Annotated in this window: 52 protein-coding genes and 7 pseudogenes (2 of these 59 only partly in view); 39 read left to right on the top strand and 20 right to left on the bottom strand. The window is 54.3% G+C overall.

Annotation, left to right across the window (positions count from 1 at the left end; genetic code table 11):
* The 11 genes and pseudogenes from BFV63_RS11820 to BFV63_RS23625 form a co-directional block, all read left to right on the top strand.
* A protein-coding gene (locus tag BFV63_RS11820) for an antitermination protein (protein ID WP_048240707.1) crosses the window boundary here: on the top strand, positions 1–752 show its 3' portion. The gene continues 64 nt to the left of window position 1, outside the view; only the last 752 of its 816 coding nucleotides appear in the window; its start codon lies off the left edge, out of view; the stop codon is at positions 750–752.
* Between the two features lie 191 nt (positions 753–943).
* A pseudogene (locus BFV63_RS23400) lies at positions 944–1,135 on the top strand (hypothetical protein).
* Between the two features lie 789 nt (positions 1,136–1,924).
* Complete coding sequence (locus BFV63_RS11815) at positions 1,925–2,311, top strand: phage holin family protein (protein WP_023324734.1); 387 nt, start codon at positions 1,925–1,927, stop codon at positions 2,309–2,311.
* Positions 2,298–2,579: a phage holin family protein gene (locus tag BFV63_RS11810; protein ID WP_023324733.1), complete on the top strand. Its 282-nt coding sequence runs from the start codon at positions 2,298–2,300 to the stop codon at positions 2,577–2,579. The genes BFV63_RS11815 and BFV63_RS11810 overlap by 14 nt, the downstream gene beginning before the upstream one ends.
* On the top strand, positions 2,579–3,208 hold the full coding sequence (locus BFV63_RS11805) for a glycoside hydrolase family 19 protein (protein ID WP_023324732.1): 630 nt from the start codon (positions 2,579–2,581) through the stop codon (positions 3,206–3,208). Before BFV63_RS11810 ends, BFV63_RS11805 begins: the two co-directional genes overlap by 1 nt.
* A 7-nt stretch (positions 3,209–3,215) precedes the next feature.
* Positions 3,216–3,491, top strand: a complete 276-nt coding sequence (locus BFV63_RS11800; RefSeq protein WP_032682332.1) for a hypothetical protein — start codon at positions 3,216–3,218, stop codon at positions 3,489–3,491.
* Positions 3,492–5,210: 1,719 nt separating this feature from the next.
* On the top strand, positions 5,211–5,660 hold the full coding sequence (locus tag BFV63_RS11785) for a hypothetical protein (protein WP_058675011.1): 450 nt from the start codon (positions 5,211–5,213) through the stop codon (positions 5,658–5,660).
* 46 nt (positions 5,661–5,706) lie between these two features.
* Positions 5,707–6,357: pseudogene (locus BFV63_RS11780) on the top strand (terminase small subunit); the annotation flags it as partial.
* A pseudogene (locus BFV63_RS11775) lies at positions 6,351–6,791 on the top strand (C40 family peptidase); the annotation flags it as partial. The pseudogenes BFV63_RS11780 and BFV63_RS11775, both read left to right, overlap by 7 nt.
* A gap of 32 nt (positions 6,792–6,823) precedes the next feature.
* Positions 6,824–7,393: a tail assembly protein gene (locus tag BFV63_RS11770; RefSeq protein WP_069597538.1), complete on the top strand. Its 570-nt coding sequence runs from the start codon at positions 6,824–6,826 to the stop codon at positions 7,391–7,393.
* Positions 7,369–8,310 (top strand): annotated as a pseudogene (locus BFV63_RS23625) (phage tail fiber protein); the annotation flags it as partial. The gene BFV63_RS11770 and the pseudogene BFV63_RS23625, both read left to right, overlap by 25 nt.
* Here BFV63_RS23625 and BFV63_RS11760 read toward each other — a convergent pair.
* A pseudogene (locus tag BFV63_RS11760) lies at positions 8,288–8,782 on the bottom strand (phage tail fiber protein); the annotation flags it as partial. The pseudogenes BFV63_RS23625 and BFV63_RS11760 overlap by 23 nt on opposite strands.
* A gap of 340 nt (positions 8,783–9,122) precedes the next feature.
* On the opposite strand from BFV63_RS11760, the gene BFV63_RS11755 reads away from it, so the two are divergent.
* From BFV63_RS11755 to BFV63_RS11740, 4 genes are all read left to right on the top strand, one after another.
* Positions 9,123–9,680: a recombinase family protein gene (locus BFV63_RS11755; RefSeq protein ID WP_048241840.1), complete on the top strand. Its 558-nt coding sequence runs from the start codon at positions 9,123–9,125 to the stop codon at positions 9,678–9,680.
* Between the two features lie 172 nt (positions 9,681–9,852).
* Positions 9,853–10,272 (top strand): translesion error-prone DNA polymerase V autoproteolytic subunit, encoded by a 420-nt coding sequence (locus BFV63_RS11750; RefSeq protein ID WP_039270990.1) that lies wholly within the window; start codon positions 9,853–9,855, stop codon positions 10,270–10,272.
* Between the two features lies 1 nt (position 10,273).
* Complete coding sequence (locus tag BFV63_RS11745; RefSeq protein WP_048240709.1) at positions 10,274–11,542, top strand: Y-family DNA polymerase; 1,269 nt, start codon at positions 10,274–10,276, stop codon at positions 11,540–11,542.
* A 142-nt stretch (positions 11,543–11,684) separates the two neighbouring features.
* Positions 11,685–12,092, top strand: coding sequence for a cell envelope integrity TolA C-terminal domain-containing protein (locus BFV63_RS11740; RefSeq protein WP_032666022.1), 408 nt, complete (start codon positions 11,685–11,687; stop codon positions 12,090–12,092).
* A 66-nt stretch (positions 12,093–12,158) separates the two neighbouring features.
* On the opposite strand, the gene BFV63_RS11735 is transcribed toward BFV63_RS11740, so the two are convergent.
* Positions 12,159–12,830 carry an SOS response-associated peptidase gene (locus BFV63_RS11735; RefSeq protein ID WP_048240711.1) on the bottom strand — a complete coding sequence of 224 codons (672 nt, stop codon included), beginning with the start codon at positions 12,828–12,830 and terminating at the stop codon, positions 12,159–12,161.
* A gap of 324 nt (positions 12,831–13,154) precedes the next feature.
* Positions 13,155–13,352, bottom strand: a pseudogene (locus BFV63_RS22610) (tyrosine-type recombinase/integrase); the annotation flags it as partial.
* Between the two features lie 70 nt (positions 13,353–13,422).
* Between BFV63_RS22610 and BFV63_RS23480 the strand changes: the two are divergent.
* The 3 genes from BFV63_RS23480 (at position 13,423) to BFV63_RS11725 (ending at position 14,399) form a co-directional block, all read left to right on the top strand.
* Entirely contained in the window at positions 13,423–13,554 is a 132-nt protein-coding gene (locus tag BFV63_RS23480) for a hypothetical protein (RefSeq protein WP_255301129.1), read from the top strand.
* A gap of 221 nt (positions 13,555–13,775) precedes the next feature.
* Positions 13,776–13,973, top strand: a complete 198-nt coding sequence (locus BFV63_RS11730) for a hypothetical protein (protein WP_003856931.1) — start codon at positions 13,776–13,778, stop codon at positions 13,971–13,973.
* 3 nt (positions 13,974–13,976) lie between these two features.
* On the top strand, positions 13,977–14,399 hold the full coding sequence (locus BFV63_RS11725; RefSeq protein WP_022651250.1) for a GFA family protein: 423 nt from the start codon (positions 13,977–13,979) through the stop codon (positions 14,397–14,399).
* A gap of 34 nt (positions 14,400–14,433) precedes the next feature.
* On the opposite strand, the gene ompC is transcribed toward BFV63_RS11725, so the two are convergent.
* Both ompC and nifJ read right to left on the bottom strand, forming a co-directional pair.
* Complete coding sequence (ompC, locus tag BFV63_RS11720) at positions 14,434–15,561, bottom strand: porin OmpC (protein WP_017382260.1); 1,128 nt, start codon at positions 15,559–15,561, stop codon at positions 14,434–14,436.
* A gap of 387 nt (positions 15,562–15,948) precedes the next feature.
* Positions 15,949–19,473, bottom strand: coding sequence for a pyruvate:ferredoxin (flavodoxin) oxidoreductase (gene nifJ / locus BFV63_RS11715; RefSeq protein ID WP_069597537.1), 3,525 nt, complete (start codon positions 19,471–19,473; stop codon positions 15,949–15,951).
* A 270-nt stretch (positions 19,474–19,743) separates the two neighbouring features.
* On the opposite strand from nifJ, the gene BFV63_RS11710 reads away from it, so the two are divergent.
* Positions 19,744–20,010: a putative hemolysin gene (locus tag BFV63_RS11710; RefSeq protein ID WP_003856935.1), complete on the top strand. Its 267-nt coding sequence runs from the start codon at positions 19,744–19,746 to the stop codon at positions 20,008–20,010.
* A 1-nt stretch (position 20,011) separates the two neighbouring features.
* Here the strand turns inward: BFV63_RS11710 and hslJ are convergent, their stop codons facing one another.
* From hslJ to BFV63_RS11690, 4 genes are all read right to left on the bottom strand, one after another.
* A complete protein-coding gene (gene hslJ / locus BFV63_RS11705; protein WP_048240714.1) occupies positions 20,012–20,449 on the bottom strand; it encodes a heat shock protein HslJ in 438 nt (145 codons plus the stop codon).
* A gap of 123 nt (positions 20,450–20,572) precedes the next feature.
* Entirely contained in the window at positions 20,573–20,701 is a 129-nt protein-coding gene (locus tag BFV63_RS11700) for a DUF2474 domain-containing protein (protein ID WP_017693358.1), read from the bottom strand.
* Positions 20,701–21,711 carry a cytochrome d ubiquinol oxidase subunit II gene (gene cydB / locus BFV63_RS11695; protein ID WP_048240716.1) on the bottom strand — a complete coding sequence of 337 codons (1,011 nt, stop codon included), beginning with the start codon at positions 21,709–21,711 and terminating at the stop codon, positions 20,701–20,703. Before cydB ends, BFV63_RS11700 begins: the two co-directional genes overlap by 1 nt.
* A gap of 5 nt (positions 21,712–21,716) precedes the next feature.
* Entirely contained in the window at positions 21,717–23,111 is a 1,395-nt protein-coding gene (locus BFV63_RS11690; protein ID WP_003856944.1) for a cytochrome ubiquinol oxidase subunit I, read from the bottom strand.
* A gap of 393 nt (positions 23,112–23,504) precedes the next feature.
* Here BFV63_RS11690 and ymcF point away from each other — a divergent pair, with 393 nt between their 5' ends.
* The 3 genes from ymcF (at position 23,505) to patD (ending at position 26,764) form a co-directional block, all read left to right on the top strand.
* Positions 23,505–23,693, top strand: a complete 189-nt coding sequence (ymcF, locus tag BFV63_RS11685) for a cold shock small protein YmcF (protein ID WP_003856945.1) — start codon at positions 23,505–23,507, stop codon at positions 23,691–23,693.
* 82 nt (positions 23,694–23,775) lie between these two features.
* Positions 23,776–25,200 carry an aminotransferase-like domain-containing protein gene (locus tag BFV63_RS11680; RefSeq protein ID WP_003856948.1) on the top strand — a complete coding sequence of 475 codons (1,425 nt, stop codon included), beginning with the start codon at positions 23,776–23,778 and terminating at the stop codon, positions 25,198–25,200.
* Between the two features lie 139 nt (positions 25,201–25,339).
* Positions 25,340–26,764: an aminobutyraldehyde dehydrogenase gene (patD, locus tag BFV63_RS11675; RefSeq protein ID WP_045333085.1), complete on the top strand. Its 1,425-nt coding sequence runs from the start codon at positions 25,340–25,342 to the stop codon at positions 26,762–26,764.
* A gap of 35 nt (positions 26,765–26,799) precedes the next feature.
* Here the strand turns inward: patD and BFV63_RS11670 are convergent, their stop codons facing one another.
* Genes BFV63_RS11670 through BFV63_RS11660 form a run of 3 tightly spaced genes read right to left on the bottom strand, consistent with a single transcriptional unit; the run spans position 26,800 to position 27,693 of the window.
* Positions 26,800–26,982, bottom strand: coding sequence for a DUF1869 domain-containing protein (locus tag BFV63_RS11670; protein WP_003856955.1), 183 nt, complete (start codon positions 26,980–26,982; stop codon positions 26,800–26,802).
* A gap of 3 nt (positions 26,983–26,985) precedes the next feature.
* Positions 26,986–27,339, bottom strand: a complete 354-nt coding sequence (locus tag BFV63_RS11665) for a TehB family protein (RefSeq protein ID WP_003856958.1) — start codon at positions 27,337–27,339, stop codon at positions 26,986–26,988.
* 27 nt (positions 27,340–27,366) lie between these two features.
* Positions 27,367–27,693 carry a TehB family protein gene (locus BFV63_RS11660; RefSeq protein ID WP_023303799.1) on the bottom strand — a complete coding sequence of 109 codons (327 nt, stop codon included), beginning with the start codon at positions 27,691–27,693 and terminating at the stop codon, positions 27,367–27,369.
* A gap of 243 nt (positions 27,694–27,936) precedes the next feature.
* On the opposite strand from BFV63_RS11660, the gene BFV63_RS11655 reads away from it, so the two are divergent.
* Both BFV63_RS11655 and BFV63_RS11650 read left to right on the top strand, forming a co-directional pair.
* Positions 27,937–28,110 carry a GhoT/OrtT family toxin gene (locus tag BFV63_RS11655; protein WP_045350036.1) on the top strand — a complete coding sequence of 58 codons (174 nt, stop codon included), beginning with the start codon at positions 27,937–27,939 and terminating at the stop codon, positions 28,108–28,110.
* An 86-nt stretch (positions 28,111–28,196) separates the two neighbouring features.
* Complete coding sequence (locus tag BFV63_RS11650) at positions 28,197–28,955, top strand: alpha/beta fold hydrolase (RefSeq protein WP_032658563.1); 759 nt, start codon at positions 28,197–28,199, stop codon at positions 28,953–28,955.
* A gap of 33 nt (positions 28,956–28,988) precedes the next feature.
* Here BFV63_RS11650 and BFV63_RS11645 read toward each other — a convergent pair whose 3' ends face one another.
* The 3 genes from BFV63_RS11645 to BFV63_RS11635 are packed head-to-tail and all read right to left on the bottom strand — an operon-like array spanning position 28,989 to position 35,483.
* Entirely contained in the window at positions 28,989–31,163 is a 2,175-nt protein-coding gene (locus BFV63_RS11645) for a virulence factor SrfC family protein (RefSeq protein ID WP_047055470.1), read from the bottom strand.
* Entirely contained in the window at positions 31,160–34,141 is a 2,982-nt protein-coding gene (locus BFV63_RS11640; protein WP_048240719.1) for a virulence factor SrfB, read from the bottom strand. The genes BFV63_RS11645 and BFV63_RS11640 overlap by 4 nt, the downstream gene beginning before the upstream one ends.
* A 4-nt stretch (positions 34,142–34,145) precedes the next feature.
* Positions 34,146–35,483 (bottom strand): SrfA family protein, encoded by a 1,338-nt coding sequence (locus BFV63_RS11635; protein ID WP_022651246.1) that lies wholly within the window; start codon positions 35,481–35,483, stop codon positions 34,146–34,148.
* 282 nt (positions 35,484–35,765) lie between these two features.
* Between BFV63_RS11635 and BFV63_RS11630 the strand changes: the two genes are divergently transcribed.
* Together BFV63_RS11630 and BFV63_RS11625 are read left to right on the top strand one after the other, a co-directional pair.
* Entirely contained in the window at positions 35,766–37,364 is a 1,599-nt protein-coding gene (locus tag BFV63_RS11630; RefSeq protein ID WP_003856968.1) for an ABC transporter substrate-binding protein, read from the top strand.
* Positions 37,365–37,438: 74 nt separating this feature from the next.
* Positions 37,439–37,672: a YdcY family protein gene (locus BFV63_RS11625; RefSeq protein WP_003856971.1), complete on the top strand. Its 234-nt coding sequence runs from the start codon at positions 37,439–37,441 to the stop codon at positions 37,670–37,672.
* 3 nt (positions 37,673–37,675) lie between these two features.
* Here BFV63_RS11625 and BFV63_RS11620 read toward each other — a convergent pair whose 3' ends face one another.
* Together BFV63_RS11620 and BFV63_RS11615 are read right to left on the bottom strand one after the other, a co-directional pair.
* Complete coding sequence (locus tag BFV63_RS11620; protein ID WP_003856973.1) at positions 37,676–38,125, bottom strand: DMT family transporter; 450 nt, start codon at positions 38,123–38,125, stop codon at positions 37,676–37,678.
* A complete protein-coding gene (locus BFV63_RS11615; RefSeq protein WP_003856975.1) occupies positions 38,122–38,640 on the bottom strand; it encodes a GNAT family N-acetyltransferase in 519 nt (172 codons plus the stop codon). Before BFV63_RS11615 ends, BFV63_RS11620 begins: the two co-directional genes overlap by 4 nt.
* Before the next feature lie 148 nt (positions 38,641–38,788).
* Here BFV63_RS11615 and BFV63_RS11610 point away from each other — a divergent pair, with 148 nt between their 5' ends.
* The 3 genes from BFV63_RS11610 to BFV63_RS11600 all read left to right on the top strand — a co-directional run bounded on the left by BFV63_RS11610 (position 38,789) and on the right by BFV63_RS11600 (position 41,393).
* Positions 38,789–39,364 carry a helix-turn-helix domain-containing protein gene (locus tag BFV63_RS11610; protein ID WP_003856978.1) on the top strand — a complete coding sequence of 192 codons (576 nt, stop codon included), beginning with the start codon at positions 38,789–38,791 and terminating at the stop codon, positions 39,362–39,364.
* A 66-nt stretch (positions 39,365–39,430) separates the two neighbouring features.
* Positions 39,431–40,465 (top strand): NADPH-dependent curcumin/dihydrocurcumin reductase, encoded by a 1,035-nt coding sequence (locus BFV63_RS11605; RefSeq protein ID WP_048240721.1) that lies wholly within the window; start codon positions 39,431–39,433, stop codon positions 40,463–40,465.
* Positions 40,466–40,724: 259 nt separating this feature from the next.
* A complete protein-coding gene (locus BFV63_RS11600; RefSeq protein ID WP_003856981.1) occupies positions 40,725–41,393 on the top strand; it encodes a GntR family transcriptional regulator in 669 nt (222 codons plus the stop codon).
* A 123-nt stretch (positions 41,394–41,516) separates the two neighbouring features.
* Here BFV63_RS11600 and pqqU read toward each other — a convergent pair whose 3' ends face one another.
* Positions 41,517–43,634 (bottom strand): TonB-dependent receptor PqqU, encoded by a 2,118-nt coding sequence (gene pqqU, locus BFV63_RS11595; RefSeq protein ID WP_023314203.1) that lies wholly within the window; start codon positions 43,632–43,634, stop codon positions 41,517–41,519.
* A gap of 246 nt (positions 43,635–43,880) precedes the next feature.
* On the opposite strand from pqqU, the gene yncE reads away from it, so the two are divergent.
* On the top strand, positions 43,881–44,942 hold the full coding sequence (yncE, locus tag BFV63_RS11590; protein ID WP_069597536.1) for a 7-bladed beta-propeller protein YncE: 1,062 nt from the start codon (positions 43,881–43,883) through the stop codon (positions 44,940–44,942).
* Positions 44,943–45,035: 93 nt separating this feature from the next.
* On the opposite strand, the gene ansP is transcribed toward yncE, so the two are convergent.
* Positions 45,036–46,532, bottom strand: coding sequence for an L-asparagine permease (gene ansP, locus BFV63_RS11585; RefSeq protein ID WP_022648235.1), 1,497 nt, complete (start codon positions 46,530–46,532; stop codon positions 45,036–45,038).
* 327 nt (positions 46,533–46,859) lie between these two features.
* A complete protein-coding gene (locus BFV63_RS11580; RefSeq protein WP_048240724.1) occupies positions 46,860–47,750 on the bottom strand; it encodes a LysR family transcriptional regulator in 891 nt (296 codons plus the stop codon).
* Positions 47,751–47,862: 112 nt separating this feature from the next.
* On the opposite strand from BFV63_RS11580, the gene BFV63_RS11575 reads away from it, so the two are divergent.
* The 9 genes and pseudogenes from BFV63_RS11575 to BFV63_RS11530 all read left to right on the top strand — a co-directional run.
* Positions 47,863–48,261 carry a (R)-mandelonitrile lyase gene (locus BFV63_RS11575; protein ID WP_023314200.1) on the top strand — a complete coding sequence of 133 codons (399 nt, stop codon included), beginning with the start codon at positions 47,863–47,865 and terminating at the stop codon, positions 48,259–48,261.
* A gap of 71 nt (positions 48,262–48,332) precedes the next feature.
* A complete protein-coding gene (locus BFV63_RS11570; protein WP_048240726.1) occupies positions 48,333–48,872 on the top strand; it encodes a shikimate kinase in 540 nt (179 codons plus the stop codon).
* A 109-nt stretch (positions 48,873–48,981) separates the two neighbouring features.
* On the top strand, positions 48,982–49,983 hold the full coding sequence (locus BFV63_RS11565; protein WP_032658521.1) for an MsnO8 family LLM class oxidoreductase: 1,002 nt from the start codon (positions 48,982–48,984) through the stop codon (positions 49,981–49,983).
* A complete protein-coding gene (locus tag BFV63_RS11560; protein WP_003856998.1) occupies positions 49,980–51,101 on the top strand; it encodes an amidohydrolase in 1,122 nt (373 codons plus the stop codon). Before BFV63_RS11565 ends, BFV63_RS11560 begins: the two co-directional genes overlap by 4 nt.
* 16 nt (positions 51,102–51,117) lie before the next feature.
* Positions 51,118–53,381 (top strand): annotated as a pseudogene (locus BFV63_RS23385) (NtaA/DmoA family FMN-dependent monooxygenase).
* A 9-nt stretch (positions 53,382–53,390) separates the two neighbouring features.
* Positions 53,391–53,900: a GNAT family N-acetyltransferase gene (locus tag BFV63_RS11545; protein ID WP_023324690.1), complete on the top strand. Its 510-nt coding sequence runs from the start codon at positions 53,391–53,393 to the stop codon at positions 53,898–53,900.
* A 9-nt stretch (positions 53,901–53,909) separates the two neighbouring features.
* Positions 53,910–54,836, top strand: a complete 927-nt coding sequence (locus tag BFV63_RS11540; RefSeq protein WP_023324689.1) for an amino acid ABC transporter permease — start codon at positions 53,910–53,912, stop codon at positions 54,834–54,836.
* Entirely contained in the window at positions 54,820–55,593 is a 774-nt protein-coding gene (locus BFV63_RS11535; protein ID WP_023324688.1) for an amino acid ABC transporter ATP-binding protein, read from the top strand. Before BFV63_RS11540 ends, BFV63_RS11535 begins: the two co-directional genes overlap by 17 nt.
* A 9-nt stretch (positions 55,594–55,602) precedes the next feature.
* On the top strand, positions 55,603–56,368 hold the 5' portion of the coding sequence (locus BFV63_RS11530; protein WP_003857009.1) for a transporter substrate-binding domain-containing protein. The gene runs 122 nt beyond the window's last position; the window shows 766 of its 888 coding nt (coding positions 1–766); its start codon is at positions 55,603–55,605; the stop codon falls past the right edge of the window.

The following is a 56,368-nucleotide window of genomic DNA, read 5'->3' as shown; positions in this document are numbered from 1 at the left end:
GCGCTACGGCGTCAGACTCATTAAGCGGAACGGATATCATGGCCGCTATGGGCATGACGCAGGAACGGGCAGCATTGGGTTACAGCGCTTTTCTCGGGAAGATGGGTATCAGCAACAATGACCGGGAGAGGGCGATCGAATTGTTGGCCCAGTATGCGCTGACCAAGTGCGATCGGGTTGCTGCACTTCGCAAACTGGATGCCAGGGTTAAGCCATTAGTGATGCACCAGCTGGCCTCCTTCGCTTTTGAAGATTATTCTCGCAGCGCCGCCAGCGTGAAACAGTGTGACTGCTGCTCGGGTCAGGGATTCATTGAGGCTGATGTTTTCACGATGAAATCGCACTACACCATGAAGCTTCCACAGTGGGCAAAAGACCTTAAGCAATCTCCGAGTTATTTCGAGGTTAAGCGCCAGGTCAAAGAAGTCGCTAAGGTACTTTGCTCGACCTGCAAGGGGAAAAAAGTTGTCAGTTGCGCCTGCAAAGACTGCCACGGGCGCGGTAAAGCAGTGAATCAGGATCTCACTGAAAAGCAGGGGGTGCCGGTTCTGGCCGACTGTAAGCGCTGCGGCGGACGTGGATATGAGCGTATCCCCTCAACTGAGGCTTACGCTGCGGTGCGCCAGATAACGGATACAATCAGCCTAGATACCTGGAAGAAGTCTGTTAAGCCCTTTTACGATCAGCTAATCACCAAATTTGACATCGAAGAGGCATGGGCCGATGCGCAGTTGAAGCAGATAACAAAATAGGGCGTTATTTTATCGTGAGCTATTTACTTTTCCCGAATTTGTGGTAATTTTGCTCTAACGATGGGTTATTGCCTTCGTTTAAAGCCCTGCGGTTAACCCCGTAGGGCTTTTTGCTTTATAGCAATTTAAGAATTACTAAAACCATACAACCCCGTAGTAACTTTTAATTTCCCAGCCATGCTGGTGGGAAAATGGAAGAGGGTTGCTACTGGCTACAGTACAACGGCAAAATTCAGGTAACCTACTAGACAGATGGTGTAACCGATGACCTTGAAACGGGCCAGTTGATAACTGGTGTCTGGCATCTGACGCAGGGAGACGACATTTGCCACAACGGAGAGGTAGAGGTGATTGAAGTCCTTCTGCCTGTACCATTTAAATGAATATATTCATCTGATTACGTGGCAGATTCTTCATACTGCACATATGCTTTTTAAGCATCCTGAGTAATGGATGTTTCTGAAAGCATTTTTGTGGTGGATCCCCCTAAGCGGAGGGGCGATTCAGCAGGACATTTCTCCAGAGTGTCCAACCAGCGCGCGGAAATGAATGCTGTGATCATTTCCACCGGGAGGCACCCGGCACCACTCCCTCAGTTATTGCCAACTTAGCTATTTATGCCTGCTTTTCCGAGCAGGCTTTTTTTTCATTTATTAATCATCCATTGACCAGATGAATGTTTCTTGTTTTAGTTATGAATGTGGTGAATCCCATCTAAGCGATGGGGCGTCTGGTTAACTGCTATGTGCAGGTATGCACGCGACTTTGACGACCAGAGATAAGTCACCGGGAGGCACCCGGCGCCACATCCTCAAAAAAAACGTTTTGTCGACCACCAGGTTCTGAATCGTCATATACACTTCTAAATGAAACAATTTAAGAGGTGAATTATGAAAGAGGGATATTATTGGATTAGACACAATGACTGTGTCCAGATCGCCTACTTTTCGCACGGTAAAACTGAAGATATGGTTACAGGAAAAATAATCAGAGGCGTCTGGCATCTAACTCGTGGCTACGATCTTTGCCATAACGGTGAAGCGGTCGTTCTGGAAGGCCCCATATCCCCACCTTTATGAACATAATTTGAAGAACACAGGCTGCCTCAGGGTGGCCTTTTTTATTTCCCCTCAAATTTACTGAGAGGATTCACAGCAATATGAGGGGGGCCGATGTCCGATCCATTTTCCGGCACGGGGCTGGCCGGTTTAGCTTTGACTGGAGCCAGTGTCTACGGTCTATTGACCGGAACTGACTACGGTGTTGTTTTTGGTGCATTTGCGGGCGCCGTATTTTACATAGCGACAGCGGCTGACCTGAGTGTGTTACGTCGCCTGGCATACTTCTTCGTGTCGTATATCGTCGGCATTCTTTGTTCGGGGCTGTTGGGTTCAAAACTCACATCCTGGACGGGATACACCGAGAAGCCTCTGGATGCTATCGGTGCCGTAATAGCTTCTGCGTTAGCCGTTCAAATCCTTACGTTCCTGAACAAGCAGGACATTGGCTCGCTGGTGGCGCTGATAACGCGCCGGGGAGGTTCAGGTGGTACTAGATGACCCAACAGCAACTATCAACGCGCTGCTCTGCGCCGGAGTTGTAATTACTCTGATGTTTTATCGCCGTGGTGATTCGCGGCATCGGCCATGGATTTCGCGTTTAGCCTGGCTGATTACCGTCACTTATAGCGCTGTACCGCTGGCGTACCTGTGTGGGATTTACCCGCATTCATCATGGGCCACCATTGCGGCAAACATCATATTCCTTTCCGTGCTGGTGGCCGTCAAAGGCAACGTTGCACGTCTGGTTGATCATCTGAGGCACTAATGAATCAAACACAATTTCAGAAGGCGGCTGGTATCAGCGCCGGGTTAGCTGCGCGCTGGTTTCCGCATATCGACGCCGCTATGAAGGAATACGGCATAACCACACCGCTTGATCAGGCGATGTTTATTGCCCAGATGGGGCATGAAAGCTCCAGATTTACCTGTGTGGTGGAAAATCTTAATTATGCGGCAGAAAACTTGGTGCCGACGTTCGGCAGCCACCGCATCACATCACAGCAAGCCGCTGCACTTGGCAGAACGGCAACGCAACCGGCAAACCAGAAAGCGATCGCTAATCTGGTATACGGTGGTGAGTGGGGAAAAGAACACCTGGGCAATCAGGTTGCCGGTGATGGATGGAAATATCGCGGTCGCGGGCTGAAACAGGTTACTGGTCTGAGTAACTATCGCAGTTGTGGCCAGGCGTTGAAACTGGACCTTGTAACCCACCCGGAACTGCTTGAAGAGGATGAATACGCCGCGCGCTCAGCCGCATGGTTCTATGCCTCCCGCGGTTGCCTTCTTCATTCCGGCGACGTTGAGCGCGTGACACTATTAATCAATGGCGGCCGCAACGGGCTGGAAAAACGCCGTACGTTGTTTAACCTGGCGAAATCAGTTCTGGTATGAGGTGAGTGTGGGTATCGAGACAATAATCGGGCTGGCCGCACTGGTCATTTCCGCTATCGCCGGCGCTTTTGGCCTGGGCCATTTTCGCGGCACCAGCAAAGCAGAAGCCAAAGCCGACCAGCAGCGAACCGAAGATAACGCAGCGGCAATGGTCGCAGCAGCCGAACGCAGGGTAGAAACAACGAAAGAGGCCAGCAATGTACAGCAGACTGTTAATCATATGCCTGGCGACGATGTTGATCGCGAGCTGCGTAACGAATGGAAGCGTCCCGGTGGTGGTTGATACCGGTTGCGATTGGGTGAAGCCAATCTTCCTGACGGATCAAGACATCGACGTTCTGGACCACCAGACGAAGAAAGACATCCTGGCGCATAACAAAGCATGGAAAGCAAATTGCGGGAAAAATTGAGCCTCATCCCTGAGGTTCGGACACAGTCTCTCCTCTGGACTTTAACCGTAGCAAATATTGAGAATTCTGTTATACAAATGGACAATTCTTGTGGCGCAGATGATTAATTAGCAGGGAAAAGCTTGAACAAATCAGGGTGGCTCATCCTTGAGCACACGGGTAGTCCTGAACGACGACTTCACCTGACATAGCAAAGTCTATGTAACAGTCTAGAAAACAATGAGTATTTATCAAGGCGGGAAAGGAAAAAAGTCCCTTCCGAAATGAAATCCTGCAATTCGGAAGGGAGACCAAAGGGGTCATCATTACAAGAGAATGTAAATGTAATCCATTTCTCAAAAGTAAAAAGGTGTATTAAATAAATAACTCAAAGGAACGAAAATCTACTTTCTTCTAATGCCTGATGGGTATACGGAATGAATGATTAGCGAAGAATTTTAACAATGCTCACAACTTTATTTTGTCTGTCAGCTACATTTTAATGGCACGAGTGATTCGATATCTCTGCCATACAGATGAATCCCCCTGAGCGGAGGGGCAACCAGTCACTGCTGGACGTAGTGTTGCGGGTTTGCGGAGTGATGCAAGTCCACCGGGAGGCACCCGGCGTCTGAATGCTTGACTAAAGGAATAGGGTACACGTCGAAATGAGTGCGAAGTAATACCTACTTACTGCTAGACCCAGCCAGTTCTGTCCGAGCTGGCTTTTTTTTGAAAAAAAAGCCCTCTCAGCGAGGGCTACAGGAGTCTCAGTTTCGTTGCTCTTTTTATTGATGTTCCCCGGAGTTGGCATTCTCCGCATCAGAGTCATGTATAGCCTGGCAGCCAGGCAGATAACAACAAGCGTAAGCGTGGGATATTAAGAAATTCCTCAGATTATTTTCACTTGTGGATGGGCTAAAGACCTTGAAACAGTAAGCGGGTTGACCGCAGCCATAAGGCCATGCAGCAGCCATGATGCTGCCCCGAGCCGCGTAATGGCGAGCAGGTATAGCAGACCGTTGTGAGGGTAAATAAGGGGACATGCTCCGGTAAAGCAGCGCGAACGCCAGACGCGCACCGGTTATAAGCGGCGATGAAGCGACAGCAACTCAAGGGCATGAGCGTGGCCACTCCGGGTAGTGGCAGCCATTACAACGCCCACCTGCTGGTGGGCTTGATAATAGTTATAAGATTAAGCGGATGAATCAATCAGCTGATTATCTTGCGCAACTGGATTTCTTCCTGCTCGTTAAGCCTGGCATACTCGCTTATTTGTTTAATAAGTGACTCTTTGTTATTAGACATCATGGACGAAACATAGCAGCCAGTTCGCCATTCGAAAAAGCTCACCAAAAATAAGGTTGATGCTGTAGAATGCTGATAATGTATTGAGAGGTGATTGCAAATTTTTTTCGTTACCATGGAGTTAGCTTTTACTTAATGCAAATTACCGGGATTTATAATGCTTTATTGATATGAGATATATGGATACTTAACGGTTGCTAAAAGAGAATTTAGTACCACTAAAAATAGTAGGAATAATCTTACGTCGTTGTTGCTGTTGGCACAATATGGATAATAACTTTGCCTAAACAAAACAATAGCAACCGATGAAAATTCACTCTATTACAATCGCCTTGCTGGCGACGATTTCTTCGCCATCCTACGCAGCGTTTCAGGAAAGAGAATACAATACCTGGTATCAAAAAGATGCTGTACTCTACGACATTACCCAGACCTCAGAGGGATTGCCTGTCATGATAAGCATCTCTCAACCGGGGAGGGAGTCAGCTAATATGCTCGTATCCTATATGTCCGATGGTGGCTGTGGAGATGAGAAGGTGCGGCTTAATGCTAACGGGAAGGATGTGCCTGCAACTTATACTTGTGTATCAGTCGGAGCAGACAGGATTGAACACTTTGCAGTGAATGATGCAAGCAAGGTCAATGAGATGGTTAACCACCTCAAGTCAGATTTCACTTTGTTGCTTCAGAACGATATCAAAGTCTGGGCTGCTAACATAAAGACGCCTAAGTATGGCTTAGCACCAAAATTTTAAATCTCAAAATTTAACCGCCTAAGGGCGGTTTTTTATTGGAGTTTATATGGCAAAACCGGACTGGGGCGAGCTTCAGCAACGGTTCCTGTCCGAACATGCCGCAACCGGCGTATCACCAAAGGAATGGTGTGAAGCGCAGGGACTGAACTATGCTACCGCACGTCGATATATCAAAAAACCTTCTGCGCAATCTGTGCAAAAATCTGCGCAGAAAAAAGTGCGTACTGCGCAAAAAGAACAAAGCGCAGAAGAGCTGGTGGATGATGATGGATTAACGGCACAGCAAAGACGTTTTGTCGCAGAATACCTAAAGGATGGTAACGCCACACAAGCCGCTATCAGGGCGGGTTACAGCAAAAAATCTGCTGAACAAATCGGTTATCAACTCCTTCAGAAAACTTCAGTTGCCCAGGCTATTGCACAACAGCAGAAAGCCTCCATTGAACGCACGCTTGGCGGTGCCGATGAAGTGCTCGCGCAGATGTGGCAGCTTGCGACCTTCGATGCAAACCAGCTTTCGCAGTATCGCCGCGGCGCGTGTCGTTATTGCTGGGGCTTCGGTCACCAGTACCAGTGGCGCGATATGGTGGAATTCGAAGAGAAACGGCTCGAAGCGACAGACCGCGATAAGCGAGAGCCAGTCGATGTTGGGGGTTACGGCTACGATCACACCCGAGAGCCTAACCCTGGCTACCCTGGCATATCGTGAGCTGGCCAGAGGGGGATTTACGGACCATCCAGCCGCGTGGAGAACTGCCGCTGCTGGAGCGACCGTTTGTGCTTGGTCACTTCGACTGCTGGGGTCTGGTGATGAGCTATTACCGGCAAACACACGGGATAGAGCTTCACGATTACCGGGTCGATTATCCCTGGTGGGAAAACGATTACCCGGACAACTTCTATCAGGATTGCTGGTATGAGTGCGGATTCCGTGAATTCGACGGGCCGCCAAAACCTGGCGATATGGTGATCATGCAGGTTCAGGCTGATAAGTGGAATCATGCGGGGATTCTGCTGGAAGGCAACATGCTACTGCATCACCTTTATGGGCATCTGAGCCAGCGCGTACCTTATGGCGGTTACTGGCGTGAGCGCACAATGAAAATACTGCGCTTTAAAGACTGTTTCTGATAACCGCCTGTGGCAGTTTTTATGGGGGAAAAATGGCTGCATTACTCAATGTTGAGCCGGTCCGCACAATTCGATTGTACGGCGTGCTAGGCGCCACTTTCGGGCGTGAATATCGTTTATCAGTAGCTTCACCTAAAGAGGCCATCCGCGCCCTGAGCGTTATCGTGCCGGGTTTTGAGCATTTCCTGAATACCAGTAAGCAACGAGGTTTAACTTATGCGGTATTCAGCGGGAAACGAAACCTCTTAAACGATGAGCTCAGTATGGACAGGAGCACAGAGGAAATCCGCATCGCGCCGGTGATCATCGGCAGTAAGCGAGCCGGGGTGTTTCAGACAATCCTCGGGGTTGCCCTTGTCGCTGTTGCTGCGTTCGTCACGGGAGGGGCCGCGATCGGGATTGGTGGTACCGCTTTCGCTGGTGGATGGGGCGCTGTGGCGGGGATTGGGGCATCAATGGCAATCGGCGGCGTAGTCCAGATGCTTTCTCCACAGACAACCGGGCTCGCCAGTAAGCAATCTGCGGATAACCAAGCCAGCTACGCCTTTGGTGGAGTAACAAACACTACAGCCCAGGGGAATCCGGTACCTTCAAAGACCTGATCGAGAACGCGGTGGACAGCAACGAAAAAATTGCTGGCATGGCTAACGATATCAAACAGGCCAACGACGAACTGGAGCAGCAGGCGAAGGATATCGCCAAAAATGCCCAGGACGTCGGGAAGGTTCAGACCAGCGTTAATGAGCTTTCCAGCACGGTCGGGAATGTTTCGTCTTCACTCAGTCAGCTTGAGCAGACCGTTGCGACGGCTGATACCGCCCTGGGCCAGCGAATCGACAACATCAGCGTTTCTATGGACGGCATGACGGGCGGGGTGAAGAACTCTGCAATTGCGATAATCCAGGCCAACCTCGCTCAGGTGGCCACGCGTAAAACCCTTTCTGCATCGGTCGCCGGCAACAGCGCGAATCTGGACCGCATTGATGAAGTGATTGTCAACGACAGGGAGGCAACGGCGCGCTCGCTGCTGATCCTGCAGACGGACGTTAACGGCAACAAGGCATCCATCAACAGCCTGAAGGCGGCCTCACCTGTTGCTCGCATTGTTAAGTCTCAGGAACAGAACCAGCGCACGGATATATCTGAGGATGGTTTTGCATGGTGCGGCTGCGGTACTGCGAACACCGAAGCTGAAGGAATCAAAATTTCCCGGGTCGATGTTGGTGTTTATGTGCTGAGAGGTTCGGCAGGCCTGGCGTCAGAGGGATGGCAGTTACTGCCGCCAATGGACCCAGGCGGCATGGGAGAGCTTGGGATTGTTGAAGCAGAGCAGGCAGAAAGCGGTGGGCTGACTATCCGCCTGTTTAAGCGAAAATACATGCTGAGCGATGAAGGGGAGATCGTCAAAACAAAAGGGGAACCGATGGACGTGCCGGTGAACAGCTGGATCGATGTTCGCTTGGATATGCCTGATGATTCTGCCTTTAATCAGATGATCAATCAGAAACTTCAGCCATAGCTGCGCGCTGATTCCAGATACTGTTTTGCGGCATCTCTACACGGACACTGACAAACTGATCGGCCGGAATATCGGCCGGTTCGCCATCCACGAAACCTTCCCGTGAGTTCCTCGCAAATATCGGTGCTGACGGGTATTCCCGGTGGAATGTTTTCACGAGCACTGATCCGTCGGCATCAACCTCATAGTCAAGCCAGATTAGGGCCTGCCCATTACGATCTTTAGGGATATCGAAGCCACCATCAATCCCACCCCACGCCGCATCTGAATTCATACCCATGCAGCCCTCGATCAGATACTCTCCGGCTTTTATGCGAGTTACGGTACAGCCCTCTGATTCGTTATTAGTTTCAAACGAACCGTCTGCATACAGTTTAACTACTGGGGAAGCTGCTTTTAACGTGCCGTCACTAGCTCTGGTAGTGTTACCAGTGTCATAAACTCGTAACCATGGAAGGAATGAGGCGCTTTCTCTTGCCCTCCACCACATACCCTGGTTTCCTCGTCCCCCAAGCTGAAAGCAGTAGGATGAATCGGAACTATGAGCACAGTTTATCCCCATAAACACAGCAGTAGCTGAGGGACCGTCATAAGGGCTACTTAAAAATCGGCCATCGATAGCTATATCCCAGCCAGCACTACTATTACCCGGCCCGCCCAAGCCAAAATCTCCCCGGGATAACATCTGTCCTGTCGAGCTGTAAGCATCCCGTGTCGCGCTACTTCCTAAACCGACGTTTTATAGATTGCCCTGCGGCATCCATGCCGATAACTTCACCTGATTTTTTTGCAGAAAATATTGGGTGAAAAATATGCAAATTGGCTACGTTAGGGTGTCAACAAATGACCAAAACACAGATCTTCAGCGACAAGCTCTCGAACGCGCAGGATGTGAACAGGTTTTTGAGGAAAAAATGAGCGGGACGGTAGCGAACCGGCCAGCGCTTAAAAAGCTTCTGCGAACGCTGAATGAGGGCGATACGCTGGTAGTGTGGAAGCTGGATCGCCTCGGGCGAAGCATGCGGAACCTGGTACTGCTGGTAGACGAACTCCGGCAGCGCGGCATCCACTTCAAAAGTCTTACGGACAGCATAGACACCTCCAGCCCAATGGGGCGTTTCATATTCCACATCATGTCAGCCCTGGCCGAGATGGAGAGGGAGTTAATCGTGGAACGCACCCGGGCAGGACTGGCGGCTGCCCGGGAGAAAGGGCGGATAGGCGGCAGACGGCCTAAGTTAACCCCAGAGCAATGGGCGCAGGCTGGCAGGCTGATCGCAAACGGAGTGGACAGAAAGCAGGTGGCGATTATTTACGACGTAGCGGTTTGCACGCTGTATAAAAAATTCCCTGCATCCAAACCGGCTTAAATTTGTGCATCTGGGATTCAAGTCGGAAAATTTACAAAAATAATAATTCGAAGCCTGATAGAAACTTAGAAACGAAGCGGTGAAGCTTTAAACAGTCGCTACGACTAAGGTGTATTGCGCGCTGACAGAAACGAAACTACTGTATATAAAAACAGTATTAGAGGTATGCGTAATGGAATTTATCAGGCCTACTGAACTGCGAGAAATTATCGCGATCCCACTATACAGCGATTTGGTGCAATGTGGTTTTCCCAGCCCCGCAGCTGATTATGTAGAGCAGCGTATTGATCTTAATGAGTTGCTTGTTTCCCATCCCAGCTCAACGTATTTCGTTAAAGCCGCAGGGGATTCGATGATAGAAGCGGGGATCAGCGACGGTGATCTGCTGGTGGTTGATAGCTCACGGACTGCTGAACATGGAGATATTGTCATTGCGGCTGTGGATGGGGAATTTACTGTTAAACGTCTTCAACTGCGTCCAACTGTTCAGCTCAATCCGATGAACGGTGCTTACAGCCCGATTGTGGTAGGCAGCGAAGATACGCTGGATGTTTTCGGCGTAGTTACTTTCATTGTTAAATCGGCCAGCTGATATGTTTGCGCTCTGTGATGTGAATTCATTCTACGCATCATGCGAGACAGTGTTCAGGCCCGATTTGAGAGGACGGCCGGTGGTTGTTCTTTCAAATAACGATGGCTGCGTGATCGCGCGCAGCGCTGAGGCAAAAGCCGCAGGGATAGCAATGGGGGAGCCTTTCTTCAAGCAAAGGGAGCTTTTCCGGCGTGCTGGCGTTGTTTGCTTCAGCAGTAATTACGAGCTTTATGCTGACATGTCGAACCGTGTGATGACCACGCTAGAGGAAATGAGCCCCCGCGTCGAAATCTACAGCATCGATGAAGCTTTTTGCGACCTGACTGGTGTTCGCAACTGCAGGGACCTGACGGAGTTCGGCAAAGAAATCCGTTCTACAGTTCTGAAGCGCACGCATCTAACCGTCGGGGTTGGCATCGCGCAGACAAAAACACTCGCTAAGCTGGCAAACCACGCCGCCAAGAAATGGCAGAGACAGACGGGTGGGGTAGTGGACCTATCAAATGTCGATCGGCAGCGTCGGCTGTTGGCGATCGTGCCTGTAGAGGATGTTTGGGGCGTTGGTCGCAGAATCAGTAAAAAGCTTAATGCCATGGGGATCAAAACAGCTCTGGACCTTTCTGAGCAGAGTACGTGGATTATTCGAAAGCACTTCAATGTGGTCCTGGAGCGAACGGTCCGGGAACTGCGCGGCGAACCATGTCTTGAACTGGAGGAGTTTGCACCGGCAAAGCAGGAAATCGTCTGCAGTCGCTCATTCGGCGAACGCGTCACCGAGTACGAACAGATGCGCCAGGCTATCTGCAGCTATGCCGCCCGTGGTGCTGAAAAGCTTCGCGGCGAGCATCAGTATTGCAGCTTTATCTCTGCGTTCGTGAAAACATCACCCTTTGCCCTGAACGAGCCATATTACGGAAACAATGCGTCCGTGAAGCTTCTCACCCCCACTCAGGACTCCCGCGACATTATCAACGCTGCGGTAAAATGTCTGGACAAAATCTGGAAGGATGGTCACCGGTACCAGAAAGCGGGCGTCATGCTGGGTGACTTCTTCAGCCAGGGCGTGGCCCAGCTCAATCTGTTCGACGACAGTGCGCCTCGAGCTGGTAGCGAGAAGTTAATGGAAGTGCTGGATCACCTGAATGCAAAGGACGGAAAGGGAACGCTCTATTTTGCCGGGCAGGGCATACAGCAGCAGTGGCAGATGAAGCGTGAAATGTTGTCGCCTCGATATACAACGAGATTTTCAGATCTGCTTAGAGTCCGATAAATTTTCTTGAAGTCTTGGTCCGCTTTATTCCAGAAGGGGACGAAGAATTGCTATTGCAAAAAAATTAGTAGTTGAAAAGATGGCAGAATGAAGGAAGGATGTGCCAATATTGCTGAGGTTTAAAGGGATTTAGGGGCAAGATATGGGATTGTCTAATACAGTACAGAAAATCGTTATATCAACCATTGCGTTCAGCCTGGTCGCGGGATGTGCGCCGTTGCATCCTTCTGACTGCCATAAGACCACAGCTACGGGTAATTGCAGTTCAGGACGCTGGGATGATCAGGATGAATGGGGTAAGCAAGCTCGGGCAATCAGGGCGGCAATAAATGACAAACTTGATGAGCCTCAGAAATGGAAGGGAAAAAAATGCAGGTTGCATATTGAATTTGCTCAGGATGGCACGGCTTTAAAAATATCAACCAGCAATGGTAATAAAGCCTATTGCGAAGCGATTGAATCAGCAGCCCATAAAGCTAAATTCCCGGCCTTCAACAATCCGGAAGTCTACAGAGATTTTCAAAAATCCGGCTTTAATATGGGCGGATAGCAAGGCGATGCCTATCTAAATGTTCACTTCTCGCGCATTTAGAACGCGCCTGGTTTCTTTAACTTTTTATTGTGCTGCCTCGATTAGTTCCGGCCCCTGGTTCTTAACATTCCCCACGGCACGCGTAACGGCGTGCCAGATAAACATGTCGGCGGACACTGTCCCGTCGGCAACTAATCCTTCAGCTTCGTTCCCTCCTACACCAGGACGCATCCATTCTCGTGCTGCTTCCGGTGACAGAACCAGTGGCCGTCGGTCGTGAATATCGACCAGTCCTTTGTCAGCTGCAGACGTCACAATCAGAAAACCTTCTGCTTCATCACCACGCTCAAATGGCGTACTGCCGATCGCTGCCATGAAAATGGGCTGACCATCTGCCCGGTGAATGAAGTAAGGCTGTTTCTTGTCGCCTTCCTTCTTCCATTCGAACCATCCGTCGGCGAAGCATATCGCCCGGCCATGCTGCCAGAGAGGTTTAAACATTCTGCTGGTGGCCGCCGTCTCGATGCGAGCGTTAATCAGTGGCGGCTTATCCCACCACCCGGGCGCATATGACCACAGGACAGGATCGAGGTGCAACTGTTCGTCTCGTTCGCTCAGCAACAGAACTTTGGTACCGGGCGCGACGTTGTACCGGCCAATGGGTTCCGGGTCGTATGCGATGTCGCGATCGGCTTCATGAGCCAGGTAAGCCAGATATTCTTCACGGGTTTGTGCTTGTGCAAAACGTCCACACATAGAAACCTCCAGTCAGTCAGACTGAAAGTATATGGCAGGGAGAAAAAGGAGGGCACACTGGCTAAAGTTAGGGGCAAATTTAGGGGCAAAACTGAGGAATAGGGGCAAAAAAAGGGCATTAAAAATGTATTACTGGGTAGCTTTAGGGAGAAACTGCTATGCTTTAACTAATTGAATAAATTGACAAAACGAAAGCAATCAATGAGTTAACAAAATCAGCGTAGCTTATTCAGGTTGTACTGTTCTTTCTTGTTAATCTCTTGATTTTCTTGCATCTATTCGTTACTCAGATCTCAAATGGGGCACAGGGTGAGGAAAACGATTTCAAAGCGTCAGCTTCGTGTTCATCTCTTCTATCCATGTAGCATAGATTTCATACACCATCTGCGCATTTATGTGCCCCATCTGGTTAGCGATAAAAGACGGGTTTGCGGCTACCGGTAAAAACCAGCATGCGAAAGTGTGTCGTGTATGGTACGGATTGCAGCGCCGAATGCCAGCACGATTTACAAATGAGCCCCACAGGAGAAGTTTGGTTAAGACTGAAGGGTTGTCTACACTTACAGCTTACGCAGTAAAAACGGAGGTGAAAATGACTGACCGTCCCGTTCATGGTGACCATCCTGATTATAATCCTAGCCCGGATAACCCGGAAAAGGATGGAAGAAAACCGAAAGATGATCCTGGCTCAGCGCCTGAATCAGGCGATAAAGATCCAGAGTAATGACCAACCGCCTTTACGAAGGCGGTTTTAACACCCATTACGGCCTCTCTACGCGCACCGCTATTCACGTTATCCTCATCAACGTCGTCTGATAACCGCTCCGAATCCATCCCTTTTTTGCCGGATGAACGGGTGAGATAAAGCACGGATCTCATTCCCGCGTACCAGCGCGTTTTACAGTTCTCCTGCTACGCTTTTGAGGGGGACAAGGGAGCGCTTCTATGAAAAATAAAGACGAGCAGACAGGATTAGTTGGGCTGGCGATTGGTGCCGCCGTTATCGGGCTGGTTTCATCCCAGAAGATCATCAACCGTGAAAGTATTGTCGATGAGCTGGTAAGGCTCGGCAGGCAGAAGGGGGATGGTGTCGAAGATGAGGTCTTTTTAAAAGCGGCTGAGTTAGTGAGAAAAGGGGTATAAGCAATGGCTGACATTCGTCATGCACAGTGTCATTGTGGGGCGGTGAAATTTACGGTTGAGCTGACGGACGGCCTGAATACCGCACGTCGATGTAGCTGCTCGTTTTGCAGGATGCGTGGGGCGGTCGTGGTTTCAGCGCCTTTGACGGGCATTAAGGTGACGCAGGGCGCGGACACGCTCACAGAGTACCGTTTCAACACCGGCACGGCGCGCCATTTCTTCTGTTCGATTTGCGGTATTTACACGTTCCACCAACGACGTTCCAATCCCAATGAATATGGTGTGAATGTCGCCTGTCTGGAAAATGTCACGCCATTCGACTTCCCGGAAGTGGCGGTAATGGATGGAGTAAATCACCCTATGGATGGCGACAGCGGGGTATTTGGCTATCTCTCTTTCCGTAAAGAACAGACGAAACAGCGATGAAAACTAGCCCGCAGATCGCTGCGGGCTAACGGGATTAGAACTGGTAAACCAGACCTAACGCTACAATGTCATCCGTACCGATGCCATTGTTTTTGTAGAATGAATCATCTTCATCCAGCAGGTTGATTTTGTAATCAACATAGGTGGACATGTTTTTGTTGAAATAATAGGTAGCACCGACGTCAGCATATTTTACCAGGTCTTTATCGTCCTGGCCATTGCCCAGGTCTTTACCTTTAGACTGTAAATAGGAAATGGCCGGACGCAGACCGAAATCGAACTGATATTGTGCGGTGACTTCGAAGTTCTGGGTTTTGTTTGCCACCGCATCTGCATTGTCGCCGTACGGCGTCATATTGCGGGTTTCGGAATACATTGCCGCCAGATAAATGTTGTTGGCATCGTATTTCAGACCTGCGGTCCATGCATCCGCAGTATCGCCGCCCGCAGTAGTGTAATTTACCTGATCGTTGGTACGGTCAGATGAAGTATATGCTGCACCTGCGCTGAAGCCCATGCCGAAATCGTAGGTTGCGGATATACCGTAACCGTCACCATTTTCATGACGTGTATCACGACCGTTGTTGGTCCCTTCATTGGTAGAGCAGAAATTCTCGTCGCAGTTATTACCTTCATTATTACCCTGATACTGCACCGCGAAGTTCAGACCCTGCACCAGACCAAAGAAGTCGGTGTTACGGTAGGTCGCCACGCCGTTTGCACGACCGGTCATAAAGTTATCGGCATAAGTATAAGAGTCGCCACCAAATTCTGGCAGCATATCGGTCCAGCCTTCAACGTCGTACAGGACGCCATAGTTGCGGCCGTAATCGAAGGAGCCGTAATCGCCCACCTTCACGCCCGCGAAGGCCAGACGCGTCCAGGACTGATTGTCAGAACCTTCGGTGTTGTTTGCCTGAATGTTATATTCCCATTGGGCGAAGCCGGTCATCATGTCGTTGATTTGGGTTTCACCTTTAAAACCCAGACGCATATAGGTTTGATCGCCATCTTTAGACGCGTCGTCAGAGAAATAATGCAGACCATCTACTTTGCCATACAGATCCAGTTTATTGCCGTCTTTATTATAAATTTCAGCTGCGTGAGCGGCTCCAGCCATTAACAAAGCGGGGATCATCAGTGCCAGTACTTTTCTTTGCATTTTGATTATTCCTTTGCAGTTATTTTTTTATTGCTTAGTGAACTTTCCGGGCTGGAAAGGTGTCCCATGCTAAATCACTCTGGCGGCGGATGAATAAAATATAATTGTTACGGGTTAAGTAAAATCTAAACTAAATGATGCGGTTGAAATAATGATAAACGTCATGAATGAATTATTATAATCAATACAAAATAAAAATTATTAATTACGAGGAAAACAAGGTAATCTCCACGCCGTTATATGCCTTTAAGATTATTTCATCCATAATTCACGTGAATATTGTTCAGAACATTGAGGCAATTTTCACCGATCTTCTGGATTCGCCCGGTGCACGTGCATCGGGCTTTTTTATAGCAAAAAAATGCCCGGACAAGCCGGGCATACAGGTTATTCACTGGTCGATTTTTCGGCTTTTCCTGCCAGTTGCGCCAGAAAGTCATAACGCTTCTGAAGATCCGCTGCCGCATCCTTCCATAGCTGCTCTGCTACTTCAGGCTGCTGGGCGTTCAGCCTGCGAAAACGCTGCTCCTGAAGTAAGGTTTCGGCAAGGGCGTCTGACGGCGGACGCGAATCCAGCGCCAGCGGCAATTTCCCTTCATCGGCACGGCGCGGGTCAAAGCGGTACAGTGGCCAGAAGCCGGTTGCGGTGAGCTGACGCATCTGGTCGTGGCTGAGTGCCAGATCGTAGCCATGCTCCTCACACGGACTGTAGGCGATGATCAGCGACGGGCCTGGATACGCTTCCGCTTCCTGAATGGCTTTCACCGTCTGGTTGAGCTGCGCCCCAAGCGAAATTTGCGCGACGTAGACGTGCCCATACATCATCATGCTGACGCCCAAATCTTTACGCGCCTTGCGCTTGCCGTGCTCACCAAATTTCGTGACCGCTCCCAATGGCGTTGCTTTCGAGGCCTGTCCGCCGGTGTTGGAATAACACTGAGTATCGAGCACAAGAATATTGACGTTTTCGGTCAGGCTCAGGACATGATCAAGACCACCGAAACCAATATCGTAGGCCCACCCGTCGCCGCCGATCAGCCAGATAGATTTTTCAACCAACGCGTCAGCATCAGTCAGGAGTTGTTCAGCCCCTTCAACACCCTGAAGCGCGTGGCGCAGTTCAGCAACCTGCGCACGACGAACGTCAGGTGTGGCCTCCGCATGCAGGGCATCATTCAGTTCTGCCGGGATCTTATCGGCAAACTGTGCCAGCAGACGCATTACGCGGGCGCGGTGCTGATCGACCGTCAGACGGAATCCCAGACCAAATTCTGCGTTGTCCTCGAAAAGCGAGTTTGCCCACGCCGGGCCGCGACCGTTTGCGTCGGTAGTGTACGGCGTGGACGGCAGGTTACCTCCGTAGATCGACGAGCAGCCCGTCGCGTTGGCAATGAGCATCCGGTCGCCGTAAAGCTGGGTAAGCAGTTTGATATACGGTGTTTCGCCGCAGCCGGAGCACGCCCCGGAGTACTCGAAGAGCGGGGTGATGAGCTGCGAGGTACGAATGTCAATGCGTTCCAGCTTGTTGCGATCGATTTCGGGCAGGTCGAGGAAGAAATCATAATTCACTTTCTCTTCTTCAACATGTTCAAGACGCGACATCATATTGATGGCTTTGATTGACGGGTCCTGACGATCTTTCGCCGGGCACACCTCGACGCACAGGTTACAGCCGGTACAGTCTTCCGGCGCCACCTGAAGAACATATTTCTGACCACGCATATCGCGGGATTTTACATCCAGCGAGTGCAAACTTTCCGGTGCGCCATCTAACGCTTCTGGTGACACCACTTTGGCGCGAATAGCCGAGTGCGGGCAGGCCGCCACGCAGTGGTTGCACTGGGTGCACAGCTCTTCTTTCCAGATAGGGATCGCTTCGGCAATGTTGCGTTTTTCCCAGCGGGTCGTGCCCATCGGCCAGGTGCCGTCAGGCGGAAGCGCAGAGACGGGAAGGGTATCTCCCAGTCCGGCAAGCATCGCCGCCGTGACGGTTTTGACGAAATCCGGGGCGGCGTCAGACACCACTGGCGGCCGGTTGGGACTGCTGGCATTGACCGGCTGCAACGGCACCTCGAACAGCGATTCGCGGGCCAGCGCCAGCGCCTGCCAGTTGCGCTCAACCAGTTCCTGACCTTTGCTGCTGTAGCTTTTGGCGATCGCCCCCTGGAGTTCCATCAGCGCGCTGTCGCCCGGCAGAATATTGGTCAGGTGGAAGAACGCCATCTGCATAACCGTATTGATGCGCGCCGCCAGGCCGCATTCGCGGGCGATCTTCGCGGCGTTAATGACATACAGGCGCGCCTGTTTCTGGTTAAGCATTGCCTGCACTTCCTGGGGCAGGCGTGCCCAGACCTCGTCGGCGCTGTAAGGGGTGTTGATCAGGAAAATACCGCCGGGCTTCAGGCGCTCGGCCATCTGATATTTATCAATGAACTGGAGCTGGTGACAGCCAACAAAATCCGCCTGAGAAATCAGGTATGCCGAGCGGATCGGGTGTTCGCTGACGCGCAGGTGGGAGACGGTCAGTCCGCCCGCTTTTTTGGAGTCGTAGACGAAATATCCTTGCGCATACCACGGCGTAGAGTTGCCGATAATTTTGATGTTGTTCTTGGTCGCCGAGACGCTGCCGTCGCTGCCCAGACCGTAGAAAAGCGCTTCCAGTTTCGCATTCGAGGGCAGGGTGTTTTCCGGCAAAGGGAGAGAAAGGTTAGTCACGTCATCATAAATGCCGACCGTAAAGCGCGGCTTCGGTTTTGCCTCGCGCAGTTCAGCAAATACCGCAAGGACGCACTCCGGCCCGAACTCTTTTGAAGACAATCCATAACGCCCGCCAATGACGCGCGGCAGCGTTTCGCGCTCACCGCGGTTAAACGCCTCAGCCAGAGCGGTCATCACATCCAGATAAAGTGGCTCAGCCTGTGCGCCAGGTTCTTTGGTGCGGTCCAGTACTGCCACGGCATGCGCGCTGTCCGGCAGGGCTGCGAGCAGGTGTTTCGCTGAGAAGGGACGGTAGAGGCGAACTTTGAGCACGCCAACTTTTTCACCACGCGTCAGCAGCTCATCGACCACCTCTTCGCAGGTGCCGATGGCAGAGCCCATCAGGACGATCACGCGCTCGGCCTGCGGATGACCGTAATATTCAAACGGCTTATATTCGCGGCCCGTCGCAGCGGCAAAATCGTCCATCGCCTGTTCAACGTGCTCATACACCGCGTTGTACCACGGGTTTGTCGCCTCGCGGGACTGGAAATAGGTATCCGGGTTCGCAGAGGTACCCCGGATCACCGGATGTTCCGGATTGAGGGCGCGAGCGCGATGCGCATCGATGTCAGCCTGCGGCAGCAGATTCAGAATGGTGTCGTCCGGCAGTGGAACGATTTTGTTGATCTCGTGGGACGTGCGAAAACCATCGAAGAAATGAATAAATGGCACTCGGCTTTTCAGCGTAGCGATATGCGATATCAGCGCGAAGTCCTGTGCTTCCTGTACGCTGCTGGCGCAGAGCATAGCGCAGCCGGTCTGACGCACGGCCATCACGTCTGAGTGGTCGCCAAAAATAGAGAGAGCGTGAGTGGCTACGGTGCGTGCGGCAACGTGCAACACAAACGGCGTTAATTGCCCTGCCAGCTTGTAAAGCGTGGGGATCATCAACAGCAGCCCCTGAGACGACGTAAACGAGGTCGACAGGGCACCGGTCTGCAACGCACCATGCACGGTGGCAATGGCCCCGGCTTCGGACTGCATCTCAACAACCCGCGGGACATCGCCCCAGACGTTTTTTATCCCATTACCAGCCCAGGCGTCAACCTGTTCAGCCATCGTGGAGCTGGGAGTGATGGGGTAGATGGCGATCACTTCGCTGGTACGAAACGCAACAGACGCGACTGCACCATTGCCGTCAATAGTTTGCATAGGACAACACCCTTACATTGCGCAAAAAGAGGGGTCTGTAAAACGACGACAGACCCTGAATATTATCTGTGTATTTTAGCAAAGCTCAGGTTTTACGATTTTCGCTTTTGTGTCCTTGGTATGCGCTGTATCAATGACTCGAAGGCTATTCGCGTTAAAAAATTGCGAGAAATTGTTACCAGGGCGCATAAATACGCACATCCGCTCTCGACGATGCGGCGCGTGATGCCTATTATGCATAGGTTTCGCGTTAATTATGGGGAGGAAGGTATGCGTTCAGCATTTTGGGTCGGATGTGCCGCGTTACTGTTGTCGGCATGTAGCAATGAACCAGTACAGCAGGCGACAGCGGCACACGTTACGCCGGGTATGCGAGCGGCTATGTCCAGTTCAGGTCAGGCCAACTGCGCAATGATCGGCGGTTCACTCTCCGTTGCCCGTCAGCTCGACGGCTCAGCCATCGGCATGTGCGCGTTGCCAAATGGCAAACGCTGTAGTGAGCAGTCGCTTGCCGTTGGTTCGTGCGGAAGCTACTGAGTTATTCAACTCGCTTAAACATCAATGTCTTATTGGCTGTCGCCAGCGTTAACTGGTCTTCGGTCAGGTCTACCTGTGCGCCTGTGCGTAGCATATCGGCGATGGTCTGATCCAGTTCATTTAGCTGCGACTCGGTGCAGAGTTTCCGCGTCATTGCCAGCGTTTTGACCGTCAACTCTCCTTCGGACAGTTTACCCTGGCCGTTGAAGCCGTTGCACATTGTGCCGGAGACGACAATGTTGTTAATCAGGCTGATATTGGGTTGCGCACTGAAGCGAATTTCAGGCTGCGTTTTCCCGCCTTTGACTGCTTTGCCATCCACATTTTCAAGAACGAAACGGTGATTCTCTAACTGATCGGTCTGAACGGAGGCTTTACCAGGATTAACGCATCCAGCCAGTACAAGGCTGATTAAACTTACTGCCGCGAGCTTTTTCATTTTTCTTCTCAAACTATCAATGCTGTAAATATTTTTTCAGTGTAACCATACCCTCCTGGGTGTTAATGGGGTTTATCTGAAAGTGCGGGAAGGGACCGGGCGGCGGCGCGCCCGGTCAGCGAGTTAGTGCGATTTAAATCCAGCTGCGGCCATCAACATTTTAAAGAGCATACTTACGCAGGCCAGCGCCAGGACGCTGCCGCCCCAGATGATGGCAAGCCACATCAAACGTTTCCATACAGGTTGTTGCATCAGTGATAACCCTCCCCATGCTGTACTTTTCCTCGAAAAACGTAATAACTCCAGAAGGTGTAGACCAGAATCACGGGAATGATCAACAGTGCACCCACTAACATAAAGCCCTGGCTTTGGGCTGGCGCAGCGGCCTGCCAGAGGGTAATGTCCGGCGGGATGATATGCGGCCAGATGCTGATCCCAAGCCCGCTAAAGCCAAGAAAAACCAGCCCTAACGTCATGATAAACGGCAGGGTATGGCTCGCAGGATCGTGCAGGCAGCGCCACTGGCACAGACTCAGGATCGCAACCAGCGCAGGAACAGGCAGCAGATAAAACAGATTCGGCAGAGTAAACCAGCGCGCAGCAATGGCTGGTTGGGCGAGAGGGGTCCAGATACTGATTATCGCAATGAATACCAGAAGCAGGGGCAGAAGCACTTTCGATAGCTGACGCATCCGCTTTTGCAGGGCATTTTCGCTTTTCATTACCAGCCACGTTGAACCTAGCAGCGCGTAAGCCGCTACAAGACCCGCACCGCAGAAAAAATTGAACGCGGTAAACCAGTCAAACGGACCACCGCTGTAAGCTCGACCGGTGACGCTGAACCCCTGGATGACCGCACCGACGGTGATGCCCTGGCTGAAGGTCGCCACAATTGACCCGCCAATAAAGGCCTTATCCCAGAACGGGCGGTGCGCCGGTGTGGCCTTGAAGCGAAATTCGAAGGCGACCCCACGAAATATAAGCCCGATCAGCATTATTGTCAGTGGAATGGTTAGCGCGTCGATGATAACCGCATAGGCGAGAGGAAAGGCGCCAAACAGGGCCGCACCGCCAAGCACCAGCCAGGTTTCGTTGCCATCCCAGACGGGAGCCACGCTGTTGACCATCACGTCGCGGTCGTCCGCATTCGGCGTTGCCGGAAACAGGATGCCTATCCCCAGATCAAAACCGTCCATCACGATATACATCAACGTGGCGAAAACGATAATCACGAACCAGATAATGGAAAGATCGATACCCATTACGGTTACTCCTTAAATTCAGTGGTGACGGCAGAAAGCGGACGAGCAGGGCGGCCATCGGATTCAGTCGCGAAGGATTCATGGGGCTGCGGCCCTTTTTTAATCAGACGCACCATATAGCTGTAACCCACGCCGAATACCGCGGTATAAACCACGAAGAAGGCCAGCAAACTGATGCTCATGTGCAGATCGCCATGCGCGGAAACCGCATCCTTCGTACGCTGTAGTCCATAGACGACCCACGGCTGGCGGCCGACCTCCGTTGTTACCCATCCGGCGAGGATCGCGATCAGCCCGGACGGTCCCATCAGCAGGGCAAACCACAGGAAGGAACGTGATGTATAAAGGCGCTGTTTGTAACGCAGCCAGATTGCCGTCACGCCCAGGAGCAGCATCAACATCCCCAGGCCGGCCATGATGCGGAAAGACCAGAAGACAATGGTGGCGTTCGGGCGATCTTCTTTTGGGAACTCCTTCAATGCCGGAACCTGTTTATCGAGACTGTGGGTCAGGATCAGGCTGCCGAGAGCGGGAATTTCCAGGCCAAAACGGGTCCGTTCCTGCTCCATATCCGGCCAGCCAAACAGCAGCAGTGGAGTAGGCTCACCCGGCGGATTCTCCCAGTGACCTTCGATGGCGGCTATTTTCGCTGGCTGGTGTTTTAAGGTATTAAGCCCGTGCATATCCCCCACCAGCGCCTGGACTGGGGCCACGATTAACGTCATCCACAACGCCATGGAGAACATAGTGCGAATAGCGGGGGTATTGTTTCCGCGCAGCAAATGCCAGGCCGCGGAGGCACCAACAAACAGTGCGCTGCTGAGAAATGCCGCTATCGACATGTGCAGCAGGCGGTAAGGGAAGGAGGGGTTAAACACCACGGCAAACCAGTCCACCGGAACGACCTGACCGTTGATGATTTCATACCCTTGCGGTGTCTGCATCCAGCTGTTTGACGAGAGGATCCAGAACGTAGACATGAGGGTCCCGAGGGCGACCATGCAGGTCGAAAAGAAGTGCAGCCCCGGCCCGACCTTATTCCAGCCAAACAACATCACCCCGAGGAACCCCGCCTCAAGGAAGAACGCGGTAAGCACTTCATAGGTCAGCAGGGGGCCGGTAATACTGCCCGCGAACTGCGAAAACCCGCTCCAGTTGGTGCCAAACTGATAAGCCATCACCAGGCCGGAGACCACGCCCATCCCAAAGTTGACGGCGAAGATCTTTGACCAGAAATGGTACAGCGATCGCCAGACGGGATTTTTTGTTCTCAGCCACAGCCCTTCCAGCACGGCGAGATAGCTCGCCAGGCCAATGGTTATCGCCGGAAAAATAATATGAAAGGATACGGTAAAGGCGAACTGTATTCGCGCAAGATGAAACGCATCTGGACCAAACATGCATTGCCTCAATGTTAAACGGTGTACTGTTATGATAAAGAGGGGGGGAATGAGATATCAGAAGCAGAAATTGATAATTTATCTATAACAGTTGTGTGAAAAGGTGAACTTAACCTGGCTGATATAGCTAACAAGTAAGAATAAAAAATTTCTTTTTATGATTATTACGCATTAAACAGCTTGCTTTGTCGCCAGCAACATGCGTTAATGGATTTCTGGTTTTGAATCCAAATAAATATCTGACGTAGTTTTATAAAGCAGTTCTCATCACGTTGTGCCTCTCCGCAGCCTCTCTTGGGTCTTTATCTACATTCCGATTAGTTTTGTATCGAACCATTTTTTGCCTGATCGGCTCATGAGTAATTTACGTTTTTACGTTTACAGGAGAATCCTATGACTTCTTATATCCATTTCCGCTGCCCATGCTGTCATGGCTCGCAGTACCGCACCTCAGCTTTTGATGTGTCTGACAAAAATCCGTTCGGCGCGAAATGCATTTTCTGCAAATCGCCAATGATCACGCTCGACCACCTGGCCGCAGCGCGTTCGGCTCAGAATCACATTACTGAGTACCGCAAGTAATCTGCCGCGTTTCCCATAACAGTTAGCAAAATCTTCTCTTTTTCTCCTGCTGATATACACTGTCAGCAATAAGGAGAATCTGATGAAAAAATACCAGCGTCTGGCGCAACAAATTATCTCGCAGATTGAGCTTGGCGTATGGTTGCCGGGCGATAAGTTACCTTCTCTGCGAGAGCAGGTGGCAAGCAGCGGCATGAGTTTTATGACCGTGGGCCACGCGTATCAGATGCTGGAAAGTCAGGGGCGCATTGTTGCCAGACCGCAGTCAGGCTATTACGTTGCCGCGCGCCCGACCACACACCAGCCTGCACCGCCCGCGCAGGTGATGCGCGATGAGGTGGTCGACATTAACACCTATATCTTCGACGTGCTACAGGCCAGCCGCGACCCCTCCGTTGTCCCTTTTGCCTCGGCGTTTCCCGATCCGCGCCTTTTCCCGCTTCAGCAACTCAACCGATCGCTGGCTAACGTCAGCAAAACGGCTACCGCCATGAGCGTGATTGAAAACCTGCCGCCGGGTAACGTCGACTTACGTCATGCCATTGCCCGTCGCTACGCTCAGCAGGGAATGAATATCTCCCCGGATGAAATTGTGATCACCGCGGGTGCGCTTGAGGCGCTCAACCTCAGTTTGCAGGCTGTGACTGAACCAGGGGACTGGGTTATCGTTGAAAATCCCTGTTTTTATGGCGCACTCCAGGCGCTTGAACGTCTGAAACTGAAAGCGCTGTCGGTTGCCACTGACGTGCGTGAGGGCATCGATCTCAGTGCCCTTGAGCAGGCATTAAATGATTATCCGGTGAAAGCCTGCTGGCTGATGACCAACAGTCAGAACCCGCTCGGCTTCACGCTGAGTGCAGAGAAGAAAGCTCAGCTGGTGGCGTTATTAACCCGGCATAACGTCACGCTGATTGAAGACGATGTTTACAGCGAACTCTACTTTGGCCGCGAAAAGCCGCTTCCGGCAAAGGCCTGGGATAAGCAGGATATGACGTTGCACTGCTCCTCATTCTCCAAGTGTCTGGTGGCTGGTTTTCGTATTGGCTGGGTGGCGGCGGGAAAACATGCGCGTCGTATTCAGCAGTTGCAGCTGATGAGTACGTTATCCACCAGTTCTCCCATGCAGCTGGCGCTGGTGGATTACCTGGCGACCAAACGTTACGACGCCCACCTTCGCCGCCTGCGACGCACGCTTGCTGAACGCAAACAGCAGGCCTGGCAATCGCTTTTGCGCCATATGCCTGCCGGCGTCAAAATCCATCATAACGACAGCGGCTACTTTTTATGGCTGGAACTGCCTGAACAGCTGGATGCGGGGCGGTTGAGTGAGAAGGCGTTAACCCATCAAATCAGCATCGCGCCCGGCAAGATGTTTTCCACCTCCAATATCTGGACACCGTTTTTCCGTTTCAATACCTCATGGGGATGGGGCGAGCGGGAAGAGCAGGCGGTCGTCCAGCTGGCGGGGGTAATCCGCGAAATGATGCTGCACCCAGTCACACCTTGATGAAAATTCCTGAAGCGACATGACGCGCGGTCTACCTTTAGTAAGGGAGTGCGGATTGGTGACGTGACGTTGTCACGTACATGTCCGCCAGAACGTGTGCTGACAGCGAAAACAATGTCGATTTCAACAGGACGATGCTATGCAAAATCAATTGCTGATTAATGGTGAACTGGTGGCCGGCGAAGGTGAGAAGCAGGCGGTTTATGATCCTGCCACGGGTGAAGTGCTGCTGGAGATTGCTGAAGCGTCGGAAGCACAGGTGGACGCTGCCGTCCAGGCTGCCGATCGCGCGTTCACAGAGTGGGGACAAACGACGCCGAAAACGCGCGCCGAATGTCTGTTGAAACTGGCTGATGTGATAGAAGCCAACGCTGACGCGTTCGCAAATCTGGAATCCCTTAACTGCGGGAAACCGCTGCACTGTGTCCGGGGGGACGAGATCCCGGCCGTGGTCGATGTGTTTCGCTTCTTTGCCGGGGCCGCCCGCTGCCTGAACGGGCTGGCTGCCGGAGAATACCTCGAAGGACATACTTCGATGATCCGCCGCGACCCGGTTGGCGTTGTCGCCTCTATTGCGCCCTGGAACTATCCTCTGATGATGGCCGCATGGAAGCTGGCGCCCGCGCTGGCGGCGGGAAACTGTGTCGTCATCAAGCCGTCTGAAATCACCCCGTTGACGGCGCTGAAGCTGGCGGAACTGGCGAAAGATATCTTCCCGCCAGGCGTGTTGAACGTGCTGTTTGGTCGCGGCAAAACCGTAGGAGATCCGCTGACCGGTCACGAAAAAGTCCGTATGGTTTCTCTCACCGGCTCTATTGCTACCGGAGAACATATTATCGGGCATACCGCATCTTCAGTTAAACGTACCCATATGGAATTGGGCGGAAAAGCGCCGGTCATTGTCTTTGACGATGCAGATTTGGATGCCGTGGTTGAAGGCGTGCGTACGTTTGGTTTCTACAATGCTGGTCAGGATTGTACCGCAGCCTGTCGTATCTATGCCCAGAAGGGGATTTACCCCGCGCTGGTCGAAAAGCTGGGCGCAGCCGTTGCCAGCCTGAAAATGGGCGCGCCGGACGATGCTTCAACCGAGCTGGGCCCGCTCAGCTCCGCAGCGCATCTTTCCCGCGTTTGTGCTGCTGTGGACGAAGCCAAAACCCTTGGACATATCCGCGTCGTCACCGGTGGCAGTAAAAAAGAGGGGGCAGGATATTACTTCCAGCCAACGCTGCTGGCCGGGGCGAAGCAGGAAGATGCGATCGTCCAGCGAGAAGTGTTTGGCCCGGTGGTCAGCGTGACAGAATTTGAGGATGAAGCGCAGGTGCTGAACTGGGCTAACGATTCGCAATACGGCCTGGCCTCGTCCGTCTGGACAAAAGACGTCGGACGCGCCCATCGCCTCAGCGCACGGTTGCAGTATGGCTGCACCTGGGTCAATACCCATTTTATGCTGGTGAGCGAAATGCCGCACGGCGGGATGAAGTTATCCGGTTACGGAAAAGATATGTCGGTCTACGGACTTGAGGATTACACGGTAGTCCGACATGTCATGTTTAAACACTAAACCCTCATGCCCGGCGCAGTGCCGGGCGATTCAGCTTACCAGCCACATACCTCGTGTTCATTTTCCGTATCGTAGGCGCGAACGGTGTTCACCAGATCCTTCACGACATCTGCCGCGACGTCCGGGATCAACAGCTCCATTGGCGCTTCTGTTTCATAATCCACTGACACGCCGTTGCTGTTGTTGGTGACGGTCACGGTATAGGTAGCCTTACCCATTATTTACTCCTTATGCGTGTTGACCACTTTACCGATGCCCGCACCGCTGAGCGTGACGGCAGGATCCGCGAAAAAGTCGATATTAAAATAGGTGTCGTCGGTCAGAAGCTCAATGCGGTGCCATTTTTGCGGTGGGGAGATGCCAAAAGAACCGGCCTCAATGACCACTTCCAGATCGGGCTCGGTGGCGTCGCCATCGGCAAAGCCAAAGTAACGCACCGCACCCTGCATGACGGACAACCGACCGTACACGCCGGCTTTGGTGTTGTGATGGGTAAAAAGCGCTTTTGGGGCGGTCTCTTTATTCCAGAACGGCGTCGAGCGGGTATGAACAAAGTTTTCAGGAATACGTAACATCATAGTTTCCTTCATGTTGGCGGGTGCTTAAAGGGACTTAAGCACCTCAGGTTCAACAAAGAATTCAATATTGAACAGGGTGTCGTCGGTCATCACCTCAATGTGGTGCCATCTCTCTGGCGGGAAAACGCCGAAACGACCCGCTTCAATGACGAGCTCGCTGTCAGGCTCAGAGGTAAATTCATCAGCATAGCCCAGATAACGCACTGCGCCACGCATCACCGACAGGCGAGGGTAAACGCCCGGACGCGTGCCCGTATCAAGGTGACGTTTAAAAATGCCGGCGGGGGCCGTTTCTTTGTTCCAGAAAGGCGTGGAACGGGTGTGAATGCAACTCTGCGGAATGCGTAGCATGTTTCCTCCCTTAAAAGCCTGCTGTTATTAAACTGCTTTCTGAGGGGATGGATTTATCAAAAAGTGCATTTAATTTGCATGTTATCAATAATAACCGTTTTGCTTTACCCGGCGTTGTTACACAAGGTACTCAGTTGTTATTATCCATAGTATTTAAGTGGTTATGATGTAACGAAAAAACTTGATCTGTGTCAACATATGACGCATATTGCGTGCGGTTATTTTTCGGCTCAGGTAAACAGAATGACGTTGTATCAAAAGATGTTGGTGTTCTACGCAATCATGGCCTCCATCTGCGCATTAATCACCTGGTTCCTGTCTAAAGATCGTAAACGTATTCGCCTGTTGAGCGCACTCCTGGTGGGATCTACCTGGCCGATGAGCTTTCCTGTTGCCCTGTTGATCTCTCTTTTCTGAAGCACGCTTCCAGAATCAGCATCCAGACATAGCATTCCATACATTGAGGCTGTATAAATATACAGTTTGTCATACATGGAGTGCTTATGAACAGTTTCTATTCGCAGCAAGCAGGCTGCACTGTGCGCTGGCAGGATCTTCCCGGTTTCGGTGACCCGGTTGTGTTTATCCACGGGTTGGGCTGTGCATCGTCGTATGAATATCCTCGTATTGTCTGTGATACCCGTTTCGGGGGGCGCAGAGCCATTCTGATCGATCTTCCCGGTAGCGGTTACAGTGACAAACCTGACATCTACCGTTATCGCACGAGCGAACAGGCGCAGGTGGTGGTTGAACTGTTAAACCATCTCGGCCTGGATAGTCTATGGCTCTATGGTCATAGCATGGGGGGGAGTATCGCGATCGAAACGGCAACGCTGTTAACGTCGCGCGTTAAGGGCCTGATAGTGTCTGAACCCAATTTTCATGCGGGTGGCGGGATGTTCAGCCGGGCAATTGCGGCCCAAACGGAACAACATTTTCTGGCTCAGGGCTATGATGACATGCTGCGGGCGGAAACGTCGCCGTGGGCTGGAAGCCTTCAAAGTAATGCCCCCTGGGCCGTCTGGCGCGGCGCAACAAGCCTGGTCGAGGGCGTTAAACCTGACTGGGAACACCTGTTCTTGTCATTGCGCTGCCCGGTAATGTTAGTTTTTGGTGAGCGATCCCTGCCTGATGACGATTTTAATCGTCTGCAACAAAACGGCGTTGCTGTAAAAATTATCCCTGATGCGGGCCATTCAATGTCCTGGGAAAACCCGTCAGCGTTGGCTCAGGCTTTGTCTGGCTTCATAAACGGCTCATGAATGGGCAGCCCGCATTGTTGCGGGCTGGAATGATTAAGACAGCAAGGCAGACAAGGCTTTCCGTGCCGCAGGCTGAACGTCATACGGACACTGATAATCCACGTTCTCAATCGCGCGGGTGTAGAGCGCAACCAACCAGTCATAAACATAGGCTGTCGCCGCATGGACAGGCTGCTCGCCAAGTCGGGTAAGACGGGGTGAAGCGCTGCTCACAACGGGCGTCACAAAAATTGGCTCACCTTTGCGGATCCGGCTTGCAGGCCGTTCAGAGACGGGTGTCAGTTCATAGCCAAGCCAGCTAATGAAATTGCCTGTCGCGGCATGCAGCTGCGCGGCGCTGCTTTTATCTTTTTCTGCAATGCGTTGCAGTTGCAGCGGCAGATCCAGCCGATAGCTGGTAACGATCAGCACATCCGCAATCTGCTGTAATACCTCTGCGTCCAGGCCCAGACGGGCAGCCGCCGCGTCGTTGCGACTCCACTGACGAAGATGGTTAACCCACACGTTATGGGCCAGCCGCGCTTTGTCTTTGGTCTGCAACGCGCCTGGATTTTCCTGCGTCTCTTCCGCAAACAGATCGATAACATCGTTAAACAGGCCGTTGACCTGTTCCTCACGAGGCTGGTGGACGGTCAGCAGCGTCTCAAACGCGTTTAACGGCGGCAGAAGCCCCTCAAGCAGTTCACCATGACGAGCGGCACTGCCTTGCAGCGTTCGGACCATTTTTTCGGCCATTGCCCGCCCTGCGCCTGGCTCCTGAGTGAGAGGCGCGACATATGGGCGCATCAGCGTTGACAGCGACTCTTGTAACAGCCTTTTCAGCGCGCGGAGACGCTTCTGGCGCTGTGCCGGCAGGGTAGCCTGCGACAGCCACTCAATCACTCGCTGCATGCTGTGGCTATCGAGCGCCTGAAGCGTGCCCCAGCGCAGACCCGGCTGGCCCAGCAATTGCTGCACCGCTTCGTCCAGATTCTGCTTTGTGGTAAACCGCGCATCATGAGGGGTAATGGCCCAGACCAGCCCCGGCAACGCGGATTCTTCAACCGGCTGCGTCTCTTTGACCCAGTTTTGCAGGAGCCTTGCCGTTTTCGCGGTCTGCTGGTGGTGCGCCGTTGCATTGCAGATAACCAGGACATCCGGCTGAATGTGCTGACGATAATGCTCCAGCAACCACAGGCATTTTGCCTGCATCATCAGCGGCGTGTTTTCCTCAGGAATGGCCGGAATATCAATGACGTCAACGTTATCCAGCACGCAGTTCTCAACGGGCAGCACCACTTCGCGGGTCAGAGATGCCAGTACATCAACGGGCAGGCTAATGGCGTTAAGCAGCTCGCCGTTTTTTACCGGATGAAGCAGTGTTTCCTGTGCTTCCGGCACGGTAAACGCCCCGTGAGTAAGAAAGCCTTCGCAGGGTAGACCAAAGCTGTCCACCAGCAGACTCAACGGCGCCGCAAGTGCGCTGGCATGGCTGGTTTGATGCAGCACCTGGGCGAATTTAAGCCACTGCTGGGTTAACTCCTGCTGCTCACCCCACAGCAGAGACCAGACGCTGGCGCGGGTGCTGAGATCAAGCGACGGAACCAGCAGAGCAAACTGGTGCCACAGGGCATCATCAATATGCTGCTTAGCGCCGGGTACTACGCTTTGCCAGAACCGGGCAATGGTCGCGACTTCCCGCGCCGTCATTCCCGGCACGCTCTGCGGTTGTCGCAGCGCTCGCCACTTCTCAAGCCGGGCTTCAATCACCGATTTATCCACCGCGCGGATCTGCGGATCCAGCGTGGTGCGCGCGATAAACAGCTGCACCAGCTCGGCCTCCGTTACCAGGCGCAGGCGCAGGGGAAACGCGTCGTCTGCGACCTCGCGGGACGCTCTGCTGAAACGCACGGCCATGTTGGTCGGTGCATGCCCGGGGTTAATATGCGAGAAGTAATCAAACGTGCGTTGACCCGGCGTAACGTTCAGCCGTTCGTCCCCGCTGTCGCACAGGGCAGCCAGCAGGTGCGCTTTCGCGGCCTGCGAGTGGCCATATAGGCCGATACTGCCCTGGCTGACAAGGGCGCGATCGAGCGCCTCTTCACGCGCGCTTACTCCGTTAAGGCGGGCAAGCAGGGCGTCGGCTTCGTTATCCAGCATCGGGGCGTGCTGTCGCGTCTCGTTGATCCACCCGATTAAGGCCTGAGTGGTGGCAGTCGTCGCAGTCATTTGAGGTATACGCTCCCGCTGTCGATCCAGTAGTGGCTGCCGCTGTGTCGGCGATCGGCCAGAGTATTCAGTTTAAAGGTCAGGGCATCCGGCGGCACTGGCGTGCCGTCCTGTAGCCAGGCATCACTCAGCTCGAAAGATTCCGGACCTTCCTGTTTAGTGCCGCCACGCAGCTTCAGGCGCACGTTCAGTACGCCGTCGCCCGCAATGGCTTTCGCCAGCTCGGCAGAATTGATGCTCAGGGTATAGAGCGGTGTCGCGGGCCAGCGGGCATTGGCCAGCTGCCGGAAGCCGAGCGTAACGTTGCCGCGCAGCGGGAAGTGCAGACGGGCGTCCAGTTTCGCGCCGGGTTTATCGAGGTCGATATCGTGATACCAGACGTTCTCGTCCCGCAGGGTATTGATCGTGTTATCCAGCACGCCCAGATAGCGCACCGTAGAGTACGCGCCGATATCCGCTGCTTTAAAGTTAAAGCGCGGCAGACGAAGATCCAGCGCCAGGCTACAGAGCATCGCTCCCACCGCAGCGGTGGATTTCGGGTTGCCGATCCGTCCCTGCTGGCTGAACGGATACCATTCATGAACCTGATATTTATCCAGCCAGACGATGCGGTTGACGGGCACCGGTTGCAGGTGGCGAATCAGGGCCTGAACGCCCGGCAGACAGCCCGGCCGTCCCGTGATCAGCAGGATATCGCAGCTGTAGTGAGAGATCGCCTCACATACCGCATGAAGCGGGGCGGCAAGCGTGAACTGACCCGCCAGCATGGCGTCCCGCATCTCCCGAAAGCTGACGTGCAGCGGTACGCTGAACAGATCGAAGTGTTCTGAGCCGGCAGGCAACGCATGGTCAATCGCCTGCTGGAGATAATTCATCACGTTGCGCGTCGGTTTTTGCGTAAGCAGGTCGCCAAAGGTGGCATGCAGCCCGGCCAGCGGATCGTCAACATCGCTCGATTCCCACGCCGCCAGGATCGCGTGACCTATCGGCATAAAAAGCTGAAGCGCCGTCTGCTGGCGCAGGACCGCCTGGGTATCGATCCGCCCGGAATCACCGAACAGGGATGCCATCAGTTGGGAGGCATCGGCTATGCCGGATTTCTGAAGCTGGGTTTGCAGCGCGGGCAGAACGTAGCGCTGGATCACGTCCAGCAGCGTATCATCGCCAGCGACCTTGAACCCTTCGCGGAACAGCAGCTGCGGGGTGATTTTGACGTTATTTCCGGAACCATCATCTAACTGATAGTGCGTGATAGCCATATCCGTCGTGCCGCCGCCGATATCAATCGAGGCCACGCGCAGCGCACGCCCCGGCTGGACGCCAGGCTCAGGCGCGCGATCCGGACGGGCGAGGGAGGCGAAAAAGGCCTCGGTCTGACCACCGAAATGGGAAATGGCTTCGTTATACAGCCACACCAGCTGGCCGCAGCTGGCCTCGTCCCACTCCATCTGGATCTCAGGGACCGGCACCACGCTTTTTTCCTGCTGCTTGCGGCTGGCAAAATCTTCATCCTGCGGGTGCCAGCCCATCGCTTTCCAGACGATGGCGATGGCTTCGAACATGCGGCGACGGAAAATCTCGCGCTCCTGTTTCGGCATTGCCGAAGGCAGGGTGAGGATCAGCGTCCGCAGCTGGCGGGGAGAGGCCGGGAAGCCGAGCCGCAAGCGGGTGGCCACGCTGTTAATCTGGCCAAGCGCCTGAGCCAGCAGCTCGCAGAGCATGTGCGTCATCAGGGTGCTGCGGCTGTACTGCGGAGAGAACACCGGCAGACGCTCATCCTGCGGCAGCGTAAAGAGTGGTTCCCCGTCGTCGTTCATCAGGTTCATCAGCGGAAACGCAGTTGCCAGCGGTTCGCGCTGGGTTTTGCTGTTCATCTGGCTAAAGCGCCAGTCCTGCACCACCGGCGTCTCGTCCCACAGATAGCGACGCGGGCTGGAAATTCCACTGTTGCCTTCCGTGCCCAGACGCTGCATTGCCAGCTTACGCGCTTCATCACCCACGCGGACAATGGACGGCCAGACGAATGCATCCTCCCGGCCGCTTTCCACAGAGAAGTGCTGCTTGCCAAAACGCGCTTCGGAAAATTCAAGACGGCTGGTAAACAGCGGCTCATTCAGGAACTGTGGCTCACTCAGAGATCGTACCTGAAGTTCAGCCGTCTGGCGCAGGCCGTCGTTGGCATCACCATGATCTTCAATAATCACGCCGCAGGTGTGGGTGTTGCCTACGTCAAGGATCAGATCGACAGGAATAGCAGGGGTGCTCAGGGTATGGGTGACAAACTTCACTTCCGGCACGGTGAGTTGTTCCCCGAGCATGGAGAGCAGGTTGAGCCAGTGTGCCTGATATTCAAAGCTGCGCATGGCCTGATGCAGCTCCCGCTCGGAGCGTTTTTCAACCCCGTCGGCAAACTGCGTAAAGGCTTCGCGCAGCCAGCCGTCAATCCAGGTCTGGTCAAGGAAACTCTCAACCTCACTGTCGCGCCAGGCGAGCGCGAAACGCGTGCCGTTAAGGATATCGTTTTCAACCGGCGACAGCGCAGACGTCGCATGCTCTGCAATCTGGCTGTCGAGCGCGACGGTGACCCGGTGCGTATTGCCAGCCGCGTCGGGCGTGGAAAGCTTTCGTACCTGGACGCGCGCCCAGTTATCCGGGCCATCAACAAACGTCCGCGGCGGGTTAAAGCGCAGGAAAGGGAGCGGCAGCCAGACGCCGTCCAGCACGTTCAGGGAGTTATGCAGTGGAATGGTGCTTTCAGGCTTGACCACTTCCGGCTGCCCGCCATCGGTGGCAGGCAGCGTGTACCGGCCGTTAACCAGATCAAAATCCAGGCGCAACAGCGGGCCATTTGCCGTTTTACGCACGAAACGCCCGTTGCTGGCAGTGTCCTGCGGAGTCAAGCCAAAATCGAGAAACTGCACGCCGCTGTTAGCAATCAGCGTCACGCTCTGTTTATAGTCGCAAAGATTAACCAGCATAGGATCAGACACCTGCTTTCTTGAACGTCAGAGGAACGATGGTGTTGGCATCGTAACGTGCGGTGCATTCCGCCACGTCGCTGGCACCTGCCTTACAGGTCACTTCCGGCATCGGATAGCGTGAACCGTCGGTGCAACGAGCGTTTCCGCGCGTTTTGATCAACAGCTCGCCGTTGCTGTGTAATCCGGAAAAGACGTCTACCCGGCAGACAATGTTGTCGCCATGCACAACCCGGGCGAAACCTTTATTGTTCTGGATCTGGTAGCGCAGCGACGGCGGTTTGCCGGTGAGCGGATCCTGCACATCGAGAAACGCGCGCCAGGTGCCATTCAAGAAGCGCGTTAACCCCGCTTTGACCTGGTTTGCCTCCATCACCATCGCATCTTTCGGTATCGCGGTAATGACCACTGGTTCGGCTGCCGGTGCAGGCGTTTTCACCTTCGGCTCTACCACTTCGGCCTGGTGCAGCGGGAGTTTCAGCTCAAGCGGCTCGACCGTCTTTACGGGGGCCGGAGCAATGGCGACAGGCACTGGCGCTGGTGTGGCAACAGGCGCTGCGGTCGGGGCCTGTTTTGGCCAAAGCAGCGGGGTGGCAATGGCCGCAATAATGACGGCGGCAACCGGCAGCAACCACAGGGGGGAGCGACGTTTTTTCTGCATGGCCGCCGGTGCGGGCTCTGGCGGCGCGGCGTTCATGCGCACCGGCTCTGGCGTATACAGTTCATCTTCGGTGATACGGACGGTAGCCACAGGCGTGATAAGCGGCGCGTCGGCCTGCTCAAAGGTCACTACCGGGGCCGGTTCTTGCTCCTGTTCAGGTTCAGGCTCGTTAATCACCACTGGCTCAGGTTCAGGGACCAACGATTCGCGCAGGCAGTCCAGCACGTCGTCGCGCGCGTTCTCGTTAAGATTGACGAAACCCCAGAAGCAGATCACCGGTTTGCCATCCACCAGGAAAACAAAGTTTTCACCGGGAAACTGAAAGGCTTTTGAGAGCAGAGAGCCAAACAGTTGCTGCGCCGTTTTCGGTGACTGAAGGCATTTTTTACTCAGAGACTCCACGCTGGCGAGCGTGTTTTCCAGATAGCGTAGGGCGCGATAACGATCATCTTCATCCGCCGCCTTCCAGCTGGAGACGGTTCCCTCAACCGGGGAGTACCAGTCAACGCGATCGCCGCCGTCGTAGACCTGGGGGATGGCCAGACAATCGACGATAGCCTGTTGTTTGCGCAACCGAAGCGCTTCGCGGATTTGCAGCGCTGATTCAAAAACGGCCTGTCCGCCGCCACCAACGGCCTGAAAATCATCCAGATTACCGCTGCGTAAAAGTGTTTTTGCCACGATTTGGTCCTGTAGACTTCTTCACGCCATTACTTTAACGAAACAGCTAAGCAAGCAAACGGCGGAGGAGACGATAAAAGGGACGATTTCTTGCGGCATTGATCGTGATGGTTGTGCTTGACGAATAATGAACCTTAAGGCAAATCGGTTTCTGCGGGGTGATGCTAAAACCAGCGAAATGTACGGCTTTAGAATAACCTGATAGTGATTCGTTATTTGTCAGGCCAATACGTCTGTGCTGTTATTACTGTTCACTATAATAAAACCGAAAGGGTAATAACCATGTCTACAGGGAAAACCGTGCTCGCCCTCGCGCTGAGCGCGCTGCTACCGGCAAGCGCCGCATGGGCGGCAAATAAAGACACCATTATCTACTGCTCCGAGGCGTCGCCGGAGTCGTTTAACCCGCAGATCGCCAGCTCTGGACCTTCGTTTGTCGCCAGCTCGCAAACGCTGTATAACCGTCTGATTAACTTCGACCCGGTAAAAAACACGCCGGTGCCTTCTCTGGCCGAGTCGTGGACCATTTCGCCAGACGGCAAAACATACACGTTTACCTTGCGTAAAGGGGTAAAATTCAACAGCAATAAATACTTCAAACCTACCCGTGATTTTAACGCTGATGACGTTATTTTCTCCGTTATGCGTCAGAAAGACCCTAAGCATCCCTATCACAATGTTTCCCAGGGTAATTACGAATACTTTAATGACGTGGGCCTCGACAAGCTCATTCAGGATGTGAAAAAGATCGACGATTATCACGTCCAGTTCACGCTGAGCGAACCCAACGCGGCGTTCCTGGCCGACTGGGGAATGGACTTCGCCTCGATCCTCTCTGCCGAGTACGCGGACGCGATGCTGAAAAAGGGGACACCTGAAAATGTGGACACCTGGCCAATCGGCACCGGCCCGTATGTGCTTCAGCAGTACAAGGTGGATTCGCTGATCCGCTACGTCGCCAATCCGAACTACTGGGACGGTGAGGTGCCGACCAAACACCTGATCTTCTCCATCACGCCAAACGTTGAGACGCGTCTGGCGAAGCTGCAAACGAACGAGTGTCAGATCATTCCTGCGCCGTCGCCGGTGCAGTTTGAAGCGATCAAGAAAAACAAAGACCTGACCCTGCACTCGGTGGATGCGCTGAACGTGGGGTACCTGGCGTTCAACACGGAGAAAAAACCGTTTGATAACGTGCTGGTGCGCCAGGCTCTGAATTACGCGACGGACAAAAAGGCCATTGTGAACGCGGTCTTTATGGGGTCTGGTACGGTCGCTAAATCGCCGATCCCGCCGAACATGCTCGGCTTTAATAAAGACCTGAAGGATTACGGCTACGATCCGGAAAAAGCGAAAGCGCTGCTGAAGCAGGCGGGTCTGGAAAAGGGCGCGGAAGTGACCCTCTGGTCCATGCCGGTTCAGCGTCCGTACAACCCGAACTCACGACGCATTGCGGAGATGATCCAGGCTGACTGGGCGAAAGTGGGTGTGAAGGCGAAAATCGTCTCTTACGAGTGGGGTGAGTACCTCTCCGGCATGCGTAAAGGCGAGCATGATTCCGCGCTGTTCGGCTGGATGTCTGATAATGGCGATCCGGACAACTTCGCCGATGTGCTGCTGGGTTGTAACAGCATCAAAACCGGATCTAACGCCGCGCGCTGGTGTGATAAGGGGTATGATGAGCTGGTGCAAAAGGCCAAACTGACCAGCAACCCGGACGAACGTGCGAAGCTGTATGGACAGGCACAGGAGATTTTCTATCAGCAGGCACCGTGGATTGCGTTAGCTAACGGCAAAACGTTCTACGCGACCCGCAGCAACGTGACCGGGTACAGCGTGAGTCTGATGGGCAGTGACTTCTCGAAAGCGAAGCTGAACTGATCGTATTCTTGCCGGGGGGCGGCTATGCCTTACCCGGCCTACAGTTAGCACCCGGCACGTGATAAGGAGTGACAATGTCACATTTAAACAAAGTTATCGCCCGCGTCGATGCCACCATCGAAGAGAGCGTGATTACCCACATGAACGAACTGCTGATCGAATTAAGCGACGATGCAGAGCTCAGCCGTGAAGATCGTTATACCCAGCAGCAGCGCCTGCGTACCGCGATTGCGCATCATGGCAAGCAACATAAAGAAGAGGCGGAGGCACGCCATGCCCACCTCACGCAGGGTGGGACTATCCTGTAAGGGTTAAAACTGGCGCCGTGCCACCAGCCAGGCGCCAACCACCAGCATCACTGCGCCGCAGACCGGGCCAACCAGCGCGCGCAGGGGAACGCCGTTGCTCTTGAGGATGTCCATCACCAGACCGCCAATCAGCTGGCTTGCCACCAGTACGGCAATGGTCGTTGCCGCGCCCACATTCTGATATCCGCTAATACTGGCAAAGACAAAAAATGACCCCAGCAGGCCGGGGATCAGTGTCCACCAGCGCACCGTTGACGCCAGTTCGTTAAACCCCGCCATGCCATTTTTCACCAGCAACATGCTGACAAACAACACAATCCCCACCAGCGAGTTCAGCAGCATGGCGATAAGAATGGTGGAAGAGGATTGCGTAATGCGCACCATAAGGGTGTTTTGTACCACCAGCCCAATCCCGGCGGCCACCAGAAATGCTAACGTCAACGATTGATTCATGGCAGAGCATCCGGATCGCTGCGCTCATCGAGCTGGAGTTGCATAAAGGTTAAATCCAGCCAGCGACCGAATTTGGTTCCTACCTGCGGCATATTTCCGGTGGTAATAAAGCCCAGGGTTTCATGCAGATGAATCGACGCCTGGTTCTGCGCCTCAATACCGGCAACCATCACATGTTTACCAATCTGGCGGGCTTCCTTAATTAATTCCGTCATTAGCAGTCGACCAATGCCTTTGCCCTGATGATCGGGATGAACGTAAACCGAGTGCTCCACCGTATGGCGAAAACCGTCGAATGCTCGCCAGTCGCCAAATGAGGCGTATCCCGTCACTACACCTTCTTCTTCACTGACCAGCACCGGATAACCCAACAGCGTGCGCGCCTCAAACCATGCAATACGGTTATCAGTATCGACAGTTGTATCGTTCCAGATTGCGGCGGTGTGCAGCACCGCATGGTTATAAATTTCACCGATAGCGGCACAATCTTCTTTGCAGGCATGACGAACAATCATGGTTAACCTCTGGCTGTGTTGTTCACTATAGTAGTATGATTTTCTCACAATATTACACAGTTCATGTATTCCATCGCTACGACAAAATCCCTGTTTTTTTGTCACAAAACTGCCCCGAAAAACCATCCGTACACTATAGTATGACGTCATGAATACAATGACAGACAATATGAATCAACGCATTAGCGCCCGCATACGCCTTGAACGCGAGTCGCGTGGCTGGTCATTAAGCGAACTGGCCGAACGGGCAGGTATCTCACGCGCCATGATCCATAAGATTGAACGGGGTGACAGTAGCCCAACGGCGACGCTGCTTGCGCGGTTATCCGGTGCCTTCGGTATTAGCATGTCTACGCTCATTGCGCGCGCGGAAATGCAGGAGGGCAAACTATTACGTCTGGCGAACCAGCCCGTCTGGCGCGATCCGCAAACCCACTATTTGCGTCGTCATGTGTCGCCGCGCACCGATATGCCTATCGACCTCGTCCAGGTGGAGCTACCCGCAGGCAGCGATGTGCCGATGCCCGCTTCCTCTTACGCGCTGGCGCGACAGCTGATTTGGTTGCAGGCAGGTGAACTGGTCTTTCTGGAGGGGGATACCCGCCATGAAATGAAGGCCGGAGATTGTCTGGAACTCGGGCCGCCGAACGACTGCCGGTTTATCAACGAAACGGATGAATCGTGCCTCTATCTGGTCGTGCGGCTTAATCAGTCCGGCTCATAATGCAAAGGCGATCCGCTGGATAACGTGCCAGACTTGAATGACATTTTCAGCAGTAAGGAGCGAAGAATGAATCAATCAACTACGCAAAACCGACGCTGGGTACTGGCTTCCCGTCCACACGGCGCGCCGGTTGCCGAAAATTTCCGCCTAGAAGAGCAGCCGATCCCCACGCCCGCAGAGGGACAGGTGTTATTACGCACCGTATGGCTCTCGCTTGATCCGTACATGCGGGGCCGTATGAGCGATGCGCCATCCTATTCACCTCCTGTCGAGATTGGTGCGGTGATGGTGGGCGGCACGGTAAGCCGCGTCGAGACCTCCCGCCATCCGGATTATAAAGAGGGTGAATGGGTGCTGGGTTACAGCGGCTGGCAGGAGTATGAACTGTCCGACGGGCAGGGGCTGGTGAAGCTGGGTGAAAACCCGTCGCATCCTTCATGGGCACTCGGCGTGCTCGGGATGCCGGGCTTCACCGCGTATATGGGGCTGCTCGATATCGGCCAGCCTCAGGCGGGGGAAACGCTTGTCGTGGCGGCAGCTACGGGGCCGGTCGGCGCGACGGTGGGGCAGATCGGTAAAATCAAAGGGTGCCGGGTCATCGGCGTGGCTGGCGGGGAAGAGAAATGCCGTCATGCGGTCGACGTGCTCGGTTTCGACGCCTGTCTGGATCACCATGCGGAAGATTTTTCTGAACAGCTGGCGAAAGCCTGCCCGCAGGGCATTGACGTGTATTATGAAAACGTCGGCGGTAAAGTCTTTGACGCCGTGCTGCCGCTCCTGAATACCTCCGCGCGCGTGCCGGTTTGCGGACTGGTCAGCGGCTACAACGCGACCAACCTGCCGGAGGGGCCGGATCGCTTGCCGCTGCTGATTGGGACCATCCTCAAAAAACGCATCCGCATGCAGGGCTTTATCATCGCTCAGGACTATGGTCATCGTATCGACGAGTTCCAGCAGGAAATGGGACGCTGGGTGCAGGAAGGCAAAATTCACTATCGCGAGCAGGTCACCGAAGGGCTGGACGCGGCGCCAGAGGCGCTGATTGGGCTGCTGGAAGGGAAAAACTTCGGCAAGGTCGTGATCCGCGTGGCGGCAGACTAAACAGAGCATCGGTTATGGCGGGCAAAGTCCGCCATAATTATTTGTGAAGATACGATATATTGTCTTTAATTAATCCATAAGCATTGCGCGCCATCGGCCCAGCTGAGCCAGAAGTGGTAAACGTAATAGTAATTGAACAATTTTTATTTTAACGCGCGCCCTTCATACCAGGCATGACGATACAGGATATATCAAACCGGCGATGTTTTTTTAAACAGTCGCTGAAAATGGCATTTTGTTTTGGCTACGGGAATTAAACATGCTTGATTTGGAAAATCTGGAAAAAGCACAAAGAATCAGTCTGACGATGCAAGTTGAGAACAGTTTAAAGGGAGCGTTAATTACGGGCTCATTAAAACCTGGGGCTCGTCTCATCACGAAAGAGATTGCCGATAAATTAGGCACCAGCATCACACCAGTGCGCGAAGCCCTGCTGCGCCTGGTGTCGGCAGGCGCATTACAGGCCACGCCTGCTCAGGCGTTTTTGGTGCCAGAGGTTACGCTGGAGCGTTATAACGAAATTAACGCCATCCGAAAACAGCTTGAGCCAATGGCCGTTGCGGCGGCGTGTCAGAATATGACCGAGACCAAACTGGATGCATTACGCGCGCTGTCAGATAACTTCAGCACCGCCATGCATCAGGGCGACGTGCAGAAGGCGATCCATGCCAACCGCGTGTTCCGGTTTACGCTCTATCAGTATGCCGAAATGCCGACCCTGAACTCGCTGATTGAGCAGCTATGGGTACGGATTGGTCCGTGTATCAACTACCTGCACGAAGAGATGAAAGATATCCCTGCCACGACTTACCATTATGCCGATCTGCTTTCTGCGCTTGAGCAAAGGGACGTGACGGCCAGTCGGGAAGCGATCGACCGAGCCATTGATGAAGCCAATATCCTCCTGCAACGGCAATACTACAGTTAAGGATCGCACTGGCGCACTTATTTTTTTATTCGTTTTAAAGTTCCCTGAGTATATTCCCGGCGCTTAAGGCTACCGGGAATGATGTTATTTTTTTACCGGCAACGTGCGCTGCCGGAAAATGTTTTACTCAAAGCGATAAGAGACCGACAGGCCCACGCCATAGTTACGGCCAGGGGCGGGTTCGTAATAGCGATTGTAGCCGGCGTTTACAATCTCTGAACCGACGTACTCTTTATCGAACAGGTTATCGACGCGACCAAAGATGTCCATTCCCCATTTGCCGTAATTGAGTTTATACCCGGTATTCAGACCGACCACGGTATAAGAGGGCGCTTTGGCGGTATTGGTGTCGTTTGCCATCACGTCGCTCATGTAGCGGGCATCTGCCCCCGCGTACCAGCCTTCCTCAGGCTCCCAGCCAAACGACGCATACCCCATATTACGGGCAATCCCCGGCATTCGGTTGCCGCTACAATCTGCTTTATCGCAGACGTTGGTACGGTAGGTCGCATCGAGATAGGTCCACGCCATTTTCAGCTTCCAGTTTTCGGCAAACTGCTGGTCGAGCGCAATTTCCACACCCTGACGGCGCGTTTTCCCCGCATTTTTGTAGGTAGTGCGACCATCTTTGTTTTCGTCTACCACGATCTCGTTGTCGGTATCCGTGCGGAACAGCGCCGCCGTCAGGATGCCATTGCCGATGCGGGTTTTGCTGCCAATCTCATAGGTGTTGTTGGTTGACGGTTGCAGGTTGATATTGAGGCCGCCTTTGCCATCAGAACGGTATGAGAGTTCGTTGATGGTAGGGGTCTCAAATCCCCGTCCCGCCGCGGCATACAGGTTCCAGGCGTCGGTCACGGCGTATTTCACCGCACCAGCCGGGAGCCATTTATGGTAGCTGGCGTCACCGCTGTCATCGCCGTTTTGCGGGGTAATGTAATGATCGTTGGAGTCAAACCAGACGGAGCTGTAACGCACGCCCGCCTCAACGGACAGCTTTTGCGTGAGCTGCCATTGGGTTTGCAGGTAGGGATCAAGGTTCCACATCAGGTTACGTTCGTCACGGCGTTTGTTACCCTTCACGCCAAAATCCGGCACGCCGTTGTTCATCACGAAGTTTTCATACCCGCGGCGATTTTCACTCATATTTTCGTAGTTCAGGCCGGTGGTAAACGTTACCGGCACCAGAAGCTCACCGCGGTGGGTCCAGCGGGTATCAATACCCTGATAGTGGCGCTGCATATCAATTACGCCACCCGAATGCGCAGGATTTTCAGTCTGCGCGGTATCCGGAATGGACTGGTACTGGGTCATTTCACGCTCACCGGCGTACATCATCACGCTGAGGTCGTCCTGTTCGCTCAGCTGACGGTCGTAGCGGATCCCGGCCTGGGTCTGCTTAATGGTTTTACGCGTGTTGTACTGATCGCCACGGGGTGACTGGCGTGGGTTGTTCTGCCACTCCTGATAACTCAGTCCGCCCGGATCGTTGGCTTTCATGTCCACGCTGTTAAAAATCAGCGTTAGCTTGCTGACATCATCAATGCGCACGCCCAGTTTCGCGTTGGCGAGGTTTTTCCGTGCGCCGCTGTGGTCGCGATAGCCATGTGTGGTGAAGCGGGTGGTGGATACCGCATAGTCCACATCCCCCGCCTGAGTCCCGTCGCCCACCGCACCGGTGGCCTTCATGCCGTAACGCCAGGTGCCGTAACTGCCGTAATAGCTGCTGGCTTCAATTGTGGCTGGCTGTTGTCCGGTCTGGGTGTTGATGTTGATTACGCCGCCGGAGGCATTGCCGTACAGGGCAGAGAAGGGGCCGCGCAGCACGTCGACGCTCTCAATGCTGTTGAGGTCTATGTTTGACGTCTGCCCCTGGCCGTCGGGCATGGTTGCCGGAATGCCGTCCACGTACATGCGGATCCCGCGTACGCCGAAGGTTGAACGCGCGCCGAATCCGCGAACGGAAAGTTGCAGATCCTGAGCATAGTTCTGGCGGTTCTGGATTTGCAGGCCAGGCACGCTCCCAAGGGATTCAGAAAGGTTGATGCGCGGTGTGGCATGTCGCATATCCTCGCCGCTCACCACGCTGACTGCGGCCGGGGTGTCCAGTTCGGAGACAGTTTGCGGCGTGGCGCTGACGATCAGGGTCTGTTCATCCGCGGCCATCGCACTCAGCGGGCCAAAAATGACGGGAGCGAACAGCAGGGGTAGTGATGCCTTGCGGGCAGTAATAATTTTCATGGAGTAAACCGGTTAAGAAAAATTCGAACCAAATCAACTGGAACCTGTGTATATATGTTAAATCCTTTGTAAATGTTATGAAAACTATAACCGCACATTTCGTGAATGTAAGGCTTTGAAGGAAAGAAATACTCCACATTCAACTGATTAATGATTACTATTCTCATTAAAATAACGGCAAAGCGATGACTTTGCCCACCGGAAGTGATGTCAGCGGTAAATCTCCTCATTTAAAAAGGAATTGTTATGTCTTTACGTCATCTGTGCTCGCCGCGCCTGCGTGGGTCTCTGCTGTTGGGCTCTTTACTGTTTGCCGGTACGTTCCAGGTTCATGCCGCTGAAGAGATGTTGCGCAAAGCGGTCGGCAAGGGCGCGTATGAAATGGCCGTCAGCCAGCAGGAAAACGCGCTGTGGGTTGCGACGTCACAAAGCCGCAAAACCGATAAGGGCGGCGTGGTTTATCGTCTGGATCCGGTCACGCTGGAAGTGACGCAGGCGATTCATAACGATCTCAAGCCGTTTGGCGCCACGATCGATAACGCCACCCAGACGCTGTGGTTCGGTAACACCGTCAACAGCGCCGTGACGGCGATTGACGCCAAAACGAGCGAGGTGAAAGGGCGCCTGGTGCTGGACGATCGCAAGCGTAGCGACACGGTGAAGCCGCTTCAGCCGCGCCAGCTGGTGGCCGATGACACGACCAATACGGTGTACATTACCGGCATCGGCAAGGAGAGCGTGATCTGGGTTGTTGATGGCGCAACGCTGAAGCTGAAGGACACTATCACGAACACCGGCACGTTCAGCACCGGTCTGGCGCTGGATGCGAAGGCAAAACGCCTGTATACCACCAATGCGGACGGCGAGCTGGTGACCATTGATACGGCAACCAACAAAATCCTCAGCCGTAAAAAAGTGCAGGATGACGGAAAAGAGCACTTCTACCTGAACCTGAGCCTGGACACTGTCGGCCAGCGTGCGTTTGTGACGGATTCAAAACAGCCAGAAGTGCTGGTGGTGAATCTGAAAGATGGCACCGTGATTCAGAAAATCGCCGCGCCAGAATCGCTGGCCGTACTGTTTAACCCGGCGCGTAACGAAGCCTATGTGACGCACCGCGAGGCGGGCAAGGTGAGCGTGATTGACGCCAAAACCTACAAAGTGACCAAGACCTACGATACCCCGGTTTACCCGAACAGCCTGGCGCTGTCTGCGGACGGTAAAACGCTGTACGTAACGGTGAAACAGAAATCAACCCGTCAGCAGGAAGCGACCCAGCCTGACGATGTGATTCGTATCGCGCTCTGATGTGGGATTTGCCCGTTGGTGGTGCGCTTACCGGGCATAAAAAAACCATGAAATGCAGGCCGGGTAAGGCGAAGCCGCCACCCGGCTTTTTTATTAACGCGACGTCTCTTCCACCAGCGGACCGTCCTGTTTGTCATCTCCAGGATGAACCGGTGCGGTACTGTGGATTTCATTCACGCGTTTACGAACGCCAAACCAGCCAGCAATCAACAGCACCGCCAGCAGCGGTATTGTGGCGATGGTGTAGGTACCGTTCGGGTAGTCGAAGGCCATCAGCACCAGCACGCTCAGCAGGAACAGCAGGGTAAGCCAGGAGGTCACCGGTGCGCCCGGCAGCTTGAAGCTGACGTCAGCCGCTTTTCCTTCTTTGATCGCTTTGCGCAGACGCATCTGACACACCACAATAAAGGCCCAGGAGGCAATAATGCCCAGTGCAGCGACGTTCAGCACGATCTCAAACACCTGAGACGGCACCAGATAGTTCAGGAACACGCCAAAGATATACACCACCAGAGTGGCCAGAATACCCGCGTAAGGCACCTGCTGCTTGCTCATCTTCGACATAAACTTCGGCGCAGAGCCCCCCATCGACATGGAGCGCAGGATACGGCCCGTCGAATAGAGTCCGGAGTTCAGGCTGGAGAGCGCGGCGGTCAGTACCACGATGTTCATGATGCTGCCCACGTACGGCACGCCCAGCTTAGAGAAGAAGGTTACAAACGGGCTTTGGCCCGCCTGGTATGCGTTCCAAGGCAGCAGCAGAACCAGTAGCACCACGGAGCCCACATAGAACAGGCCGATACGCCAGATCACGCTGTTGATGGCTTTTGGCACCATCGTCTGCGGATCTTTGCATTCACCTGCCGCCGTACCGACCAGTTCGATGGAGGCAAAGGCGAACACCACCCCCTGCACCAGAACCAGCGCTGGCAGCAGGCCGTGCGGGAAGAAACCACCGTTATCGGTAATCAGGTGGAAGCCGGTTGCGTTACCGTCCAGCGGTTTACCGGTGCCGAGGAATACGGTCCCGACCACCAGGAAGATCACAATGGCCAGCACCTTAACCAGCGCGAACCAGAACTCCATTTCGGCGAACCATTTCACGCCGATCATGTTCATGGTCCCGACAATTGCCAGCGCTCCGAGGGCGAACACCCACTGCGGCACATCGCCAAACGCGCCCCAGTAGTGCATATACAGCGCAACGGCGGTGATATCGACAATACCGGTCATTGCCCAGTTAACGAAGTACATCCAGCCCGCGACATACGCGGCTTTTTCACCAAGAAACTCGCGGGCGTAAGAGACAAAGCTGCCGCTGGAAGGGCGGTGGAGTACCAGTTCGCCGAGCGCACGAAGGATGAAGAAAGAGAAGATCCCGCACACCAGATAGACCAGGGCGAGAGCGGGGCCAGCCATTTGCAGACGTGCGCCTGCACCTAAAAACAGACCTGTACCGATAGCGCCGCCGATGGCGATCATCTGCACCTGACGGTTGCCCATCGCCTTGTGATAGCCCTCTTCATGAGAGTTCAACCAGCGACGTTTCGCAGCATGATGATCGGCTGCGCTTTTATTGCTTGTTTTCATTGAGTTACCTGTTTGCCTGTCTGAACCATTAACGTGATAGTCCTGCCTGGCAGATGCCGAAACAAACGATTGCTTCTGCGCAGACACATGCTGCCTTTCCAGTCATTCTGTGTATGGATAAGGCAAAACATGGCGAGGCATCCTACCCGCAATTGATAAGCGACGCAAAATATAACCGTGCCGAAAGTGATGCACGTCGAAGGAAATCGTGTGGTCAGAGCAGACGGGGATCACAACGCGCTGAATCGTGGCGTTTTTTTAGGCAAAAAGGTCTGCGAATGCTGATTTAATCATCAGGTTTACTTAATAGTTACTTATAGGTAGAGACTATGTATGCCGCAGGGCTGCAATAAGTAATGCAAAGGCGGTAGTGTGCTGGCGGCGGCTCGGATAATACAGATGGTATCCCGTAAAAGCCGGACACCAGGCTTCAAGCACACCCACTAACCGGCCCTTAGCAAGGGCGTCCTGAACCGCATCTTGCGGAACATACGCCAGCCCCAGACCGTTTTCGGCGGCATCGATGCGCTGCGGCAGGCTGTTGAGGATCAGCTGGCCTTCAACCCGCACGCGCAGCTCACGTCCGTCCCGTTCAAATTCCCAGGCATATAATCCGCCGCGTGTGGGCAGGCGCATATTAATGCAGCGGTGCTGATCGAGCTGCTCCGGCGTTTTCGGTATGCCGAAACGTTGCAAATACTCTGCTGACCCGACAACCGCCATGCGCATGTCCGGCGCAATACGTACCGCAATCATATCTTTCGCCACCTGCTCACCCAGACGCACCCCCGCGTCAAAGCGGCCATCGACAATATCAGTCAGCCCATTGTCCACCGTGACTTCAACGTTGATGTCAGGATACTGCGCCATAAAGGGTTTAAGCACAGGCCACAGCACCGTAGACATGGCGTGTTCCCCGGCGTTAAGGCGAATATTCCCGGCAGGTCTGTCGCGGGTATCACGCAACGCGGTGAGTTCCTGCTCGATCTCCAGCAGATGGGGGCTTAAGCGCCTAAAGAGTTGCTCGCCGGCCTCGGTAGGGGCCACGCTACGGGTGGTGCGGGTTAACAGACGGACTTCCAGCCTCGCTTCCAGCTTGCGCATTGCGTGGCTGAGTGCCGACTGAGATACCCCAAGCTGCGCCGCGGCGCGGGTAAAGCTGCGCTCCCGGGCGACGACCATAAAGGAAAGCAGATCGTTGAAGTTGTCTTTTAACATGGCGGCTTACTCGATTTATGAATTGAACTCATGGTTCCTTTCTGATTATGCACTCTAATGCTCCCCATGGCTTTACGCTACTGTTAACGCAACAGCAAACGAGGAGTAAATCATGAAAATTATCCGTAGCGGTTCGTTACCTTCCGTTCAGGGTCCAGAGGCCTGGTTTACCGGCAGCGTGCGCATTGACGCGCCTTTCCAGGCGACTGAACCGGCAAAAGTCGGTGGCGCGACCGTCACCTTTGAACCCGGCGCACGTACCGCCTGGCATACGCATCCTCTTGGACAAACGCTGATCGTGACGCAGGGGCGCGGCTGGTTACAGGAGTGGGGGAAAGAGGCGGAACCGCTGAATCAGGGGGATATCGCCTGGATCCCACCCGGCGTGAAGCACTGGCACGGCGCAAGCGCGCAGACGGCGATGACCCATATCGCCATCGCAGAAGCGGTCGACGGGAGTCCGGTGGCGTGGCTGGAGAAGGTCACCGACGAGCAGTATCCGAACGAGTAGTCTGGCGTTTCGTAAACAAATTATTAACGTTATGATTCGATCCGTTTTCTTCAGCATTTGCAGGCGGAACGGTGAAAATCAATATCATAGGTACCAGCGGAAGTGGGAAAAGCACGTTTGGCAGGCGAATCGCGGAGGCGCTGGCTATCCCTTACATTGAGATGGACAGGCTTTACTGGCGAGCGAACTGGCAGGGAACACCGGACGATGAGTTTCTTGCAACCCTGGAAAAAGCGCTCGCCGCCTCGCCTGACTGGGTCCTGGACGGGAATTACAACCGCACACGCGACGTTAAGTGGCGCGACGTCGATCTGGTGGTGTGGATAGATCGTGGGTTTATCCGCACGCTCTGGCAAGCGGTGACGCGGGCCTCCAGACGCGCCTGGCACAAACAGGAGCTCTGGCCCGGCACGGGGAACCGCGAAAGCTTTCGTCGGTCGTTCCTTAGCAAGGACTCTATTATCATCTGGACGATCAAAACCTGGCGCAGCAACCGCAAACGCTATCAAGCGGATATGCAAAACCCGCAGTACAAACACATTCGCTTTCTCCGCATTACCCGACGGCAGGATGCCGAAAGACTCATTGCCTCGCTTAATTCACGCCGATGACAGACTCTCTATTGCCGTTTTCCGGCAATCCAAATGTAAATTAATTGTTTCTCAGAGGTGAAATCCGCCTTTAATAATGACGACATGTTAAGTCAAACGAGAACGCAACATGTCATGGCGAATCAGCATTCTGGATAAAAGCCCCGTCGCAGAACACGAAACAGCCGCCGATGCGCTGGCGCGAACCTTAGCACTGGCGCAGCAGGCAGAAACGCTGGGTTATCACCGCTTCTGGATTGCCGAACACCACAATACCCCGCAGCTTGCCAGCCCCTCGCCGGAGCTGCTGATTGCCTGGATCCTCGGGCAAACAAAGCGTATTCGCGTGGGCTCAGGCGGCGTCATGCTGCAACATTACAGCCCCTACAAAGTCGCCGAAAATTTTAACGTACTGGCCGCCATTGCGCCGGGCCGGGTTGATCTGGGCGTTGGCAAAGCGCCCGGCGGTCTGCCGCTCTCTACCCGCGCTTTGCAGTACGGCCTAAATCCGCAGGAAAAAGGCAGCTTTGCAGACCAACTGACGCAGCTTGATCGCTGGATCCGCCCTGAAAATCAGTCAGCGGAGGAGGACGTTCGCGCCACGCCGCTGCCGCCGGTGCCTGCCCGGGGATTTCTGCTGGGCGCCAGTACCGAAAGCGTGCTGCTGGCGGCCTCCCTCGACTGGCATTTTGTCTTTGCCGCCCATCTGAATGGTGATCCTGAGCTGCTGCGCGAGGTCGTCACAGCCTGGCGTCAACACAGCGTCCGGGAGGTGATTGTGGCCGTGCAGGTCATTGTTGCCCCAACACAGGCTGAGGCCGATGCGCTGGCGCAGAAGGTTGAAGTGTGGGGTGTGGAGCTGGCAAACGGACAGCGCGTCACCGTCGCCAGCGAAGAACAGGCCTACGCCTTTGCGCGGCAGGCGGGGAGTGAACCGGTGCGCATTGCGCGTCGGGCGCAGTCTCTGCTGGCCGGAACGGCGGCGTCGGTGCTTGAACAGCTCAACGCGCTGCATCAGCAGTGGGGGATTGACGAATTTATCATCGACACGCCGGTCGCTGATGGCGCAACGCGCGTGCAGTCCCTGCGACTGCTGGCCGAGGCGCGTCTTAACAGGGAGGTTACCGTATGAGCTTTAGCGAACAACTGATTGCCTGGCGTCGTGAGCTGCACCAGAACCCTGAACTCTCCGGTCAGGAGGTCGAAACAACGGCCCGCCTGCGCGAGTGGCTGACGGCAGCCGGGATTGCGCCGCTGCCTTACGATCTCCAGACCGGGCTGGTTGCGGAGATCGGCACGGGCAACGCACTGGTTGCGCTGCGCGCCGATATCGACGCGTTACCCATCGACGAGCGCAGCGGGGTGCCGTTTAGCTCCCGGCGTGCCGGGGTGATGCATGCCTGCGGACACGACATTCACACCAGCGTGATCCTCGGCGCCGCGCTAAAGCTGAAAGAGCGGGAAGCCTCGCTTAACGGTCGCGTGCGGATCCTGTTCCAGCCTGCGGAAGAAAATTTCGGCGGAGCGAAAAGCATGGTGCGGGCCGGGGCGTTACGCGACGTACGCGCGATTTTCGGAATGCATAATGAGCCTTCACTGCCGGTCGGCGAGTTTGCCACGCGCGGCGGCCCGTTCTATGCCAACGTCGATCGCTTCGTTATTCACGTGACCGGCAAAGGCGCGCATGCCGCACGTCCCCATGAAGGCAACGACGCCATCGTGCTGGCAAGCCAGCTGGTAACCGCGCTGCAAAGCGTAGCCAGCCGTAACGTCAATACGCTGGATTCGGTTGTTCTGAGCGTGACGCGCATCGCCGGGGGGAATACCTGGAATGTGCTGCCGGAAAGCGTTGAGCTGGAGGGCACGCTGCGCACGCACCGCACGGAAGTGCAGCAGAACGTGAAAGCGCGCGTCGGTGAAATCGCCGCCGGATTTGCCAGCGCCTTTAGCGCGCAGATCAACATCACCTGGTACGCCGGGCCCACCGCGCTGGTGAACGATGAGCACTGGGCCGTGTTTGCCACCTCGGTCGCGCGCGAAGCGGGATATGAAACCCGGCATGCGGAACTGCACATGGGCGGGGAGGATTTCGCGGTCTATCTGCAAAACATACCCGGCGCGTTTGTCAGCATTGGCAGCAACAGTCCGTTTGGGTTACATCACCCGGCATTTAACCCGGACGAAGCATTAATCGAACCCGCTGCCCGCTATTTTGCTCAGCTCGCGGAAAAAGCCCTGCAACACGTTTAATTAATTTGAGGTGAATATGACTGCACATCGTCAATTGCGGCTGGGGACCATTTTGCATGGTGCATCCGGTAATATGTCTGCCTGGCGCCATCCCGCGGCGGTCGCGGATGCCAGCATTAATTTTGATTTCGTTAAAGAAACGGCTTTAAAAGCAGAAGAGGGCAAGCTCGACTTTATATTTGTGGCCGACGGCCTTTATATTAACGAGAAATCCATTCCGCATTTTTTAAACCGCTTTGAGCCGCTGACGGTGTTGTCCGCGCTGGCGAGTATCACCTCGCGCCTGGGGCTGGTCGGCACGTTGTCCACCTCCTACAGCGAGCCCTTCACCGTTGCACGCCAGTTCGCCAGCCTCGATCACCTGAGCAACGGACGCGCGGGCTGGAACGTGGTGACCTCACCGCTGGAAGGGTCAGCCAGGAACTTCTCACGTGAAAAACACCCGGAGCATGCGCTGCGCTACCGCATTGCCGATGAGTATCTCGACGTGGTGAAAGGACTGTGGGATTCCTGGGAAGGGGATGCCTTTATCCGCAATAAAGAGAGCGGACAGTTCTTTGATGCGTCGAAACTGCATACTCTGGATCACCACGGTGATTTCTTCCAGGTTTCCGGCCCGCTGAATATTGGCCGCACGCCGCAGGGACGTCCGATTGTCTTTCAGGCTGGCGCGTCCGACGACGGTAAAAAGCTGGCGGCAAAACACGCTGACGCCATCTTTACCCACCATGACACGCGGGAAGAAGCCCAGGCTTTTTACCGCGATGTTAAACAGCAGCTGGAAAGTCACGGCCGTCGCGCAGGGGATTTACATATATTCCAGGGCGTCAGCGTGATTGTTGGAAACGACGCCGATGACGTAGAAAACCAGTATCAAACTACGGCGGCACTGGTCTCCATTAATGATGCGCTGAATTACCTCGGACGATATTTCGAGCATCACGACTTCAGCCAGTATCCCCTCGACGCGCCGTTCCCGGATATTGGCGATTTGGGCAAAAACAGCTTTCGCAGCACCACCGATGAAATCAAGCGTAACGCCCGTGAGCGGAACTTAACTCTGCGTCAGGTCGCGCTGGAAGCCGCATCGCCGCGCCCGCGTTTTTCCGGCACACCGGAGCAGGTGGCCGATGGTTTACAGGCCTGGTTCGAAGAGAAGGCGGCGGATGGCTTCATCATTCAGGGCGGCACGCCGGACACCTTTCCGCGCTTTGTCGACCAGGTGGTGCCCGTTTTACAGGCGCGCGGCCTGTTCCGCACCGACTATCCCGGCACCACGCTGCGCGAAAGTCTGGGCTTAGACGAGCCCAAAAATCAGTTCACACAACAATAAAAGAGAAAAACGCTATGCAGAAATCATCGCTTATTCTGGCGCTTGCGCTGGCCTTTACCCCTGCCGTCTGGGCAGAGAACGTCAATATTAACGGCACCGGCGTGAGCATTGAGGCCAATAAAACGCCGATCAATACCGCCAAAAACAGCGATGCGATCGCGCAACTGCCGAAAGACTATCGCTTTGCCGTGCCGGGGAAATTTACCGTGGCGGTGGCGGGACTGAATCAACCGCCGCTGACGGTCTTTTCCGACGACAACAAAACTCTGCTGGGAAGTGAGGTCGACATTGCGCGTCTGGTAGCGGACAGCCTCGGACTGGAGCTGAACGTGGTGCCCACCTCTTGGGAGGACTGGCCGCTGGGGGTTGCCTCCGGGAAATACGACGCGGCTATCAGCAACATCACCGTCACTAAAGCGCGCAAAGAGAAGTTCGACTTCGCCACCTACCGCAAGGATTCACTTGGCTTCTACGTGAAATCCACCAGTCCGATCAACTCGCTTGTGAAGGCAGAGGATATCGCCGGGCTGCGCATCATCGTAGGTTCCGGCACCAACCAGGAGGCCATCCTGCTGGCATGGAACGAAGAGAACCTCAAAAAAGGGCTTAAACCCTTTACGCCGATATACACCAAAGACGACGCGGCCCAAACGCTGGCGCTTCAGTCCGGACGCGCGGACGCCTACTTTGGCCCGAACGTGATCGGTGCCTGGAAAGCGGCGCTTAACGGTAAAACCAAACTGGTCGGCAGCGTCGACGGCGGCTGGCCGAAGGCGGCGCATATCGCGGTGACGCTGAAAAAAGGCAGCGGCCTGGTCGAACCGGTTCAAACCGCGCTGAACGGCGCGATCAAGAACGGAGATTACGACAAAGTGCTGAACCGCTGGGGGGAAGGCGTGGAGCGTATCTCCAGTTCCGAAGTTAACCCGGCGGGTCTGGGCGATTAAGGAGGCGCTATGCGCGAACAATTTCGTGACGTTTCGCCGGAAGATGCCGATCTTCAGCCCATTATCGAGGGGCTTTTTGGTGAATACGCCGCTCGTTACGGCGACTACTTTTCAAAGGATGCGGAAGTCGAGCTGACAGAGTGGTACCTGGCGCCGCAGGGGCTGTTTATCGTTCTGGAGCGCGATGGCGAGATCATCGCCACCGGGGCGTATAAGCCCTTCGACGAACATACCGCAGAGATCAAACGTATCTGGACGAATAAAACGCTGCGCCAGCAGGGGCTGGCCGCGCGCGTGATACAGGAGCTGGAGCGCCGGGCGGTGCTGGCGGGCTACAGCCACATCTACCTGACCACGGGGTTTCGTCAGCCGGAGGCGGTGCGGCTCTATCTCAGCCAGGGGTATCAGCCGCAGTTCGATCTCAACCGCGACCCGGAAGAGTACAGCCAGCCGCCGTTCGACGGTCGGCTGCGTTTCACCAAGACGCTGATCCGCGAAGCGCTCAGCAAAACCGCATAAGGAGCGACGATGAGCAACGTTGAAACCATAAAAGTGGTCCCGGCACGTTATCCGCTGCGCGCTGCTGGCGCCGTGGTGGCGCTGTTTGTGCTGGCGGTCGTGATTCAGTCCGTGGCCTTTAATCCGCGCTGGGAGTGGGCGGTATTTGCCCGCTGGTTCTTCGACCCGGTGATCCTCGAAGGCGTCGGCCAGACGCTGCTGCTGACGTTGATAAGCACCGTACTGAGCGTGGTGATTGGCGGCATGCTGGCGCTGGCGCGGCTCTCGTCATCATGGCTGTTGAGCAGCCTGGCGTGGGGTTACATCTGGCTGTTCCGATCGCTGCCGCTGATCGTGGTGCTGATTATCCTCTATAACTTCTCCTATCTCTACGACACGCTCTCTCTCGGCGTGCCTTTTACCGACATTACCTGGGGCAGCTTTGAAACCATCAACGTTCTCGGGCAGTTTTCTACCGCCATCGTGGGGCTGACGCTGGTGCAGAGCGCCTATACTGCGGAGATCATTCGCGGGGGCTTCCTTGGGGTCGACCACGGTCAGTATGAGGCGGCCGCTGCGCTAGGTCTGCCGGCGTGGCGTCGCACCGTGCGCATAATTCTCCCGCAGGCACTGCGCACCATCCTGCCGTCCGGGTTTAACGAAATTATCAGCCTCGCCAAAGGGACGGCGATGGTGTACGTGCTGGCGATGCCGGAACTGTTCTACACGATCCAGATGATCTACAACCGCACCCAGGAGGTGATCCCGCTGTTGATGGTGGGGGCCGTCTGGTATCTGGTGATCACCACCGTACTGTCTGCCATCCAGCATGTTATTGAGCGTGGACTCGCCCGCAGCGAGCGCCGCTCCGCCGTAAACCAGAACCGGGCGGCGAGTCGCTCGCGTTCGGTCACCACTTCGCCAGCACAGGAGCCTGTTCATGCAAGCCTCTCCTGAAGGTCACATTTCCATTACCGGCGTCAGTAAGTTTTTTGGCCGACATAAAGCGCTCGATAACGTCACGCTTGAGATCCCGCCGGGCTCCGTGACGGTGATCCTCGGCCCCTCTGGATCGGGAAAATCGACGCTGCTGCGCGCCATTAACCATCTGGAGCGCGTAGACGAAGGCTTTATTCAGATTGACGGGGATTACATCGGCTATCGCCGTCAGGGTGACAAACTCTACGAACTCAAAGAGAAAGAGATCCTCAAACAGCGCGTCAACGTTGGGTACGTGTTTCAGAACTTCAATCTTTTTCCGCATCTCACGGTGCTGGAAAACCTGATTGAAGCACCCATCGCGCATAAAAAGTTCAGTAAAAAAGAGGCTGTTGAAAACGCCTACAGCCTGCTGGATGTGGTAGGACTGCGCGATAAAGCCGATGCCTGGTCGCGTCACCTCTCCGGCGGCCAGCAGCAGCGTATCGCCATTGCCCGCGCGCTGGCGCTGCGCCCGCGCGTGATGCTGTTTGATGAACCAACCTCGGCGCTGGATCCGGAACTGGTTGGCGAAGTGCTGGACGTAATTAAAAAACTCGCCCGTTCCGGCACTACGCTGGTGGTGGTCACCCATGAGATCGGCTTTGCCCGGGAAGTGGCGGACCAGGTGGTATTTATGGTCGACGGTAAAATTGTGGAGCAGGGCAGCAGCGATGACGTTTTAAACCGACCGTCTCATCCGCGAACGCGCCAGTTCCTCTCAAAAGTGCTGTAAGGAGCGCAGATGAAATATGGACTCCTGGCGGGGCTGGTCTTCACGACGGCGAGCCACGCCAGCATTGATTTAAAGGCCAACGAACAGCCGCTGCCGGTGACGGTTGATCAACAGGCAGTGGCGAAAATCCCGGCGAACTATAAATTTGTTGAGCCGGGTACCCTCACGGTGGCGATTTCAGCCCTGAATTCTCCGCCGCTTGCGCTGCTGGCCAGTGATAACCGCACCCGTATTGGCAGCGACCCGGATATCGCCCGGTTGCTGGCGGGCAGTCTGGGGCTGAAGCTGAAGCTGGTGCCAACGGCGTGGGAAGACTGGCCGCTGGGGATCACTTCCGGGCGCTATGACGTGGCGTTGGTGAATATCGCCGTCACCGAGCAACGTAAGGAGAAGTTCGATTTTGCGACCTATCGCGTCGATTCCCTGGCCTTCTCGGTGAAATCCACCAGCAACGTACAGTCGATCACCAGTGCGAAAGATCTGGCCGGGAAAAAGGTGATTGTCGGGTCTGGCACCAATCAGGAGCGTATTCTGCTGGGCTGGAACGAAGAGAATAAAAAGGCCGGGCGCGAGCCTGCGTTGCCGGTTTACCTGACCGACGACGCCTCAGGCAATCTTTATATTCAGTCCGGCAGGGCGGATGTGTTCTTTGGACCGCAGTCCGTTTCGGCCTACAAAGCCGCGTTAACCGGCAAAACCCGCGTCGTGGGTTTAGGCCCGAAGAAAGCCTATGTCGCCACCACAACCAAAAAAGGTAATGGGCTGGTGTATGCGT

It is taken from the genome of Enterobacter hormaechei subsp. xiangfangensis (assembly GCF_001729785.1).
GTDB classification, from domain to species: Bacteria; Pseudomonadota; Gammaproteobacteria; order Enterobacterales; family Enterobacteriaceae; genus Enterobacter; species Enterobacter hormaechei_C.
The sequence above is the reverse complement of the archived record's forward strand: the minus strand, read 5'-3'. Positions and strand labels throughout refer to the sequence as shown.

What these genes read in the sequence shown, in the direction of transcription:
- BFV63_RS11815 (WP_023324734.1), top strand. Translation starts at nt 1,925, where the DNA reads ATGTCCGATCCATTTTCCGGCACGGGGCTGGCCGGTTTAGCTTTGACT.
- BFV63_RS11805 (WP_023324732.1), top strand. Translation starts at nt 2,579, where the DNA reads ATGAATCAAACACAATTTCAGAAGGCGGCTGGTATCAGCGCCGGGTTA.
- BFV63_RS11785 (WP_058675011.1), top strand. Translation starts at nt 5,211, where the DNA reads ATGAAAATTCACTCTATTACAATCGCCTTGCTGGCGACGATTTCTTCG.
- BFV63_RS11770 (WP_069597538.1), top strand. Translation starts at nt 6,824, where the DNA reads ATGGCTGCATTACTCAATGTTGAGCCGGTCCGCACAATTCGATTGTAC.
- BFV63_RS11755 (WP_048241840.1), top strand. Translation starts at nt 9,123, where the DNA reads ATGCAAATTGGCTACGTTAGGGTGTCAACAAATGACCAAAACACAGAT.
- BFV63_RS11750 (WP_039270990.1), top strand. Translation starts at nt 9,853, where the DNA reads ATGGAATTTATCAGGCCTACTGAACTGCGAGAAATTATCGCGATCCCA.
- BFV63_RS11745 (WP_048240709.1), top strand. Translation starts at nt 10,274, where the DNA reads ATGTTTGCGCTCTGTGATGTGAATTCATTCTACGCATCATGCGAGACA.
- BFV63_RS11740 (WP_032666022.1), top strand. Translation starts at nt 11,685, where the DNA reads ATGGGATTGTCTAATACAGTACAGAAAATCGTTATATCAACCATTGCG.
- BFV63_RS11735 (WP_048240711.1), bottom strand. Translation starts at nt 12,830, where the DNA reads ATGTGTGGACGTTTTGCACAAGCACAAACCCGTGAAGAATATCTGGCT.
- BFV63_RS23480 (WP_255301129.1), top strand. Translation starts at nt 13,423, where the DNA reads ATGACTGACCGTCCCGTTCATGGTGACCATCCTGATTATAATCCTAGC.
- BFV63_RS11730 (WP_003856931.1), top strand. Translation starts at nt 13,776, where the DNA reads ATGAAAAATAAAGACGAGCAGACAGGATTAGTTGGGCTGGCGATTGGT.
- BFV63_RS11725 (WP_022651250.1), top strand. Translation starts at nt 13,977, where the DNA reads ATGGCTGACATTCGTCATGCACAGTGTCATTGTGGGGCGGTGAAATTT.
- ompC (WP_017382260.1), bottom strand. Translation starts at nt 15,561, where the DNA reads ATGCAAAGAAAAGTACTGGCACTGATGATCCCCGCTTTGTTAATGGCT.
- nifJ (WP_069597537.1), bottom strand. Translation starts at nt 19,473, where the DNA reads ATGCAAACTATTGACGGCAATGGTGCAGTCGCGTCTGTTGCGTTTCGT.
- BFV63_RS11710 (WP_003856935.1), top strand. Translation starts at nt 19,744, where the DNA reads ATGCGTTCAGCATTTTGGGTCGGATGTGCCGCGTTACTGTTGTCGGCA.
- hslJ (WP_048240714.1), bottom strand. Translation starts at nt 20,449, where the DNA reads ATGAAAAAGCTCGCGGCAGTAAGTTTAATCAGCCTTGTACTGGCTGGA.
- BFV63_RS11700 (WP_017693358.1), bottom strand. Translation starts at nt 20,701, where the DNA reads ATGCAACAACCTGTATGGAAACGTTTGATGTGGCTTGCCATCATCTGG.
- cydB (WP_048240716.1), bottom strand. Translation starts at nt 21,711, where the DNA reads ATGGGTATCGATCTTTCCATTATCTGGTTCGTGATTATCGTTTTCGCC.
- BFV63_RS11690 (WP_003856944.1), bottom strand. Translation starts at nt 23,111, where the DNA reads ATGTTTGGTCCAGATGCGTTTCATCTTGCGCGAATACAGTTCGCCTTT.
- ymcF (WP_003856945.1), top strand. Translation starts at nt 23,505, where the DNA reads ATGACTTCTTATATCCATTTCCGCTGCCCATGCTGTCATGGCTCGCAG.
- BFV63_RS11680 (WP_003856948.1), top strand. Translation starts at nt 23,776, where the DNA reads ATGAAAAAATACCAGCGTCTGGCGCAACAAATTATCTCGCAGATTGAG.
- patD (WP_045333085.1), top strand. Translation starts at nt 25,340, where the DNA reads ATGCAAAATCAATTGCTGATTAATGGTGAACTGGTGGCCGGCGAAGGT.
- BFV63_RS11670 (WP_003856955.1), bottom strand. Translation starts at nt 26,982, where the DNA reads ATGGGTAAGGCTACCTATACCGTGACCGTCACCAACAACAGCAACGGC.
- BFV63_RS11665 (WP_003856958.1), bottom strand. Translation starts at nt 27,339, where the DNA reads ATGTTACGTATTCCTGAAAACTTTGTTCATACCCGCTCGACGCCGTTC.
- BFV63_RS11660 (WP_023303799.1), bottom strand. Translation starts at nt 27,693, where the DNA reads ATGCTACGCATTCCGCAGAGTTGCATTCACACCCGTTCCACGCCTTTC.
- BFV63_RS11655 (WP_045350036.1), top strand. Translation starts at nt 27,937, where the DNA reads ATGACGTTGTATCAAAAGATGTTGGTGTTCTACGCAATCATGGCCTCC.
- BFV63_RS11650 (WP_032658563.1), top strand. Translation starts at nt 28,197, where the DNA reads ATGAACAGTTTCTATTCGCAGCAAGCAGGCTGCACTGTGCGCTGGCAG.
- BFV63_RS11645 (WP_047055470.1), bottom strand. Translation starts at nt 31,163, where the DNA reads ATGACTGCGACGACTGCCACCACTCAGGCCTTAATCGGGTGGATCAAC.
- BFV63_RS11640 (WP_048240719.1), bottom strand. Translation starts at nt 34,141, where the DNA reads ATGCTGGTTAATCTTTGCGACTATAAACAGAGCGTGACGCTGATTGCT.
- BFV63_RS11630 (WP_003856968.1), top strand. Translation starts at nt 35,766, where the DNA reads ATGTCTACAGGGAAAACCGTGCTCGCCCTCGCGCTGAGCGCGCTGCTA.
- BFV63_RS11625 (WP_003856971.1), top strand. Translation starts at nt 37,439, where the DNA reads ATGTCACATTTAAACAAAGTTATCGCCCGCGTCGATGCCACCATCGAA.
- BFV63_RS11620 (WP_003856973.1), bottom strand. Translation starts at nt 38,125, where the DNA reads ATGAATCAATCGTTGACGTTAGCATTTCTGGTGGCCGCCGGGATTGGG.
- BFV63_RS11615 (WP_003856975.1), bottom strand. Translation starts at nt 38,640, where the DNA reads ATGATTGTTCGTCATGCCTGCAAAGAAGATTGTGCCGCTATCGGTGAA.
- BFV63_RS11610 (WP_003856978.1), top strand. Translation starts at nt 38,789, where the DNA reads ATGAATACAATGACAGACAATATGAATCAACGCATTAGCGCCCGCATA.
- BFV63_RS11605 (WP_048240721.1), top strand. Translation starts at nt 39,431, where the DNA reads ATGAATCAATCAACTACGCAAAACCGACGCTGGGTACTGGCTTCCCGT.
- BFV63_RS11600 (WP_003856981.1), top strand. Translation starts at nt 40,725, where the DNA reads ATGCTTGATTTGGAAAATCTGGAAAAAGCACAAAGAATCAGTCTGACG.
- pqqU (WP_023314203.1), bottom strand. Translation starts at nt 43,634, where the DNA reads ATGAAAATTATTACTGCCCGCAAGGCATCACTACCCCTGCTGTTCGCT.
- yncE (WP_069597536.1), top strand. Translation starts at nt 43,881, where the DNA reads ATGTCTTTACGTCATCTGTGCTCGCCGCGCCTGCGTGGGTCTCTGCTG.
- ansP (WP_022648235.1), bottom strand. Translation starts at nt 46,532, where the DNA reads ATGAAAACAAGCAATAAAAGCGCAGCCGATCATCATGCTGCGAAACGT.
- BFV63_RS11580 (WP_048240724.1), bottom strand. Translation starts at nt 47,750, where the DNA reads ATGTTAAAAGACAACTTCAACGATCTGCTTTCCTTTATGGTCGTCGCC.
- BFV63_RS11575 (WP_023314200.1), top strand. Translation starts at nt 47,863, where the DNA reads ATGAAAATTATCCGTAGCGGTTCGTTACCTTCCGTTCAGGGTCCAGAG.
- BFV63_RS11565 (WP_032658521.1), top strand. Translation starts at nt 48,982, where the DNA reads ATGTCATGGCGAATCAGCATTCTGGATAAAAGCCCCGTCGCAGAACAC.
- BFV63_RS11560 (WP_003856998.1), top strand. Translation starts at nt 49,980, where the DNA reads ATGAGCTTTAGCGAACAACTGATTGCCTGGCGTCGTGAGCTGCACCAG.
- BFV63_RS11545 (WP_023324690.1), top strand. Translation starts at nt 53,391, where the DNA reads ATGCGCGAACAATTTCGTGACGTTTCGCCGGAAGATGCCGATCTTCAG.
- BFV63_RS11540 (WP_023324689.1), top strand. Translation starts at nt 53,910, where the DNA reads ATGAGCAACGTTGAAACCATAAAAGTGGTCCCGGCACGTTATCCGCTG.
- BFV63_RS11535 (WP_023324688.1), top strand. Translation starts at nt 54,820, where the DNA reads ATGCAAGCCTCTCCTGAAGGTCACATTTCCATTACCGGCGTCAGTAAG.